The sequence below is a fragment of the Xanthomonas arboricola pv. juglandis genome, from assembly GCF_001013475.1.
Lineage (GTDB): Bacteria > Pseudomonadota > Gammaproteobacteria > Xanthomonadales > Xanthomonadaceae > Xanthomonas > Xanthomonas arboricola.
The window spans coordinates 1-56,278 of the sequence record NZ_JZEF01000002.1 but is presented as its reverse complement, the minus strand read 5'-3'; the positions used below and the strand labels follow the sequence as shown (position 1 = coordinate 56,278).

45 protein-coding genes, 1 other RNA gene and 4 pseudogenes (1 of these 50 cut by a window edge) are annotated in these 56,278 nt (G+C 65.6%); 19 read left to right on the top strand and 31 right to left on the bottom strand.

All coding sequences use genetic code 11. The annotated features are described in order from the left end of the window. From XARJCFBP2528_RS05660 to XARJCFBP2528_RS05625, 8 genes and pseudogenes are all read right to left on the bottom strand, one after another. A protein-coding gene (locus tag XARJCFBP2528_RS05660; protein WP_016904167.1) for a phage tail sheath protein crosses the window boundary here: on the bottom strand, positions 1–392 show its start. 775 nt of this gene lie to the left of the window's left edge; only the first 392 of its 1,167 coding nucleotides appear in the window; it begins with the start codon at positions 390–392; the stop codon falls past the left edge of the window. Positions 393–403: 11 nt separating this feature from the next. Beyond that, positions 404–763, bottom strand: coding sequence for a GPW/gp25 family protein (locus XARJCFBP2528_RS05655; protein WP_016904168.1), 360 nt, complete (start codon positions 761–763; stop codon positions 404–406). Further along, complete coding sequence (locus XARJCFBP2528_RS05650) at positions 760–1,323, bottom strand: phage baseplate assembly protein V (RefSeq protein ID WP_016904169.1); 564 nt, start codon at positions 1,321–1,323, stop codon at positions 760–762. The genes XARJCFBP2528_RS05655 and XARJCFBP2528_RS05650 overlap by 4 nt, the downstream gene beginning before the upstream one ends. A gap of 60 nt (positions 1,324–1,383) precedes the next feature. Further along, on the bottom strand, positions 1,384–1,962 hold the full coding sequence (locus XARJCFBP2528_RS05645; RefSeq protein WP_016904170.1) for a hypothetical protein: 579 nt from the start codon (positions 1,960–1,962) through the stop codon (positions 1,384–1,386). A gap of 9 nt (positions 1,963–1,971) precedes the next feature. After that, positions 1,972–3,399 carry a tail fiber protein gene (locus tag XARJCFBP2528_RS05640; RefSeq protein ID WP_232621134.1) on the bottom strand — a complete coding sequence of 476 codons (1,428 nt, stop codon included), beginning with the start codon at positions 3,397–3,399 and terminating at the stop codon, positions 1,972–1,974. Positions 3,400–3,486: 87 nt separating this feature from the next. Beyond that, positions 3,487–4,032, bottom strand: coding sequence for a phage tail protein I (locus tag XARJCFBP2528_RS05635; RefSeq protein ID WP_026064739.1), 546 nt, complete (start codon positions 4,030–4,032; stop codon positions 3,487–3,489). Continuing rightward, positions 4,025–4,915, bottom strand: coding sequence for a baseplate assembly protein (locus tag XARJCFBP2528_RS05630; protein WP_016904173.1), 891 nt, complete (start codon positions 4,913–4,915; stop codon positions 4,025–4,027). Before XARJCFBP2528_RS05630 ends, XARJCFBP2528_RS05635 begins: the two co-directional genes overlap by 8 nt. Positions 4,916–5,372: 457 nt before the next feature. Beyond that, a pseudogene (locus XARJCFBP2528_RS05625) lies at positions 5,373–6,977 on the bottom strand (methyl-accepting chemotaxis protein); the annotation flags it as partial. 1,057 nt (positions 6,978–8,034) lie between these two features. Between XARJCFBP2528_RS05625 and XARJCFBP2528_RS05620 the strand changes: the two are divergent. Then, entirely contained in the window at positions 8,035–9,054 is a 1,020-nt protein-coding gene (locus XARJCFBP2528_RS05620; RefSeq protein ID WP_047124271.1) for an IS5 family transposase, read from the top strand. 353 nt (positions 9,055–9,407) lie between these two features. Here XARJCFBP2528_RS05620 and XARJCFBP2528_RS05615 read toward each other — a convergent pair whose 3' ends face one another. From XARJCFBP2528_RS05615 to XARJCFBP2528_RS22110, 3 genes and pseudogenes are all read right to left on the bottom strand, one after another. Next, entirely contained in the window at positions 9,408–10,229 is an 822-nt protein-coding gene (locus XARJCFBP2528_RS05615; protein WP_026064234.1) for a restriction endonuclease, read from the bottom strand. 234 nt (positions 10,230–10,463) lie between these two features. Then, a pseudogene (locus XARJCFBP2528_RS24335) lies at positions 10,464–10,856 on the bottom strand (XVIPCD domain-containing protein); the annotation flags it as partial. Positions 10,857–12,112: 1,256 nt separating this feature from the next. After that, positions 12,113–12,604, bottom strand: a complete 492-nt coding sequence (locus XARJCFBP2528_RS22110; RefSeq protein WP_080591321.1) for a hypothetical protein — start codon at positions 12,602–12,604, stop codon at positions 12,113–12,115. Positions 12,605–12,989: 385 nt separating this feature from the next. Between XARJCFBP2528_RS22110 and XARJCFBP2528_RS05600 the strand changes: the two genes are divergently transcribed. Next, a complete protein-coding gene (locus XARJCFBP2528_RS05600) occupies positions 12,990–13,868 on the top strand; it encodes an RluA family pseudouridine synthase (protein ID WP_172641778.1) in 879 nt (292 codons plus the stop codon). 117 nt (positions 13,869–13,985) lie between these two features. Continuing rightward, positions 13,986–14,294: a hypothetical protein gene (locus XARJCFBP2528_RS05595; protein WP_016902151.1), complete on the top strand. Its 309-nt coding sequence runs from the start codon at positions 13,986–13,988 to the stop codon at positions 14,292–14,294. A gap of 47 nt (positions 14,295–14,341) precedes the next feature. On the opposite strand, the gene XARJCFBP2528_RS05590 is transcribed toward XARJCFBP2528_RS05595, so the two are convergent. From XARJCFBP2528_RS05590 to XARJCFBP2528_RS05580, 3 genes are all read right to left on the bottom strand, one after another. After that, positions 14,342–15,676 (bottom strand): XVIPCD domain-containing protein, encoded by a 1,335-nt coding sequence (locus XARJCFBP2528_RS05590; RefSeq protein WP_016902152.1) that lies wholly within the window; start codon positions 15,674–15,676, stop codon positions 14,342–14,344. 28 nt (positions 15,677–15,704) lie between these two features. Next, positions 15,705–16,463 (bottom strand): hypothetical protein, encoded by a 759-nt coding sequence (locus tag XARJCFBP2528_RS05585; RefSeq protein WP_016902153.1) that lies wholly within the window; start codon positions 16,461–16,463, stop codon positions 15,705–15,707. A gap of 319 nt (positions 16,464–16,782) precedes the next feature. Further along, a complete protein-coding gene (locus XARJCFBP2528_RS05580) occupies positions 16,783–17,238 on the bottom strand; it encodes a hypothetical protein (protein ID WP_016902154.1) in 456 nt (151 codons plus the stop codon). Between the two features lie 302 nt (positions 17,239–17,540). Here XARJCFBP2528_RS05580 and XARJCFBP2528_RS05575 point away from each other — a divergent pair, with 302 nt between their 5' ends. Continuing rightward, positions 17,541–17,942, top strand: coding sequence for an antitoxin Xre/MbcA/ParS toxin-binding domain-containing protein (locus tag XARJCFBP2528_RS05575; protein WP_026064237.1), 402 nt, complete (start codon positions 17,541–17,543; stop codon positions 17,940–17,942). 70 nt (positions 17,943–18,012) lie between these two features. Here XARJCFBP2528_RS05575 and XARJCFBP2528_RS05570 read toward each other — a convergent pair whose 3' ends face one another. From XARJCFBP2528_RS05570 to XARJCFBP2528_RS24065, 3 genes are all read right to left on the bottom strand, one after another. Further along, positions 18,013–19,638 carry an alpha/beta hydrolase gene (locus XARJCFBP2528_RS05570; RefSeq protein WP_047124495.1) on the bottom strand — a complete coding sequence of 542 codons (1,626 nt, stop codon included), beginning with the start codon at positions 19,636–19,638 and terminating at the stop codon, positions 18,013–18,015. 630 nt (positions 19,639–20,268) lie between these two features. Continuing rightward, complete coding sequence (locus XARJCFBP2528_RS24330; protein WP_181100886.1) at positions 20,269–21,189, bottom strand: XVIPCD domain-containing protein; 921 nt, start codon at positions 21,187–21,189, stop codon at positions 20,269–20,271. Between the two features lie 29 nt (positions 21,190–21,218). Next, positions 21,219–21,830, bottom strand: a complete 612-nt coding sequence (locus XARJCFBP2528_RS24065; protein WP_223571191.1) for a DUF6393 family protein — start codon at positions 21,828–21,830, stop codon at positions 21,219–21,221. A gap of 451 nt (positions 21,831–22,281) precedes the next feature. Between XARJCFBP2528_RS24065 and XARJCFBP2528_RS05555 the strand changes: the two genes are divergently transcribed. Further along, on the top strand, positions 22,282–22,842 hold the full coding sequence (locus XARJCFBP2528_RS05555) for a hypothetical protein (RefSeq protein ID WP_080591322.1): 561 nt from the start codon (positions 22,282–22,284) through the stop codon (positions 22,840–22,842). A 96-nt stretch (positions 22,843–22,938) separates the two neighbouring features. Here XARJCFBP2528_RS05555 and XARJCFBP2528_RS24415 read toward each other — a convergent pair. The 3 genes and pseudogenes from XARJCFBP2528_RS24415 to XARJCFBP2528_RS05545 form a co-directional block, all read right to left on the bottom strand. After that, positions 22,939–22,986: pseudogene (locus XARJCFBP2528_RS24415) on the bottom strand (FitA-like ribbon-helix-helix domain-containing protein); the annotation flags it as partial. A gap of 133 nt (positions 22,987–23,119) precedes the next feature. Further along, entirely contained in the window at positions 23,120–24,232 is a 1,113-nt protein-coding gene (locus XARJCFBP2528_RS05550) for a type II toxin-antitoxin system RelE/ParE family toxin (RefSeq protein WP_016902162.1), read from the bottom strand. Then, entirely contained in the window at positions 24,219–24,425 is a 207-nt protein-coding gene (locus XARJCFBP2528_RS05545) for a hypothetical protein (protein WP_016902163.1), read from the bottom strand. Before XARJCFBP2528_RS05545 ends, XARJCFBP2528_RS05550 begins: the two co-directional genes overlap by 14 nt. 267 nt (positions 24,426–24,692) lie before the next feature. On the opposite strand from XARJCFBP2528_RS05545, the gene XARJCFBP2528_RS05540 reads away from it, so the two are divergent. Next, the gene (locus XARJCFBP2528_RS05540; protein ID WP_016902164.1) at positions 24,693–25,208 is read left to right on the top strand and encodes a CcdC protein domain-containing protein; all 516 of its coding nucleotides are present in this window, start codon (positions 24,693–24,695) and stop codon (positions 25,206–25,208) included. A 40-nt stretch (positions 25,209–25,248) separates the two neighbouring features. Here XARJCFBP2528_RS05540 and XARJCFBP2528_RS05535 read toward each other — a convergent pair whose 3' ends face one another. Further along, the gene (locus tag XARJCFBP2528_RS05535) at positions 25,249–26,514 is read right to left on the bottom strand and encodes a phospholipase D-like domain-containing protein (protein ID WP_016902165.1); all 1,266 of its coding nucleotides are present in this window, start codon (positions 26,512–26,514) and stop codon (positions 25,249–25,251) included. Positions 26,515–26,704: 190 nt separating this feature from the next. Then, positions 26,705–27,253, bottom strand: a complete 549-nt coding sequence (locus XARJCFBP2528_RS05530; protein ID WP_016902166.1) for an RNA 2'-phosphotransferase — start codon at positions 27,251–27,253, stop codon at positions 26,705–26,707. 393 nt (positions 27,254–27,646) lie between these two features. Between XARJCFBP2528_RS05530 and XARJCFBP2528_RS05525 the strand changes: the two genes are divergently transcribed. Beyond that, on the top strand, positions 27,647–29,008 hold the full coding sequence (locus XARJCFBP2528_RS05525; RefSeq protein ID WP_047124494.1) for an MFS transporter: 1,362 nt from the start codon (positions 27,647–27,649) through the stop codon (positions 29,006–29,008). 221 nt (positions 29,009–29,229) lie between these two features. On the opposite strand, the gene XARJCFBP2528_RS05520 is transcribed toward XARJCFBP2528_RS05525, so the two are convergent. From XARJCFBP2528_RS05520 to XARJCFBP2528_RS05500, 5 genes are all read right to left on the bottom strand, one after another. Further along, the gene (locus XARJCFBP2528_RS05520) at positions 29,230–31,431 is read right to left on the bottom strand and encodes an FUSC family protein (protein ID WP_047124493.1); all 2,202 of its coding nucleotides are present in this window, start codon (positions 31,429–31,431) and stop codon (positions 29,230–29,232) included. Next, complete coding sequence (locus tag XARJCFBP2528_RS05515; RefSeq protein ID WP_016902169.1) at positions 31,428–32,888, bottom strand: efflux transporter outer membrane subunit; 1,461 nt, start codon at positions 32,886–32,888, stop codon at positions 31,428–31,430. Before XARJCFBP2528_RS05515 ends, XARJCFBP2528_RS05520 begins: the two co-directional genes overlap by 4 nt. Next, positions 32,885–33,805 (bottom strand): efflux RND transporter periplasmic adaptor subunit, encoded by a 921-nt coding sequence (locus XARJCFBP2528_RS05510; protein WP_016902170.1) that lies wholly within the window; start codon positions 33,803–33,805, stop codon positions 32,885–32,887. Before XARJCFBP2528_RS05510 ends, XARJCFBP2528_RS05515 begins: the two co-directional genes overlap by 4 nt. Then, positions 33,802–34,020 (bottom strand): DUF1656 domain-containing protein, encoded by a 219-nt coding sequence (locus XARJCFBP2528_RS05505; RefSeq protein ID WP_024939640.1) that lies wholly within the window; start codon positions 34,018–34,020, stop codon positions 33,802–33,804. Before XARJCFBP2528_RS05505 ends, XARJCFBP2528_RS05510 begins: the two co-directional genes overlap by 4 nt. A 102-nt stretch (positions 34,021–34,122) precedes the next feature. Next, positions 34,123–34,578, bottom strand: a complete 456-nt coding sequence (locus XARJCFBP2528_RS05500; protein ID WP_016902172.1) for a MarR family winged helix-turn-helix transcriptional regulator — start codon at positions 34,576–34,578, stop codon at positions 34,123–34,125. A 131-nt stretch (positions 34,579–34,709) separates the two neighbouring features. On the opposite strand from XARJCFBP2528_RS05500, the gene folE reads away from it, so the two are divergent. The 5 genes and pseudogenes from folE to XARJCFBP2528_RS05475 all read left to right on the top strand — a co-directional run bounded on the left by folE (position 34,710) and on the right by XARJCFBP2528_RS05475 (position 44,169). After that, a complete protein-coding gene (folE, locus tag XARJCFBP2528_RS05495) occupies positions 34,710–35,312 on the top strand; it encodes a GTP cyclohydrolase I FolE (protein ID WP_016902173.1) in 603 nt (200 codons plus the stop codon). Between the two features lie 19 nt (positions 35,313–35,331). Then, positions 35,332–36,801 (top strand): DUF3375 domain-containing protein, encoded by a 1,470-nt coding sequence (locus XARJCFBP2528_RS05490; protein ID WP_016902174.1) that lies wholly within the window; start codon positions 35,332–35,334, stop codon positions 36,799–36,801. Then, positions 36,788–37,489, top strand: a complete 702-nt coding sequence (locus tag XARJCFBP2528_RS05485; protein ID WP_047124492.1) for a DUF4194 domain-containing protein — start codon at positions 36,788–36,790, stop codon at positions 37,487–37,489. The genes XARJCFBP2528_RS05490 and XARJCFBP2528_RS05485 overlap by 14 nt, the downstream gene beginning before the upstream one ends. Positions 37,490–37,877: 388 nt before the next feature. Then, positions 37,878–41,270 (top strand): annotated as a pseudogene (locus XARJCFBP2528_RS05480) (ATP-binding protein); the annotation flags it as partial. A gap of 838 nt (positions 41,271–42,108) precedes the next feature. Then, positions 42,109–44,169, top strand: coding sequence for a TonB-dependent siderophore receptor (locus XARJCFBP2528_RS05475; protein ID WP_026064240.1), 2,061 nt, complete (start codon positions 42,109–42,111; stop codon positions 44,167–44,169). On the opposite strand, the gene XARJCFBP2528_RS05470 is transcribed toward XARJCFBP2528_RS05475, so the two are convergent. After that, on the bottom strand, positions 44,166–44,945 hold the full coding sequence (locus XARJCFBP2528_RS05470; protein ID WP_180708299.1) for a sulfite exporter TauE/SafE family protein: 780 nt from the start codon (positions 44,943–44,945) through the stop codon (positions 44,166–44,168). The genes XARJCFBP2528_RS05475 and XARJCFBP2528_RS05470 overlap by 4 nt on opposite strands. Positions 44,946–45,027: 82 nt before the next feature. Here XARJCFBP2528_RS05470 and XARJCFBP2528_RS05465 point away from each other — a divergent pair, with 82 nt between their 5' ends. Beyond that, entirely contained in the window at positions 45,028–45,417 is a 390-nt protein-coding gene (locus XARJCFBP2528_RS05465; RefSeq protein WP_053051739.1) for a YchJ family protein, read from the top strand. Between the two features lie 172 nt (positions 45,418–45,589). Here XARJCFBP2528_RS05465 and XARJCFBP2528_RS05460 read toward each other — a convergent pair whose 3' ends face one another. Beyond that, positions 45,590–46,348, bottom strand: a complete 759-nt coding sequence (locus tag XARJCFBP2528_RS05460) for an SDR family NAD(P)-dependent oxidoreductase (protein ID WP_016902180.1) — start codon at positions 46,346–46,348, stop codon at positions 45,590–45,592. Between the two features lie 97 nt (positions 46,349–46,445). On the opposite strand from XARJCFBP2528_RS05460, the gene XARJCFBP2528_RS05455 reads away from it, so the two are divergent. From XARJCFBP2528_RS05455 to bphP, 6 genes are all read left to right on the top strand, one after another. After that, positions 46,446–47,318 (top strand): LysR family transcriptional regulator, encoded by an 873-nt coding sequence (locus tag XARJCFBP2528_RS05455; RefSeq protein WP_016902181.1) that lies wholly within the window; start codon positions 46,446–46,448, stop codon positions 47,316–47,318. A 264-nt stretch (positions 47,319–47,582) separates the two neighbouring features. Beyond that, on the top strand, positions 47,583–47,789 hold the full coding sequence (locus XARJCFBP2528_RS05450; protein ID WP_024939646.1) for a hypothetical protein: 207 nt from the start codon (positions 47,583–47,585) through the stop codon (positions 47,787–47,789). 315 nt (positions 47,790–48,104) lie between these two features. Continuing rightward, positions 48,105–50,264, top strand: a complete 2,160-nt coding sequence (locus XARJCFBP2528_RS05445; RefSeq protein WP_039816145.1) for a lytic murein transglycosylase — start codon at positions 48,105–48,107, stop codon at positions 50,262–50,264. 397 nt (positions 50,265–50,661) lie between these two features. Further along, complete coding sequence (locus tag XARJCFBP2528_RS05440) at positions 50,662–51,927, top strand: TCR/Tet family MFS transporter (RefSeq protein ID WP_016904735.1); 1,266 nt, start codon at positions 50,662–50,664, stop codon at positions 51,925–51,927. Between the two features lie 99 nt (positions 51,928–52,026). After that, complete coding sequence (locus XARJCFBP2528_RS05435) at positions 52,027–52,620, top strand: biliverdin-producing heme oxygenase (protein ID WP_016904736.1); 594 nt, start codon at positions 52,027–52,029, stop codon at positions 52,618–52,620. Then, the gene (gene bphP, locus XARJCFBP2528_RS05430) at positions 52,617–54,518 is read left to right on the top strand and encodes a bacteriophytochrome BphP (protein WP_016904737.1); all 1,902 of its coding nucleotides are present in this window, start codon (positions 52,617–52,619) and stop codon (positions 54,516–54,518) included. Before XARJCFBP2528_RS05435 ends, bphP begins: the two co-directional genes overlap by 4 nt. A 39-nt stretch (positions 54,519–54,557) precedes the next feature. Here the strand turns inward: bphP and XARJCFBP2528_RS22095 are convergent. Beyond that, a non-coding RNA gene (locus XARJCFBP2528_RS22095) (sX9 sRNA) lies at positions 54,558–54,632 on the bottom strand. A 61-nt stretch (positions 54,633–54,693) separates the two neighbouring features. After that, complete coding sequence (locus tag XARJCFBP2528_RS05425; RefSeq protein WP_016904738.1) at positions 54,694–55,869, bottom strand: benzoate/H(+) symporter BenE family transporter; 1,176 nt, start codon at positions 55,867–55,869, stop codon at positions 54,694–54,696. Positions 55,870–56,278 lie beyond the last annotated feature (409 nt).

Genomic DNA, 56,278 nt, shown 5'->3' with positions numbered 1-56,278 from the left:
GCGCCCAGGATGCGCGGGCGCACGCCCAGCTGTGCTTGCGCCGCGAGCAGCGCATACAGGCCGGTATAGCCACTGGACTTGGCCTCGCCGATAACGTTGGACGAGGTCTTGTCCGCGTCTTCGCCTTCGGCCACACGCACGACCACAGTCACGGGATTCGTCTGGTCGGCGATGCCCTGCAGCGAGGCACGCAAGGTGCCCTTGTTGCCGGCACTGGCGATGGCACCGAGCACGTCGGTGAGCATCACAGCCTTGTTGAGCGGAAAGACCTTCTCGTCCGCATCGGACGCCGTAGCGACCAGGCCGACAATGGCGGTAGAGACGGTGCGGATGACGCGCGCACCTGCGCTGACTTCGATGACGCGGACGCCGTGGTGGTAGACAGTAGACATAGGTTCCTCGATCAGGACGAGCGGAAGCGGAGCGGGAGGGTCATGCGCAAGCGCGCATTGGCGGGAGCAACGTCGGTGCGTTCGCCTTCGATCGTCAGCACGAAGCTGCTAGGCGTATCGCCGATGACCAGGGCGACGCGGGTCAGGCGCAGGCGCGGCTCCCAGCGCATCAGTGCGGTGGCGGTGGCGCCGTAGAGCAGAGTGCGGGTGGCGCCGTTGAACGGCTGGTCGATCAGCTCCGGCAGCAGCGAGCCGAAGTCGCGGCGCTGCTCGCGCGTGCCGATGGGCGTGGTGAGGATGCAGGCGATCGATTGGGCCAGGTGCTGCTCGCCTTCGATCACACGACCGGTGGTGGCATCAACGCCGATCACTGCGGACCACCGCTGAGTGCGCTGCCGGCGGTCACGCCAGTGGTTTTGTGGTTCTTGAGGCTGATCCCGCCGCCGATGACATCGGTGGTCGCCTTCGCGGTGCCGGTGATGGTCGCATCACCGTTGAGCATCGTCTTGCCGTTGACGGTCAGCGGGCCATTGAGCGTGATGCCGCCATCGGCGGTAATGGACGCGGTACCGCCGCTGGGCAGCGTGGCCTGCAGCGCATGCGCCTCGGTGTCGTAGTGGATCTGCGCGCCATCGGCAAAGCGCAGCACATGGAGCGTGTCGGACGCGGCAGGCGCGGCAAATTGGTCGGAGTACAGGCCCCGTAGCACCACGCCATCGGCCAGGTCGCCAGCCGGCGACAGCACCACGACTTGTTCGCCGATCGCCGGCGCCGACCAGATGATGGTGGTGCCGGCCAGGGTGACCACCCAGGGCAGATAGTCGGTCAGCATCTCGCCGACCTGCACGCGGCATCGCGCGTTGGCAAGATTCACCTCGGCGACAGTGCCGAGGCGAATGGCGTTACTCAGTGCGGAGGATGCGTTGCCCATGCAGCCATGGTCAGTGGCTGCACGGTGTTGCGCACTGCAATTGGTACGTAAAGCGCTGGGCTACACAGCCGCTTCTTCAGACGGCCTGGGTTGTACGAACCATGCCTGTGTCGCTTCGTCCCACACCACTGTGCCGTCGATCGAAACCGGTGCGGCCACGGTGGTCAGCTGTCCCGGCAACGCGACGCCGGCGGCCAGGCGCGGTGCGATCGCGCCGGTGGCTTTTTCCCACACCAGCGCGGCGCTGTAATCCGGATCTGCGCGCCAACTCGCGCGTGCAGCGTCCCACACGTTGCGGCGGTAGTCGCTGGGTAGGAACGCGATCGGCTGCGAGGTGGTGTAACCCTGCGGCAGTGCATCGCCCAAGGCAAGCGTGTTGGCAACCGGCGCGGCGGTGTCTGTGCTGTAGAGCATCACGCCGCGATAGTCCGGCACCAGCTCCCAGCTCGCAGACGTTGGCGACAGGCGGTGCCGCTGATACAGCCCTGCAGGCGGCGCCGGTGCGGTGGCAACCGTGTTGGGAGGCAGTGGGTAGCGTCCCTCCAACTCGGAGAGATAGACGGTCACCGGCCCGGTGTATTCACCGGTGGTGGCGTCGTAAGCATATGCAGTGCTGGTGCGTGGTAGCGGGTTGGTCATGGTCAATCCTCAGTAGGCGATGCAGTAGGTCATGCGCAGGCCTGCAGGCAAGTTGTCTGCGCCGCCCGCAGCGTTGACGGTGATGGCATGGTTGTGGGCGCCAGCGCCACGGTGATCCACCACGTGCACGTGATTGCCGCCCTCGGCGATGCCGATCCCGTGGGTGTGGTTGCCTGAGCCGTTCATGCCAATGTTGTGGGTGTGATTACCGGTGGCATCAGTTCCGATGCTGTGGGCGTGGTTGCCACCGGCACCGGTCCAGCCATCCGAGGGCGATGCATCATTGTCCCGCTCGCGGTAGATGCCATAGCCGTTGATGGCATTGGAGGGAATCACGCCTGGATGTTGGTGGTCCCCTGAGGCGCTAGTGCTACCGCCGTGCGCGTGGTAGCCCTGCGCATCAGTCCAAGCACCGTGCGCGTGATCGCCGGCCGGGTTGACGCTTGCACCATGTGCGTGGATGCCGGCTGCGCCGAGTGCGGTGTAGTGCGCATGGTCGCCGACAGCGGCCGCACTGGCGCCGTGCGTATGACTGATCACCTGGCCGTTGCTGTGGACGCCGACAAACTGTGAGGAATTGGTGTGGGTGACCGTGGTGCCTTCACGCATCAACGGTAGGTTGAACGTGGTGCTGCCATCCCCGGCACCGTAGACGGTACCGATCGCCGCAAACAACGCCGAATACTTCGTGCGTGAGACTGCCGTGCCATCGCATAGCAGTAGACCTGCAGGCGGAAAGAGCGAGGCCATAATCACGATCTGGCCTGGCAGCAAGAACGAGCTCGGCACGTTCTGCAGATTGCGGAAGTCGCGATACCACGCGCCCTCCTGTCCATCCAAGAGATCAGCATCCAAGCCATTGCCAGGTCCAACATGAAACGTCGCCGCAGAGCGAAGGCCGAGCATGTTGCGCGCCGCTGCCGCAGTCGGCCGGGCCAGTAGCCCTTTGATGAAGTCAGTGGGTGCAGCATCGCCCAGGCGCGCATTCAATACGGCAATCAGGTTGGCCGGCGACAGCGCCCGCTCTTTGTCCAGACCTTCAATTGCTTGCGCGTCCGTGGACAAGCGCACAACACCCGGCACGTCCACCGTCGCCGCTGGATCGGTGAAGTTGGTATCGCCGAAGGTGATCTGCGCGGTGTCCACGTCGGCCATCACCACGTCGATCGCCAGCAGCACCGAGGCGGCGCCAGACTTCTCCACCAGCAGCGCGGACTGACCGTAGGCGGCAAACAGCGTGCCATCGGCCAGGTACAGGCCGAACCCGTAGCAGCTATAGACGGCGTTGGATTCGTCGCGCACCGAGACGTGCATCGTGTCCTTGGCCGTGACCGTCCCGCCGATGGTGGTCAGGCGCTTGATCTCAGACGGTAGCGCCTTGAGCTCGGCATCGGCCACGAACGCTGCGCTGGTCAATCCGACTGCGGCGATGGTCACCGCCTGTGTGCCGGTCTGCTTGGCATTGATCAGGGCATGGCGGCCGGCGGTGGTGATCTTGAGTTTGAGTCCGGGCATGTGTGCTCTCTAGCTCGCCTCGCCCTGCAGGCGCAGGAACAAGGTGGTTCTGCCGCGTGCGACGACATTGAGTCGTGCCTCGGCCTGGAATCCTTGCGTGAAGTTGAAATGCGAGCGCACGGGCTTGGTGCGCTCAACCTCGGCGATGACTTCCTCGACGAACCTGGCGCTGGCACTCTGCCCATCGGCACCAGTCAGCGTCAGCGCCAGCTCGAATGTGTGCGGCTGGCCGCGCGGCTCCTGTTGCCACCACTCGCGAATGGCCACCGCACCGCCGAACGACTCGACCACCATCCGCACGCTGTTGGCCGTGCCTTTGCGACGCTGGATTGCCATAGCGCTGCGCAGGCGCGAGCGCTTGACCGCATCGCTCCAGTCGGCCTTCCAGTCGTCGACCGATAGCGTCCACGCCAGCCACGGCAGATGACCGGCCGGGCACGTGTCCGGGTTCCACAGGTCTGGATACGGCAGCGGGATCGCTTCCAGACGCTCGGTGACGGCGGCCAGGGCGCGCTCCATCGGCGTGGCGTTGGGCGGCAGCGGTGAATTACTCATCGATGCCGGCGTGCACGATGTCGATCGCGGTGCAGTAGGCGGCCTGCGTGCGGCTGATCCGAATGTCGGCTGCAGGCGAGTCCAGCTCGATGCGTTGCACGCCATCGGCGAACAGCTTGGCCTTGATGGCGGATTCCGGAACGTCGCGGCCGATGCGGTGCGCTTCGGCGAGATAGGCCTGAAGGCTGCGCAGTGCTTCGCGCATGACCACCGCTGAGTCAGGCCCGGCATAGGTGTAGATGCGCCCACGAATGGCGTACGGGACGATCTGAGCGCTCTGCACCGCGACTTCGTCTGTCATGGGCCGCACGTCGTCATCGGTGAGCATGGCGGCCACTTGATCGAGCAGTGCCTGCGGCGCGGTGCCATCGCCGGTGCGCGATTGCACGGTGACCAGCACTTGCCCAGGTGCGGGGCTGGTCGCGCTGGCGTCCATGACATCGGCGGCAGCACTGAGCGCGTGATAGATGTACGCGCCTTCTGGGCCGGCAACGCTGAAGCCTTCGGGCGCCAGCTGGATGCGGCGGCGGAAGTCCACGTCGGTCTCAAAGGCCGGCGCGACGCCGGCGTCGGGTTGACCGGGGTCCAGCACCAAGCGAGCGACGCCGAACAGCGCGCCGAGGTGATCGAGGTTGGTACCGGTGGCGAAGGCCAGCATGGTTTGCTGTGCCTTGTCATTAGCACGCTGGCGGATCAGCAGCTCACGGGCGGCAAACAGCTGCAGGAGCTTGTAGACCGGGTCGGCTTCCGTGAGCGCGGAGAACTCCGGCATGAGCCGACGAAACTGTGCGAATGCATCAGCGAAGATCGTCTCGAAGTCCAGAGCTTCGATCAGGTCTGGAGCTTGAAGTTTCGATAGATCGACTGCGGTGAAAGATGCCATTGCTCGGAAAGAAAGAGAGGACCTGATTAGGGTCCCCGGTTCTCGTGATCGAGCCAATTAAATTGCTTTGTAAAGCTGGTTGGTACGCGCGTGAAAAATGTAAATCCATTTTCCAGGCGCGACCTTGAAGCGCCTAGCCATCACGTCTCGCGATCAGTTAACCACGTTGTTAATCTTTGGAATTACAGACATCTGAGAAGGCGGCGCCTAACTATCTGCCGGCTTTGTAAGAATCGCCGTTTGTCGCCTGGTTACCAACTGGCATGAACATCTTCGTCTGGGTCTGCGCGTTTTGAGTCATTGCCGGAGAAAAACCTTGTTGCACCTATACATATCTAACTAGAGCGGCGTCAGCATGTACAGGACGTTCTCGCCCCTGGGTAGCTTGTTCGGACAGACTGCGAAAATTAAAGAGCCCGGTCGCGAAGGCAACCGGGCCTTAATGTTTATATCCGCCTTATAAGTTCTGCCACTCTGTAGTGCTTGGAAGTCTAGCGTTTACCTTGGAGGATCCTTGCCAGGCTAATTTTGCTTTGGCTGACGGTGTGATACGAGGTGAGGCGGAACTAAGGGGTTTTGTAGATGAACTGATCGCTGAGGCAGCGCTCTCAACCTTGAAAACCGATACTGCATCACTCAGCTGGTTAGCCTGCTCCTCCATTGACCGGGCAGCAGCGGTTGCTTCTTCAACCAATGCAGCATTTTGCTGTGTGGCTTCATCCATCTGCGTAACGGTCTGATTAACCTGCTCGATACCTGCAGACTGCTCTTGGGACGCAGCAGAAATCTCACCCATGATGTTGGTGACCCGTTGCACACTTGCCACGATTTCAACCATAGTCTCGCCGGCTTTGTTCACCAGCTGTGAGCCCCCAGTTACGCGCCCCACAGAATCGTCGATGAGGTCCTTGATCTCCTTTGCCGCAATGGTAGCCCTCTGGGCAAGAGTGCGTACTTCAGTTGCAACAACAGCAAAGCCACGGCCCTGCTCCCCAGCTCTAGCAGCTTCGACGGCCGCGTTTAGCGCAAGAATGTTGGTCTGGAATGCGATGCCATCGATAACCGAGTTAATATCTCCAATCTTACGCGAGGCCACCTCGATGCCAGCCATCGTTTCAACTACCTTAGCCACTGTCTGTCTTCCTTCGGAAGCCACTTCGGCCGCACCGATTGACAACTGATTCGCTTGACGCGCGTGCTCTGCGTTTTGACGCACGGTTGATGTCAATTCCTCCATAGAGGCGGCAGTTTCCTCCAGATTGGCTGCCTGCTGTTCGGTGCGCTGGGAAAGATCCTGATTGCCTGCCGCAATTTCTCCAGCCGCAGAGTTGATCGCGGTGACTGACTGCTGAATCCGGCCAACAATGGTCGCAAGCTGACGCGCGGTCATGTTGGCGTCATCACGCAATGTGGCGAAGACACCCAGAAATTCTCCATCCATCCGTGCAGTAAGGTCGCCTTGCGCAATCGCCCCGAGAAGCTCTGACAGCTTACCGAGATTTGTATCGCTGATATGCATCATGGAATTCAGATCTTCGACCATCACTCGGAAATCATGCTGGAAGTGATCCGTATTACCCCGCGCGGCGAAGTCGCCATTTGCCGCAGATTGAGCCAATCGTTTAATTTCCGTATTGATAGCCATCAAGCTAGCTTTAGCTGCGTCCATAGATTCATGCAAGAACGCTCGCGTAGCAGGCAGGCGGCGAGCATCCCGGCGCAGATCTCCTCGCGCATACTCTTCAAGTACTGCCATGGAATCGACAATGGCATCAAGGTGCTCAAACATCATCGTATTAATGCCCCGTGCCAGCTCTCCATAGATCCCTGGAAAGGATTCAGGCATCCGGTAGCTGATGTCTTCGCCGGCGTGCTTGTGAATCATCGTCGCTGTTTGGTCTGAGTACCGCTGCAGCATCGTTACCATGTCGTCGGACGCTCTCAGCATCTGGCCAATCTCATCGCCAGTTGCATCATTGCTCTTTACGCTCAAATCTCCTCGCGCGACGGCAGTAATGGATGCAAGTGCTTGCGATAGCGGCTTCGTCAAGCTCTGCGTGATCATCCATGCCGCCAAGCCTCCAATCAGTAGACTTAAAGCGCCAAATATCCAAATCATCGCGTTGCTACGTTTGTTAGCCTGAGTTGCTTGGGCGGCCGATGTTGCAATATTACGTTTTTGCTCTGCCACGCTCTCGGAGATTGCTTTGTTCCACGCCTGCATCGCAGGTCTTGCTTTGTTTAGAGTGATGGCCACCGCGCCATCGTAATCCCCAGCCTCCAGCCGCTCGCCTATTTGTCGATTGATTGGCATCGCAATGGCACGCAGTTGCTCAATGCGGGTGCGCCGACCACGGGCAGCCGCATCCGGCGCAGGGAACTTCTCATTGTAATTCTTCCAAGTCAGCTCATAGCGCCCAACTAGCGTTTTGATCTGCGCCTGATAGGCTCCTGAACTTGCAGGATCGCGCAGAAGTGTCATTTCTCGACGCGCAACAATCATGTCGTTATTGATGTCCAGTAGCGTGGTGAGTGCCACCATCTTCGCCAAGCCGACATCCACAACGCGGTTAAGTTCTCGGCTCTGCGTTTTATTACCTTCAAGTGCCACGGTGCTAGTCAAAACGATGAGCGCAAGGAGCAGGCCAAAGCCGGTTGCTAGTCGCGCTCCGATACGGAGGCGGCGTGTAAAATTCATTACGAGATCCCAATGCAGGTAGGGGGGGGCATGACCCATAGGCCAAGAACAGTTGGTTCAGAACTCTGCCGACGCGTTATGCCTGGGCATTGATACTAGATCGGCCTACAGGCTCTAATCTTTAGAGCGTGGCGTGAAATTTTGGAGAAGCGTGGCCACAGCCAAGCACCGGAATGGTGAAGACGACAAAGTACGGTCCGGTCAGCGCTTCATGTGGTCACTCGTAGTCACCATTTAACCGCACCTGCCATTCGCGTCAGAATTTCGGCACTTTGAATGTTCGCGTTACCATCAATGATGGCCAACGCACTTCGTTCAGACTGTAATTCGTATGACTTGGCGACCTCATTGACTTAAGGGCAGCTCTAAAAACCCCCGATCCTTGGCATCATAGTTCCACCGCCATCCAGGGTAAGAGCCGATGATCAGTCTGTTTGCCGGGGCCGAGCGCGAAGCCAAGCGCCAGCAGTTGAGCGATCCGCTGGAGCTGCTGTCGCGGCACATCGATTTCGTCGCGATCGCGGCGGTGATCGATGGCCACCTTCGCCTGGGCACGGGTGCCAAGGGCGGTCGCCCGGCGTGGCCGACGGAGCTGATGATCCGGCTGCTGCTGTTGCAGCAGTTGTACAACCTGTCCGACGAGGCGCTGGAGTACCAGGTGCTGGACCGTCGCAGCTTCCAGCGCTTCCTGGGGTTGGAACACAGCGGCAAGGTGCCTGACGCCAAGACGATCTGGGTGTGGCGTGAGCGGCTCAAGAAGAACGATCTGATCGGCGACATCAGCGCGGCGGTGAGCGGCCAGTTGCAGCGGGCCGGGTTCATTGCCCGGGGTGGACAGATCATTGATGCGAGCATCGTCAGCGCGCCGATCCAGCGCAATACGCGCGAGGAGAACGCCCGGATCAAGCGAGGCGAGGCTGTGCAGGACTGGAGCGATGCCAAGCGGCGGCAGAAGGACGTGCAGGCGCGCTGGACGCTCAAGCACGGCAAGGCCCATTACGGCTACAAGCTGCACGCCAACACGGATCGGCGCTGGGGGTTCATCCGGCGGCACGAGGTGAGTGCGGCCAACGTGCACGACAGCCGGCACTTCGAGACGCTGCTCGATCCAGTCAACACCGGGCGCACGGTACGGGCCGACAGCGCCTATGCCAGCCAGGCTCGGGAAACCGAACTCAGGCGACAAGGCTACCGCGCGGACATCCAGCACAAGGGGCAGACGGACAAGCCGCTGAGCCTGGCCCAGCAGCGTCGGAACCATCGCATCGCCAAGGATCGGGCGTTCGGCGAGCATCCGTTTGCCCGACTCGCCCAACAGGGAGGCAAATGCCTGCGCACGATTGGCCTGGCGCGAGCCCAGGTGGTGATCGGCCTGAAGGTTGCCGCACACAACCTGATGAGGCTGGCGCGGCTGCAGAGCCAGGGGATCGTGCCGGCGTGAGCGGAAACGGCGGCTGACAGGCCGCAATCCGGGTTTGAAATGCCATGGGTCGGCTCTTCGCGCCCCTTCGACCGGCAGGTGCGAGGGGGGCCTGTCGCCTTACCGAACATCTCAAACGGCAGAATCGAGGTTGTTCGAGGTGCCCGCAAGCTGCGTTGGCGTAATGCATGCATTCCGGAGAGTGAGTTAGACAGACACTTCTGCAATACTTCGCTTGCGCGCATGGTCGGCACTCTTCTCTGGCTTAGTCACCTTGAAGCGTGCCCCATGCGCGCACCTTCTTCCACATCCTGACCCATCAAGTGCTTGATCTTGCAGGAAGAAATGTGGGGAAACCTCAGGGTCAGGTTCACTTACGCGGTTCCTCTGCAGCTGGGGAATTGGCTGCAGCCGAGGAAGTCTTCGTTGGTGCGCCGGTTCCTTCGCTGTACTAGGGCGCTGCCGCAGTACGGGCAGCTTGGTGTGACAACGGACATCGAGATAGTGGACGCAAAGACGGGTTCGACGCGTGCAGACGTCTGTTGTGCTGCTGCCTGTTGTTGCACCGCTCCTATCATGTCCAGTAACTGTTCGCCCCCAATCAGCTCAATCGGCTTGCCTTGTGCGAAGCGCTCTGCGTCCTTCGTGTAGGTGCCGATACAAACGATCTTCACCGCATGGGCCTGGTGATGGGCCAGCAGTCCGAACATCTCCCGCACGACGCTGACGCCAACCTGCTGGCGCTTCCACTGTTTGCATTGCACCAGCGTGCGGCGGCCGTCCTTGCGCAGGATCAGGTCGATGCCGCCGTCTGCGCCGCCCAGGCCGGTTTCTTCGACGCTGTAGCCCTGGCGGCGAAACGCTTCGCCCACCAATTGCTCGAACTGCCGCCAGCCGCCGGCGGACAGGCTCTCCAGGCTTGTGCGCGTCTCCAAAAAGCGCCGCCGGCTGCGTGTGCCCAGGTAGGAGAACAGCGCGGCAAGCCAGCAGACGCCGAGCAGCATCCACGCCAATGGCGCGAGCATCCCGCTCGATTGCTGGGCAATGCCCTGCGAAAGCATCCCGCCGTGTTGAGAAAACCACCAGCTTATGCCGTAGCGCACCGCAAGATACGCAGCGACTCCTGCAACCAAGCCAGCCGGCCACGGCAATGCAGCCAATGCTTCAAACCCGGTTTGCTTCTTTCTGCGTCCCATGCAAGAACCCCCGTCCCAGCTTCGACCATAGCCGCTGCAACAGGTTTTGTCAGCAGAGCATCTGCGCCGTTGCGAGCAATCTCCCACCAGACATCAGCCTCACGCGCTCGAAAGTGAGAAACCAAATTCTTGCTCCACCGCTTGAGGCCGCTTATGCGTCCATCAGCGCGCCCGCGTGCGTCGGAGTATTAATGCCCTCGCGAAACCTCAGGGCCCAAGCTATTTCGTGCCCTCTCATACCATCCGGGGCGGCGGAGTGATCGATTGTTCGCGCTGCTGCTCTTGTTGCTGGGACTGTTGCTGCCGCTGTGTCTCACCTAAGGACTGCAATTGCGCCAGAGACTGTTCAACCGGCTGTGCGATGGCGTCGTTCGTCTTCATGTGCGCCATCTTGTGTGCGGGATCGTTCAACGCCCCCTCTACAACGAACAGGTTCTCGCCTTGTCGCACAGACTTAGAGTTCTCGCTCAGCACGACATGATCGATTCTTGTCAGCCCATTCTCTTTAGCTAAGTACGCGCTACTTGCTGCCAGCCTTGCGCTGTTGTCGTCGTACTCCCTGCCGAGACCTTGCTCAAGGCGGCGAACGGCATCTTCGGCTTGGCGATGGAGCGGGTCCTGTGATGGAAGCAAGGAACCATGCCTAGGCACCACCGGCGGTTGATCATGCAGCGTTGGCTGCGCTGGTTCTTCCGACCCGCGCAATGGATTTGCACGTGGATCGACATGCAGCAATTTACGCGTTTGACCATTTTCGCTGATGCTCAGATCTGTGGTGCCGTCATCGTTGCGCACTCGCGCAAGATTCTGACGCTCAACACCGCTCCAAGCACCATTCAAGAATGCGTGACCCTGACCTGTCTTGTCCCAGGTCACCAAGTCGTTACCGGCAGCATAAAATCCAGCACCATTGAATCGCGTTGGGTCTGCCCGGTCTGTTGAAGCATTTTGATAGGTAGCGCCGCGATCCAGCGCGCTCACGAATTCTTCTGCACGGTTGTAGTGCAGAAACAGGTTTTTCACCGCATGATATTCGTGCGCCAAGTTTTGGCCTGCCTGCGGCGCGTTGAGTGTTGTCGGATCCACAAGCGGGTTGGCGACCACATTGGTCCATACTGTTGCAAGCGGGCTACGCGAATCCGCATTGCGCAATGCATTTACCACATCGGCGCCCTCCAGCGCCTTGTCTCGCCCAGCTTCCAGATAGTCGCCACGTCCAGTCGCCCTTGGATTCAGATCATCAATGGCAGCACTCACATCCGCGAGCGAATGGTACTGATTTGCCTCAATGTTGCGGATCATCGGCGCGGTGCGCGTTTCGTTCTGGTTGTAGGCTTTCCCAACCATCGTCGCCAACCTAACTTGGTCGTTCAGAGACGCATTCTGGTAGAGCTCACTCCGCTGCAAGGGCGCGATAGCGCGATCCATCAACTTGTCGATTTGCGCCACATCGCGTTGATGTACCCAGCTGATGCCCTCGTTAGAAGAAAGGAATGTGTCCAGCTCGGATTTCACTTCAGCATCGAGCGGCCGACCGGCATCGACGCGGATAGCGCGGCCGTTACGGCCAAGATCGGCGATTGTCTGATCAACCTGCTGTTGGCTGAGAACAAGATCTTGCTGCTGTCCATGCGCCCATTGTTGATAGGCATTCACGAGGGTCCCTTGGAACGTTCTCCCCGTTAGGCATGTTCGGCTGATGGTGCTGTCCCAGGTCAGTTTGGATAGTGCCGATCGTGTAGCCACTGTTGTCGGCCGGCTCTAGCAACGGTGTCCTGAGATTGTCGCCAGCGACCTCCAATTGATAAGCGCATAGCCGCTTTCGGATGACACGCCGACAGCAAAGTACAGCGCGGCCCGCAACTCCTGATCTGTCAGCCCGCTCATGAGTCGCTCTCCGTGTCTGCACAGGTTTCGGATGGAATCTGCTTGCCCTTGATATCAGGGTGCAAGGCGACATCTCGCTTATATGTATCGCCGAACTTCTGATAGCGAACCAAGGCCCCCTTTTCAAGAACGAAGTAATCTTCTTCCCCCGAAAAGTTGGGACATGCCTCATAGCCTGCCTCGCCATCATCGCTGCAGTAGCGAACGTAGAGCTTTCCGCTACGCACATCCCCTTCCAATTTTCCGCCACCTCCACGAGCATTGGTTCCTTCGCTCCACTCTCCTGTGACATGGCTCTTCTGCTGATTGAGGTCAACGCTCAGAAAGTGGCCAGAACCGCAGGCGGTGGCGTACGCCCACTTGTTTGCAAAGTTACCGACTGTCGCACCAGCCGGCGGCGAAGCATTCGAGCATGCTGCACTCAGCGCGACTACGGTGAGTGACATGCAACGCATGATCTTCTTGTTGAACTTTCTTTGAGCTGTCATTGAACGCTTCCTTGATCTGCGCAATCGGCGAGTCGGGCGTAGGGCGCAGGGACTTTACTGCAAACAGCAGTTTTCAATTCGCTTACGGTAAGAAAAATCACAGGTAGGCTGTTGGTAAAAGTCACTACTTAAGAACCGAAACGCTTCCGCACGCGCAAGACCGGCTGGTGTCTGGAGCAACAGCGTATCCCCATTTCATTGGTATAGAGCTGCGGCATTGCCTAACGTGGCGTCATGCGTATCGCCTGATGGTCACTCGTTGCGGTTGAGGCTTTTCTGTTCACCTTTGCGGAAATCAGGAGAGAACGGCAAACGCAGGCAGGGTACGATTCCAGCCCTCTCCGTGTGAGTGCGCCTTGTTGTGGTCATGCTTCCAGCACGCCCGATGCTTGATGGCCTCCCCGCCAGCCAGTTCCAGCTGCCATCCGGGCCCTGGTCCACGGTGTTGGAAGCGTTATGCGCGTGCTTTCCGGGTGTGGATGCCGCCACCTGGCAGGACCGCTTCGCGCGCGGGCGTGTGCTGGATGCCGAAGGCAGCGCGCTTGATGCCTCTGCGCCGTATCGCCTGGGTGCCGAAATTTTGTACTTCCGCGAGGTAGTGGACGAGCGGGTCATCCCATTTGCCGAGATGGTAGTGCATGCGGACGCGCACCTGGTGGTGGCCTGCAAGCCGCATTTCCTGCCCGTGGTGCCAGCTGGTGCGTACGTGCACCAGACGCTATTGACCCGTTTGGTGCGGCGCTTCGATAACCCCGCGTTGGTGCCGCTGCACCGCATCGATCGCGACACCGCCGGATTGGTGTTGTTCTCTGCCAACCCGGCCACACGCGGGATCTACCAGGCGCTGTTCCGCGAGCGGCGTATTCGCAAGCACTATCTGGCAGTCGCACCACCGCTGCCGGGGCTGAGGTTTCCGTATGTGCATCGCAGCCGGCTGGAGCCGGGCGAGCCGTTCTTCCGCATGCGCGAGGGCGTGGGCGAGCCGAACAGCGAGACGGTGATCGATGTGGTCGCACGCGGCGTAGACACGTGGACGTACCGGCTGGAGCCGGTCACCGGGCGCAAGCACCAATTGCGCGTGCATATGGCCGCGCTGGGCGCGCCGATCCTGCATGACCGTTTCTATCCAGAGCTGGAAGATCAGCGGCCCGATGATCCAGAGCGACCGCTGCAGTTGTTCGCGCACACCTTGGCATTCGATGACCCGATCACTGGTGAGCCTCGGCGCTTCACCGCGACGATCGAACCGACAAAATCGGCTTGAGACGCAAACCTGCGCTGCGCTAAAAAATCAGGCGAAATATCTGGTTTTCAGATATCCGAAAAAGCGCGCTACGGTGGCTTTGCGGACATCCGTCCGCTCACGTCGAGGACGGACGCCATGACCACTTCGAAAGCCCTTTCGACCACCGCGCGACGACGCGCCACGCCAGGGGAAAAACTGCAAACGTACGAAAAACACTTCACCTTCGGTGTTACTGTCGAGCAGATCGACCGGTTCCATACGCTGCTGCGCACGATCACTGCACAGAGCGACATGGTGGCGGTGTGCAGCGGCAAGCCGCTGGACGCCACCAGTCTGTCGATCCTGGGTGAGAACATCTTCAATGCCGCCCGTGCGGTGCGTGGCATTGTCGATGAGATCGATGCGCAGCGGCTACATGCTGGTGGGGCAGACCCGACTGACTGACGTGGCGCCGCAGGAAGGGATGCGGATACGGGCTCCAACAACCAATATCAAACGCCTAGTGTGCGCCCACCTTGCGTTGGTGCCTCTTGCTGTTGCGCCAGCGTCTGCGCGTTCTGCTGCTGCAACTGTTGGCGCTGATCGATCTGCGCCAGTTCGCGGAACGAGGTTTCCACTGGCGTCGTAACTGCCTGGTCGGTTGGCATGTGCGCGCGCAGATGCGCTGGGTTCTTTGGATCGCCTTGCACTACGAACACATATTGGCCTACCTGCGCATCGCTGCCGTCTTTGTTTAGAAACACGTGGTCCACACGGTCGAGCCCATTGGCTGCCGCCAGTGTGGTCAGGCTGGCGGTCATGCATGCGCTGCGCTGGTCGGGTTGGCGCCCGAGTTGGCGGTCCAGTGCATCGACGCCCGCGCTGCATTGCTGATGCAACGCGAACCGTGGGTGACCGGGTTGATCGGGCGTGGTGACGGACGCTGCGGCGGCCAGTTGCGTTGCCTGTTCCTGCGCGTTGGACGGCGTGTTGTCGGACAACAAGTAAGGGCTGCGGACGATCGGCAGGTTCCGGTACGGGTCATCGGGATGGAACTCGCGCCTCAGCTCCTGCCGGTCCAACCTGAGTTGACGCGTGTCGTTGAGCTCCTGCAGCTGGTCGGCATCTCGAATCGGTTGAGAGGTGGGCACCTCCCCTATTGTGGTTACCTGGTTCCATTGTTTTGAGCGCGCGTCGTATAGCGCATAGGAACTGACTGCCCCAATCCGGTCTGGATCCGTATTGGGCAGCGCCTGGGTCGCCAATGTCCTTGCCCCAGCCATGCGCCGCATGTACGCCGCCGCATCCAGCTCCTGGTCGTTGTAGGTGTGCATGGTGTCCCAGCTGGTCGAGCGCATGCGCGACAAGCCAAGTGCTGTGTTGTCCAGCATCATCGTCCAGGCCTGTTCTGCCTCGCCTTCGCCGCCATGGCGCCGTGCGGCTTGCAGAAACTCGCGTGGTGTCCAGGCATTGGGATCGATCCGGTGCGCTTGGAAGGTGCGGTCATGCACGTCCTGCACGTCCCGGACCGGGAGATTGAGCGCCAGGTCCGGGTGCCCGGCATCCAGTTGGCCCCGGCGTTCGTCCAGATCGCGCCGCATGAGGTTGACGCCAAACTGGTTCCATTCGCGCTCGCTCATCCTGATGCCGCCATCGCGTGCGCGGTTGTCGGCGAAGATGTTTGCGGTGGCTCCGGGAGCGTTGTCGTTGCGCACCACACCTAAGGCAAGCAGGCCGTAGCCGTCATTACCGTCCTTGTGGGCGAGGTAGTTCCAATACAACTCGCGATTCTCCTGCCGCGCATAGGCAGAAAGGATCCGAAGATCGTCTTGCGTCAGTCCTGGCATGTATCACCTCCTTGTCGCTAGCAAGCGGTCAGGTGCCGGTGGGAGCCGGCATGAAGTCTTTCAGTGCACTCCGCGCGCGGTCCTGGATCTTCCTCCAGTCCTTCAATGCAACGCGCACATAATTGATCTCCACTGCGACCTTCATTTCCGGAATGACGAAGACGTGCTCGCAGCTGGGAAGTTCCCGCTCCTTGCTGCGGACAAGCTTGCCCTCGCGGGACTCCACGCCCGACTGTTCGACCTCGCGGGACGTGCACTTGATGATGGTGTCGATGTTCCCTCGAGCATCGCGGCTGACATACCAATCCTTGTAGTAGCTTGCATCCATGATGGAATTGGACGGTTTCAGTCCTTGCGCCAGATAGTGCTCGCGGTACGCAGCGATGTTGGCGTAGTAGGGCGTGAGCCCGTCTTTTTCTTCTCCCTTGATGCGCGTGTTGATATCCGCTTCCGGGGTGTCCTGCGCTGTGCTGTCCGGCGTGTACTGCCGGCGCAGGAATGCATCGGGGTCGATCCGGTCAAGGTAGCGGTAGCCGATGTTGACGGTACGGGTGGCCACGTCCAGCTTCAGGTGGGCACGCTCGCCGGGAGCAAACGCGTTCAACTCCGGGTATTCCAGATACAGCCCGAAGCTGCCATCGAAGTTCGGCCCCATCTGGTCGTCGAAATAGTTGGCGGGAATATGCAATTTGTACGGACCCAGGCACGCCTCCATGACCGGTGGCGGGCTGGTGCCTGGGTCTTGCGGACCGCCACGTTGACGGACGCATCCCTGTTCGTTGGTCATGGTGTCATCGCCTTTTTGCGTTGCGCTGCAGCCCGGGACGGAGAAGCCCAATGCCATGCATGCAAGGCCGGCCAAGGCCAGTGGGTGTCTCATGCATCCTCCTGTGCTGCGTGCCGAAATCGAGTATAGGGAGCAATGCCTAAATGCGCGCGTGATACCCGCAGCCGGTGTCCATGCTGACCGGCCATTCGTCGCGAGCCACCGTCACTGCTATTCACTGGCGCGAGCTTCTGCGTGTTGATGCCGTAGCCGCAAGCGACACAAGGGTGAGGGTTCGCCGCTGCAGCTATGGCACTGGCGCTTGTGTGAAGCACCAGCCTCAACGCACCTTGTACAACACCGCCGCGCCCGGCTTGGGCTCGAACATCGGCACGGTCTGCTGCTTGAGCGCGGTGCCCTTGGCGTCCCACACCAGCGTCTCGGCGGGGTATTCCTCGTTGCGGGTCATGGTGTCGATCTGCTTGACGATCACCGTCTTGCCGGCGGGCACTTCCGGGTTCCAGGCGAACACGCCCAGGCGGCCGTAGAACACCGCCGGTGCGGCGGCATCCAGGCGGCGGTCCGGGCACATGACCAGGCCGCGTTCCAGCATCACCCGTAGTGCGCCCACGGGCACGGCCTTGACGGTGGGCGCGGTGCGGTCGGTGCTGTGGCCGGGGCAGACATTGGCCGAGCGGGTGAGCATGTCTTCGACCACCTGGCGGTCGGACTGGGCCAAGGCCGGCAGCGCGGCGGCGGACAGGGCAAGCAGGGCGAGAGCGGATTTCCAGGGCATCTGACAACTCCTCATGAGATGACACTCCAATACGGCAGCCCTGCAGGCGGGCTGCTGCCAGTAACGCGCCCGGATGCTAGCAATCCCCGCGTTAAGCGCTGCCAATGGTTGGCGCCGCTTCCAGGCGGGGCCGCAAGCGGGAATCGGCCACCGAAGCCGCCGCCGGCCTGCCAACCCCGCACGGGCCGGCCGGCGCGTAATGCAACCGCCGTTGACGCCCATCGCCGCTGTCAGGAGACTCCTGATTGAGCGGCGACGACGACGCGGATAGCGTGCGCGCTATCACACCGTTGGACTGCTTTATGGAACGCGCCGACCTCATTGCATCACTGCTCACCGGCATGCGGCGTGCCGAAGACTTCCGCGCGCAGGGGGCGGCCTACAACACCGCGCACAGCCAGCAGATGGCGGTCGACCACGGCAAGGCCGCCGATGCCGAGCTGGTGCTGTCGCTGTTCGCCTTCACGCCGGAGCACCTCAAGCTGCTGGGCAGCACCGGCATCGAGAACCTGGGCGAGATCGTCTGCCATGCCTGGGCCTTGAACGGCGGCAACAACGAGGCGCTGATCGGCTGGTTCCGCAAGCCCATGAACGCGCTGGACGGGCAGACGCCGGCCGCGCTGGTCCGCAGCGGCAGCCTGAAGGTGCTGCTGCTGGTGCTCAGGCAGCAGCTGGAGTGGGAATTGCCCAAGCGCTCGGCCTGAGCAGCGGGGCCGGTGATGCTGCGCCCTGGCGTGCCGGTGGCCGGCACGCCGATCGGCAGCGCCGGCGCGCTTACTGCTTGGGCCGCGCCACGGCGTACATCTCCCAGGCAATCTTCTTCATCAGGGCGTTGCCGTCCTCGCCCTCCTTGTACAGGTCGAAGTGGGTGCGGCCTTCCAGGTAGCGGAAGTCGCTCCTGGCGCCCAGGCCGTCCAGCACCGCCTGGAACTTGCGCGCCGCCCCATCCAGGTAGAACGTGTCGGCGGTGCCGACGATCAGGTGGATCTTGCCGTCCAGATCCGGCTTGAGCGCGGGCCACTGCGCGGCCACGCGCGCGGCGATGTCGTAGTGCGTGCGCCAGTAGGCCACCACGGCCGGGTCCACCTTGCCGGTGTCGCGGTCGAACATCGGCACCGGGCGGCCGTCGGGCCCGCGCGGCGAGAACACCCAGTCGAACGAGGTCATCTGGCCGCCATACGGGCCTAACACGCGTTCGAGCTTGGCGAAGGTTTCCAGGTCGGCCACCACCTTGCCCTGGTCGCGGATCAACGGGAACGGGCTGCCGTCCGGACGCCGGTAGACGTTGGCATTGGGCGCGTACAGATCCGGCCCGGTGAAGTCGTGGAAGTCGCTCGAATCGGGCGAGGTGGACCAGGTGCCGCCGAACAGCTTGGGGTAGCGCGTCTGCAGCCACAGCGTGGCCCAGCCGCCGGACGAATGCCCGTTGAGGAACCGGCCCTTGGCGTTGCCGTCCATCTTGTATTGCCGTTCGAGCGCGGGGATCAGCTCTTCGGTCAGCGCGGTGCCCCAGGGGCCGTTGTTGACCGAGTCGGCGAACTCGTGGGTGCCGGTGGGCGTGGACTGGTCCAGGAACACCCAGATCATCGGCGGCATCTGCTTGGCGGCCATCGCGCTCCAGGTGGCGGCGATGCTGCCGGCAAAGCGGTTGTAGTTGCCGCCGAAGCCGTGGGTGACATACACGGTGGGGTAGCGGGTGGCGGCCTTGGCGTCGTAGCCGGGTGGGGTGAGCACGCGGGCGCGCAGCGACACCGGCCGGCCCCAGAACGCGCTCAGCGACGGGCTGACCAGCGAGGCGTCCGCGCTATGCAGCCTGGCCTCCGGGATGGCGTCGCGGATCGCCTGCGGCGCCCGCGGCGACACCTGCCACGGGTCGTCCGACGCGGGCACCTGCTTGCTGAGCGTCAGCGTGGGCAACGGCTTGCCCTTGCCCTGCGTCACCGCGGTGACCTCGCTCAACAGGTCGCCGCCGTCGCGGCCGGCATAGCTGTAACTGTGGTCCGGATCCAGCACGGCCTGGAACAGGTACTCGCCGGCCGGCAGCGCAGAAAAGCCGCTGGGGAAGGCGATGTTATCCAGGTCGATCTCGACGCTGGCACCTGGGGCGAGCGCGGTCACCTCCTGCGCCGCCACCGCCACCGCGGTCGGGCGGAACGGGTTCACGCTCACCTCCTCCACCTTGCCGGCTTTGCCGTCCTTGCCATCCTTGGTCGCGGCCTGGGCGTCCTTGGCCAGGGTGGCGAAGACCAGCAGGCGCCCGGACACGGGCTGGTCGCTCGCCCCGTCCAGCATGACGCGCAGCAGGCGATGGGCCGCTGCCGGTGCGGCGGCGTGCGCGCAGCAGGCGCACAACAGGCCAACGGCCAGACCCAGGCGGGGGGCAAGACGATGCAGAGACATGCAGATCCTTGGGAACGCAGGTGGATGGAGCGGGCGCACACGGCCCTGTGCAGACTGTAGCCAGTTCCCGGCCGGCCGTGCGCCGCCATCGCGAGGTCTGGTCACCGTATCCGATCTGCCCGCTCCAGCGCTCACATCATCAACCGGACGCGACACAGACTCCGCACGGTGCCGCGAGCGGTAACGTGAAGCTGGGCCAGCGCCAAGTAACCAAAACGAACGCCAGCGTCAGTTTCATCCCGGTAAATGTCTGACGGACAGCGAATCTAATGTCGGCTTCAGACTTCGCTTATACCTGTTGACTGCCGGAATAATCTAAAGCCCGCTTTAGATTCGATCACCGCCATGCGCATCCCAATCGACCGAGCATCCGACATCGACGCCTATATCCGCCCAGTCCGCAATGCGGAAGGCTTGCGGCAGGCGGCCAGGTCGCTGTGCAACTAGGCCGGATGTCCGAGCTGTTGCGGCAATTGGGCATCCAGGTCCGGCCGGACCTGCCGGACCCGGTAGATGAGCGATCCAAGTGATCAGCGCCGATGCGCCACGCAGCCTGGAACTGTGGCTGGGAGAGCGCCGCGGCGGCGAGCTGCGGGAGCAAGGCGATACGACTGCATTCCCAATTTCTGTTCACCGCATTCCAAGCGCACCATGACTTGGTTGGTCCACTGCGCGTGATGCCTCCTGCGTAGACGCTTGCATGGTCTGTTGATTGGCAACTTCGAGCTTCTGCAGGTTCTCGGCCAAGGGCTGCTTGACGGCTTCGGCTTTATCTACGTGCGTGCGTAATACATCCATGTCATTTCCTGGATTCTTGTACGTCGCGAAAATATTGCCGTTTGTGTGATTCGGAATAACGTCCTGGATCTCGGGCAGCGGCGGGCGATTGAGTTTGGCCTGGACCGCCAGGGCACCGGCAATGCGTTCCTTGTCTTGCTGATTGGTGTAGACGCCTGCATCCGGGCCGAGCTTATCGAGCCCCGCCAAGGCTTGCTTGAACAATGGGTCATCGCGTAGCCGCGCTTCCTGATGCGGATCGAGGGGTGCTCCGCCTGCGCTGAAGGTACGTCCTGAGTTACCTAATCCTGGCACCGAGGGCTGGATCGATTCGTCGAGCTGTCGTCCCGATGCAGGCGCCCAGTGGCCGAAAACGCCATCGTTCTTTGGTTCCGGAAGGCGTACATCCCGCAGAACGCTATCGGCCAGTGTGTTGGAGTTTTGCAACTGGGGATCGTAGGGATACTTGTCATCCTTGCTCTTGGCATTGGCGACCATGCGTGCCCAGGTTCCCGACAAGTCCGCACCGTGTGTGATCTCTTCGCGATATTGCTTTTGTCCAACCGCATTCGGATTGTCGCGATGATCGGGGTTGGCCCGGTTGTAGGGCAGATTAGTCTCAACGTGCATCCGGCCATACGGCAATCCAGGTTGCTCATCGCCGGTCCAGCCGCTGATGGTGTGCTGGTTGCCCTCTTTATCGGTGTAGAGTAAGGAATTTGTGATGGTACTCCTTGCCCAGCGCAGACCCGATGTTGCGATATCCAACTTCAATCTTCTCGTCCATGATGGTCTCCGTTGGCTTACTGATTCTTGATGTGGACGGCGTCGACGTGTGTCACCTTGCCGTCGGCATCCAAAGAAAAAGTCATCACAACGGAACGTGCATCTGGATCAAGCATTGCCTGCCCCTTATTGTCCCTGACGACCACCTTGCCTGGGGTGTCTTCAACAATTTTTGACGTTGGAGATTTGCTAAACGTCTCCAGCACCACCAACTTTGTTGTTCCCAGAGGAACGTACTTGGCAACGATGCTACTAACGTCGACCTGTTCGAATCGAACGGGCTTTTTTGATGCATAAATCTCTTCAAGCATTGGGCTGGCTCCTGATTTCATGGTGTCTTCCTGTGTCGAAGCGGTACGTGCAGTATCTGCATTGGCGCAGGATGAAAGCGGGAGCACCGCAAGCCCGGTAAGTGCAAGCGTTGCGGCCCACCCGTTTAGCACGATGCGTGGCATGGCGATCTCCTGATACAACCAATCACTTGAATAGAATGTCCGCGCGGTCCTGAGCCTTCCCAGGCAGGCTGGTACATCAACACTCCTTCCGTGCAGACGATACCAGCGTACTACAAGCTTCCCATGGTTGATGAATAGCTGAGTTGGATCGTCAGGGCTGCCCAGGCGATCCATTTTGTGCCACATCCAAATGTATGCATTGGGATATTCCTGCAATCCACGCCTCTTCAAGTAGGCGACCACACTTCAGTGGCGTTACTGGAAGTTGCAAGCCCCCAAGCGCTTCAAATAGCCGCTTTGCCTCGACTGATGCTTGACGTGAGCCGTGGACAGCGCCGTATTCGCTTCCGAATTCCAAACTGCATCACGCAACGACGTTGTTGAGACGATTTGCCGGGTTTGCGAGGTCTTGGTCTTCAACGATGAACCCACCAGCGGCGTGGCCAGCTGGGTGGCGTAGGTGTGGCGCTGCCGCACACACGCATGTCGTCATCGTACGCAATCGATCATCTGCCGCTTGACGTTATGCACAGGTGCCGTTGCGAATGTCCATTCAAGGCGCAAGCGGCAGCCGCGCGTACAGCCGCTGCCAAAACCTTGCATCACACACCAGGGAACGATCGAAATGAAACGTAAAACCAGCTATCGCGGTGCGCTTGCGGCCTGCGGCCTCTCACTCGTCGTGGCCGCGTTGTGCATGGACGCTGCCGTTGCCGCACCGGTCACCGGGGCGGATACGGTCACGCTGAGCTATGTCTTTGCCACGCTGCAGACGGGCCAGCAAGATCAGAAGCCCGAAGACATTGCGGCCTGTCGCAAGCAGGTTTCCGCACCGGGTTCCAAGTACCTGGGCTCGGCGGTTACCACCAAGTACTCCATCGACGTGCAGTCCAAGATGATGTCTGCGTCCTCGTCGCTGCCATCGCCTGGGGGCACGCAGCCGATGACGGTGACGATACCGCTGGCACCGTTGGGCTTGTCCGGGGAGTATGCCTTCGGTGCGTTTCGGCCGAGCGCGCTGCCTAACACCTATGTGCTGTTCTCGGTCGGGCTGGACTTTAAGGGGCCGCAGTCGTCCGTGCTGGTTCTCAACAGCGACAAGACCTACAACTGCCTGGTGACCAGCAATCCGGCGCCGTTCAAGGGAGCACTGGGTACCAAACTGGGCAAAGACCAGGGCCGCTGATGCCTGCAACCGCCGGGTAATCGACGAACGCGCCGAAGGCAGCTTCGGCTCGTTCGGCTCGGTGCTGCGGCCGTGCAGTGCAGCCCTCGCGCGGATCGCGCGATGCACGCCGTCGGGGATATTGCGGACGGTGAAAGAAGGCATGTCGCCCTCGCGCAGGAATCAGGTTGCTTGCACTTCAGGAAAGTGCAGGCACTCAAACAACGTCACCCGGTATCGAAGCAGTCATCCCCGCACAAGCAGTAAGTGAGACCCGGGGTCAACCTGGCCCCTCCACTCACCGATACGGCCCGGGCCCGCGCCATACCGGCTCGCCTTGCTTGTAGACCTCCATCATGTTGATGACCTCGCGGGCATCGCCGATGTCTTTGAGTTCCGGCGAGTCCGGCGGCAGCAGGCGGCATTTGCTGGAGCCGCGCTTGAGCGCGACTTCCAGCGGGCAGACCATGCGGTACTGGGTGCCGGGCAGGATGATGGCCACTTCTTTCATGCCCTGGTCGCGCCAATTGCGCAGCTGGGTTTCGCTGCGCACTTCGTAATAGACCTGGTAGCCGCCCACATCCATGCTGGGTTGGGCGTTGTTGCGGTCGCGGCGGCGGCCTTCGCTGATGGTGGGCGTGTTGGACATGCCGTCTTCGGCGGCATCGGCTTCTTCTTCGAGCATGCCGGGTGGGCGGCCGGTCCAGGTTTCGGGGCGGCGCTGCGGCGGCGAGGAGGGTTCTGCCGGCGGTTGCGGCGGGGTGGGGCGCTGCACCGGTTGCGTCTGGCGCTGCTCGACCAGGCCGCCGCGGCGGGTGTTGCCTGCCGGCGGGATCGGGTTCTTGGCAGTCTTGACCAGGGTGGACTGCACCGGCGAGGCGGCCGGCGGCGGTTGCACGGGCGCGGGCGTTTGCGACGGCGGAGTCGGTGTCGGCGAGGGCGTGGGTTGCTCGGGCGTGGAGGTGTCGCCGACAAAATCCACCTTGGTGCGGCCGCCGCTGGCCGAGCCCTGCGGCGGTGTCATGGTGGGTGTGGAGGCCGACAGCAGGATCAGCAGCATCAGCACATGCAGCAGGGCGCTGATCAGCGCGGCGATCCAGGGCTCGATGCGTTCGATCAGTGGCTCGGTGCGCGGCAGCCAGTCCTGCGTCTCCAGGCGGACGTGCAACAGCTGCAGCGCGTCGTCGCGCACGCGGTAGACCAGCACGTAGGGCGTTTGCTTGACCACCCATTCGCGGGTGCCGGCAACGCGGCCGGCGCGGCCGCGGCCGGGTTGCTCGGCCAGGGTGCGGGTGGCTTCCAGCACCTGCCGCGCCATCGCGGCGGCGGCGGTCGGGTTGAGCGCGTGGTAGTGATCCTGGGCGTGTGCGAGTTGCCTGGCGGCCGGGACGGTCCAGTCACGCCGCAACATCAACGCCCCATCTGGCGAACAGTGCGCTCACCTGTGCCGGCGCGGCAAAGGCGCCCTGATCCGCTGCGGCCATGCCGTCCAGCACGGCGGCCTCGAAGCTGGCGGCGTCCACGACGCGAACCACGTCGTCCCATCCTGCCGTCTCGGGCAGCGTGTCGATCAGCGTGCGGGCTTCTTGCTTGATGGCGGACATGGCACTGCGGTGGGAGAACTCTGCCGGCAAGTCTACCCGTGCGGCTCCGCTTCGCGTGTGGCAATGGCTGGCGCGCGGCTGGGGCGTTCACCGGCGGTGGCAGGCAGGCCGGTCCTGCGCGAACGCTGGCGCCTGTCGCGGTTGCCGCGCGGCGGTGGCCGCCCGGGCAACCCGCCTGTGCGCGCAGAAAGTGACACTTGGCACCTTGTTCGTTACGGGGGCCGGTTTCATTCTGCGTTGGTCACCTCACCCCGCAAAGGAATCGCCATGCCCGCTGCTGCCATCGCACCGCTGACGCCGTATCTGTCGATGGCGGCCATCGCCTTGCTCTACTACCGGCGCATCCGGCGCAGCTTCGGCCGCCAGCCGTGGAAGCCGGTGAGCACGGCTGTGCGTAGCGTGGTGCTGGTCATTGCGGCGGCAGCGCTGGCGTTTGCGGTGTATGGCTTGCCGCAGGTTCGGCCAGGGATCGCCGTGGGAACGCTGATCGGTATCGGGCTGGGCGCGCTGTCGCTGCGCTACACGCATGCCGAATGGGTGGAAGGGCGCGGCTGGTATACGCCCAATCCATGGATCGGCGGCGGCCTGACGCTGGTGCTGCTCGGGCGCCTGGCCTGGCGCTGGGCCGATGGCGCCTTCAGCGCGGGCGCGGCGGCGGCCGGCTCGCAGGCCAGCCCGTTGACGCTGGGCATTGCCGCAGCGCTGGTGCTGTACTCGCTGGTGCACGTTGGCGGGCTGTGGTGGCGGCTGCGCCAGCTGCGGCTGCAGGCCGTGCAGCGCTGAGCGCGGGTGCGCTCACTGCCAGGTGGGGGAAGGCCGTTGCCTACACCTGCGAGCGGAACGGGACCACCAGCTTCTCGCCCAGCTTCTGCCGCAGCGGCCGCTTGCGCCAGCGCTCCAGCGTGTACAGCTCGGCCCGTTGCAGGTCGCGCTCGAACACCTCGGTCATCTGCGCGGCCAGGTCACGGTCGTAGACATTCAGGCTGGCCTCGTCGTTGAGGCGGAACGAGCGGATGTCGAAGTTGGTCGAGCCCACCGAGACCAGCAGGCCGTCGATGATCAGCAGCTTGGTGTGCAGCATGGTGGGCAGGAATTCGTGGATGGCGATGCCGGCCTGCAGCAGCGGCTCCCAGCTGGCCTTGGAGGCCAGCCGCACCGAGACCGCATCGATATGCTTGCCCGGCAGCAGCACGCGGATGCGCACGCCGCGCGCACGCGCTTCCAGCAGCGAGCGGGTGATCAGCGCATCCGGCACGAAGTAGGCGGCGGCCAGGTCGATGGAGCTGCGCGCCGCGGCAATGGCGATCAGATACATCAGGTGCATGCTCTCGCTGCCGCCGGCGGGCGAGGCCACGAACAGCTGCGCGTCGCTGTCGCCGGCCGGTGCCAGCTCGGGGTAGTACTCGGCGCCGTTGAGCACGCGGCCGGTTGTCTTGATCCAGTTGTCGTTGAAGGCGGCCTGCACCTGCGCCACCACCGGGCCTTCGATGCGGTAATGCGAGTCGCGCCAGTGCTCCGGGTCCTGCGCATCGCCCATCCACTGGTCGGCCACGCCGACGCCGCCGGTGAAGCCGATGCGGCCATCGATCACCAGCAGCTTGCGATGGGTGCGGTTATTGACGCGGTGCAGGTTGTACCAGGTCAGCGGGCGGTAGCGATGCACCTCCACCCCGGCGTCGGTCATGTCCTGCACCAGCGAGGCATCCATCTTCAGGCTGCCGCCCCAGTCGATGGTGACGCGCACCTTGACCCCGGCACGCGCACGCTCGGACAGCGCCTGGCTGAACTCGCGGCCAATCTCGCCCGACCAGTAGATATAGGTTTCGAAGGTGATGGTGCGTTGCGCGCTGCGGATGGCGGCCAGCATCGCCGGGAAGATCTCGCTGCCGTTATGCAGCACCTGGATCTTGTTGCCGGGCAGGATCGCCGGACCCAGCAACACCGACATCTCGCGTTTGAACTGCGGGTCGGCGACGTCGTAGCAATGGCTGGGGATGTGCTCGAGCTTTTTCTCGGGCGTGGCGAAGTTGAGCAGCAGCAGCCCCACCACCAGCGTGGTGACGACCGTGGCCACGATGATCCATGTCATGCATCCAACTCCGGTTCCCCTGCCATCGACAGCCCCAAGCGGCCGGCATTCTGGCAAGGCGGGCGGCATGGGGGCCGTGAAGGGGGATGCGTCCGGCGTCTACGCGTATCCATGCCGGCCCAGGTGCTGGCCGGCACCGCGCACCGCTGCCGGTGGCCGGCAGGCGGTGGCAGGCCTGCTTTGCGTCAGCTCAGCGCGGGCGGGTCAAGAACGCTGCCGGAACCTGCGCGGTGAGCCAGACGCCGTTGTCGGCCTGGAAGAACCGCAGGCCGTCGCGATGCATGCGCCCGGCGTCGACCTGCAACACCACCGGCTCGCCGTAGCGCTGCCCCACCGATGCGGCGGTCTGCGTGTTGTCGGACAGATGCACATGGTGGCGCTGGCCGGGGCGCAAGCCCTCGGCCATGATCGCTTCGAGAAAGCGCGTGGCGGTGCCGTGATACAGCACCTCGGGCGGCACCCTGGCTTCGAGCTGCAAGGCCACGGCTGGCGTGGAATGCCCCTGCACTGCGCGGATCCGCTGCCCATCGGCAGACAGCGCAAAGCGTTTCTTGTCGCTACCGGCGACCACCGCCTGGATCAGCTCCAGATCGAGCGCGGTGCCGTGGGCCCGGGCGCCGGCAATCAACGCGTCCAGTTCGGCCCAGCCCTCCGAGTCGAGCGTGAGTCCTATCGCCTGCGGTTCGTGGCGCAGCACGAAACTGAGGAACTTGCTGATGTCGGTGTGGTGCTTGCTCATGCGGCGGCGCCCGAAGCGTCCTTGCGGCCAGTGATGCCGGCAATGTTGACCCATCCAGGTGGCCAACGCGCGTGCGCGAGCAATGGTGCCCAGTGGTGCCGGGACTGGTGCTGTATGACCCGGGGCATCGACAGATTCCCCCCGGGCTGCGTGCATTCATCGAGACGCTCAGGCAGGTGCTGCCGTAGCGAGTGCCGGGCGTCACTGGCAGAAACCAGCAGTTGCGCTGTTGCCCGCGGCCGCAAGCGACACACCGACGACCGTCGGAAGCGGGCTGAAGCGAGCGCCGCTGCCGGCCGTTGCCAGGCATGTATATGCGCCGAAATGCTTACATGCGTCACACAAGCACGCATCTATACTTCCGGGGTGTCCCACCCACGAGGTTCTGACTGCATGAGCGCACCCCCAACGTCTCCGATCGCCGCCGGTTCTGGCGCAGCCCCCGGTAGCCTTCGCCGTTCGGTGTCCAACACGCTCAAGGGATCGGCCGGCAATCTGGTCGAGTGGTACGACGTCTACGTCTACTCGGTGTTTGCCACCTACTTCGAATCGCAGTTCTTCTCCAAGGAAGACAAGAACGCCACCATGTTCGTGTGGGCGATCTTTGCGATGACCTTTTTGATGCGCCCGATCGGTGCGTGGTACTTCGGCCGCTTCGCCGACCGCTACGGCCGCCGGCTGGCGTTGACCATCTCGGTGTCGATGATGGCGCTGTGCTCGTTCGTCATCGCGGTGACGCCGACGGTGGCCACGATCGGCATCGCCGCGCCGATCATCCTGTTGCTGGCGCGCCTGGTGCAGGGCTTTGCCACCGGCGGCGAGTACGGCACCAGCGCCACCTACATGTCCGAGGCGGCGATTCCGGGCCGGCGCGGGTTCCTGTCCTCGTTCCATTACGTCACGCTGGTCGGCGGGCACGTGCTGGCGCAGACCACCTTGCTGGTGATGCTGCATTTCTTCGATGCGCCGCAGGTGTCCGAGTGGGGCTGGCGCGTGGCGTTCGGCCTGGGCGGCATCGGTGCGTTGGTGGTGTTCTGGCTGCGCCAGACCATGGACGAGTCGCTGAGCTCCGAATCCATCGCCGACTCGCGCACCGGCAAGGCCAAGGCATCGGGCTCGATGCGCGAGCTGTTCGTCAACCAGTGGCGCCCGCTGCTGTTGTGCTTCCTGATCACCGCTGGCGGCACGATCGCGTTCTACACCTATTCGGTGACCGGGCCGAAGATGATCCAGACCGCGTTCGCCGGTGGCGACGTGATGGCCGGCACCATCATCAACCTGGTCGCGCTGACGGTGCTGATGCTGATGCAGCCGGTCGGCGGCTGGCTGTCGGACATCGTCGGGCGCAAGAGCCTGCTGGTGTTCTTCGGCATCGGCGGGGTGCTCTACACCTGGTTCCTGGTGATGGAGCTGCCCAAGCAGACCGACTGGCTGACCGCGTTTGCCATCCTCACCGTGGGCTTTGTGATTCTGACCGGCTACACCTCGATCAATGCGGTGGTGAAGGCGGAACTGTTCCCCACCCATGTGCGCGCGCTGGGCGTGGGCCTGGGCTACGCGCTGGCCAACTCCGCCTTTGGCGGCACCGCGCCGCTGCTGTACCAGACTTCGTTGAAGACCGGCCACGTCAGCGAGTTCGTGATCTACGCGACAGCGGTGATCGCGGTGTCGCTGGTGGTCTACATGTTCTTCCTGACCAACAAGGGCAGCAACTGGCTGGACGACGAAGCGGCGATGCATCAGCGCAAGCGCTGATGCGCTTGGCCCTTCTCCTATCGGGAGAAGGTGCCCCGAAGGGGCGGATGCGGGGCGCCTCCGGTGACTGGCACGCCGACTGTGGTGAGCGCGTCGCCACGCGCCGCCAAGGTGAAGCATCGATGCTGCGGTCGTGGATTGGTACACGACCCCTCACCCCAACCCGCGCCAGCAGCGCGGGCGCTGCAAGGCACGCGCGCCAGTGGCGCGCAGGCAGTGCCTTATCGCCCCGTGGGGAGAGGGGCCAAGGGCGACTCAGTATCGGCGTTTGCCTGGGTATGCAGCGCCGTCTGCGCCAACACGCTGTAACGCAAGCCGATCAAACCCAGCAGCGCTTCATCGCGATGTGCACCCGCCGGCACCTTGCCGACGCGCGCCAGCGAGGCATCCAGCCGCTCACGCAGCGCATCCGGCGCAGGCAGCGGGCGCTTGTGCGCGATCTGTTGCCGGTAGTGCGCGGCAACATCGGCCAGGATCGCGTTCACCGCCTCAACGCTCGGCTGCGGCAAACCCTGCCGTGCGCTGCGCAGTTGCAGGATGTTCAAGCCCACGCGCACTTCGTTGAGCATATCCACCGAGGCCAGCTCGCTGCCTTCCGGGGTCAATGCCAGCCGGGGCGCGAGCAGGCCAAGCAGGTCCAGCATGCGGGCAGCAAAGTGCTGCCGGTCCTGCGCGCCGCGGCCCTCGGCGGCATCGGCCAGCGTGCGCCAGCCCTGGCGCACCAGCCGGCGCGCGCTCCATTCGGCGCCCACCGAGCGAAACAACCGCGTCAGCACCACGGCAAATCCAATCCCCAGCACTATCGCCACCGCCGCGTTGACGAAGCTCTGGATATTGGCGTTGTAGGTGTTCTGCAGGCTCAGCAGCGCGGTGAGGTTCACCACCAGCGGCAGCGCGATCAACATGGTCTTGGGGCGATGCAACAACGCGCCGATCGGCAGGAACACCGCCGCCAGCACCAACACCAGCATCGGGAAATCGTGGATGGCCGGGAAGATGCCGAACAGATAGATGCCGGCGACCACGCTGGCCACCACCGCCCAGGTCAGGAACGACAGCATGCTTGGCGCCGGGTCGTCCTGCGCGGCGAAGAATGCGGCAGTCACCGCCGCCATCATCGCGCCGTTGCCGCCGCCTTCCCAGCCGATGCCGATCCACAGCACGCAGTACGCCATCAACGCAAAGCCCGCGCTGAGGGCGGAAAACGCGGCCATGCCGAAATCGATATGGCGGGGGGGGCTGGCAGCTGCCGGCGCGTCGGTTGTGTCGCGCGGTGACCGGGTCAGCCGCTGCAGCAACGAGGATTGCGTGCGCGAATGCGCAGCAGGTTCGCCGTGTGCCGCGTCAGCCCGTTCGGATGATTCCGCCGTTGCAGGTGGTCTCGCCGCAGACGGCATCGCGCGCAGCACCGGCGTCGCCGTGCCGTGCACCACTGCCTGCTGCAGCGCGCGGCAGTCCTGCCACAGGTCGAGCAGCTCTTCCAGCCGCAGCAGCAGGCTGGCCAGCAGCAGATGCTCGATGTCCTGATCCACCACCGGGCGCAGTGCGGCGATGCGTGCGCGCAAGGTGCCGACGTCTGCATCGCTGGGTGCGTCCTCGCCCTGGTCCACCCAGGCTGCGACGTCCTCCAGCAGCGCGGCGGTGGCGAGCGGCAACGCAGACCCATCGCGCTGCAACGCATCCAGCCGATCGGCCATCGACGACAGCACCGGCAGCAGCATCAGCATGCGTGCGCGCAGCTGCTCCAGCGTGGGGACGGCACCGGCATGGCGTGGGTCGTCGTGGCGGACGAAGGCGATCAAGGCCTCGAACTGCACCAGATCGGCGGCCAGCCGATTGCGCGGTGCCTGCGACGGGCCGCGCTGCAGCACCTGCCGGCACCATTGCGCGGCGTCCTGCATCCAGTTGCCGATGCGCGCGGTGAGCATCGGCTTGACCGAGGCGGGGAAGACCAGCGCGGCGAACAGCACCGCCATTACCGTGCCCAGGATGATCTCCTCGCTACGCGCCACCACGGTGTCGAAGATGCCCTCCGGCGCGGTCACCGCCGGGAAGCCGATGAAGGCGGTGGTGTAGCCGGCCAGCAAGAACGCATAACCGCGCGGGCCGCGATTGAGCAGCGCCAGGAACAGGCAGGCCGACAGCCACAACGCCATCGCCGCGCTGAGCAGCAGCGGCGTTTCCACCAGGTTCGGCAGCATCACCAGGGTGGCCGCGCCGGCCAGCAAGGTGCCGAGCACGCGATACACGCCCTTGGCGCGGGTGGGGCCGAGCAGCGGCTGGGAGACGATGTAGACCGTGGCCATCGCCCAGTACGGCCGCGACAGGTTGCCGGCCAGCCCCACGTACAACGCCGCGATCGAGGCGGCGAAGGTCTTGGCCGAAAACAGCCAGGCCTGGCGATCGCGCAGCAGCGCACTCATCGCGCGGCAGTCGGGTCGGTGCGGCCGGCGGCCGCTTCCCAGCCGCCGCCCAGCGCCAGGAACAGCTGCAGTTGATCCTGCGAGACCTGCGCCTGCGCATTGGCCAGCGTCATGTCGGCGGTGGCCAGCGTGCGCTCGGCATCCAGGCTGGACAGATACGGCGTGCGCCCGCCCTGGTACAAACGCCGGTTCTGCGCCGACGCCAGGTCGGCCTGTTGCTGCGCCTGTTCCAGCAGATGCAGGCGGTCCAGATCCTGCGCGTAACGCGACAAGGCGGTCTGCACCTCGCGCAGCGCCTGCAGCACGGTGTTGTCGAACTGCGACAGCGCCGCGTCCGCGCCGGCCTCGGTGGCGCGCACGCGCGCACGCGCACCGCCGGATGGCAGCGTCCACGAAATCAGCGGGCCAAACGACCAGGCATGCGTGGCCGGCTCACCGAAGTCGGCCAGCAGGCCGGTGGCACCGATCGAGCCGCCCAGACGGATATCCGGATACAGCTCGGCGGTGGCCACGCCGATGCGCGCGGTGGCTGCCGCCAGCCGGCGTTCGGCCTGGCGCACATCCGGGCGACGCGCCAGCAGCGCGCGGCCGTCGCCGATCGGAATCGGGCGCTGCAGGGCCGGCGCGTGCGCACAGCTATCCACGCCGGCCGGCACCTCGCCGGGGGTCTTGCCGAGCAGCGCGGCCAGTTGGTAACCGGCGGCCTGGCGGCGCGCGCGCAGCGGCGGCAGCGCCGCTTCCAGCATTGCCACCTGCGCGGTGGCGCGGGCCAGATCGGGCGGGGTGCCGCGGCCGGCAGCGATCAGGCGCTGGGTGATGTCGCGGCTGCGCTGCTGCAACTGCAGCGAATGCTCGGCCACGTGCAGCTCGTGGTTGGCGTGGCAGATCTCCACGTAACTGCCGGCCACCTGCGCGGCCACGTTGACGCGCGCCAGGTCGATCGCGGCCTGGGCGACCTGCGTATCGGCCTGCGCGGCCTCGGCGCCGCGTTGCAGCTTGCCGAACAGATCGAACTGATATGACACCCCGAACTTGCCGTCGGCCAGGTTGAACACCGGCAGCTTTTCCTGCTGCAGGAACGCCTCGGCCGAGACCTGCGCGCGGCTGACGCCGGCCTCCACCTCGTAATCGAAACCGCCCGCGTCCAGCGCCTGTTCGTAGACCGCGGCGGCGCGGCGCAGGTTGGCACCGGCCACCTTCAGCTCGACGTTGTCGCGCAAGGCCTGCTCGATCAGGCCATCCAGTACCGGGTCCTGGTACAGCGCCCACCAGCGTGCCGGCAGCGGCGCGCCGGCCTGCACCTGGTCGTTGCCGGTGTCGCCAAACGCGGCATTGGCCGCCGGGCGCTGGTAGGCCGACTCCGCCGGCACCGCGTAGTTCGGGCCGACCGTGGTGCAGGCGCTCAATGCGGCCAGCAGCGTGGCCAGTCCCAGGGGACGCAATACGGTGCGGTTCATGGCGCGGCCTTGGCCGGCACGCGGGCAGGCGCGGTGGCGGCGTCGCGCACGGCGTCCGGCAGGATGGTCACGGTGGCGGTGCGCCCGGCGATCAGCTGCACATGCGCCGGCACCCGATCCAGCACGATGCGCACCGGGATGCGCTGCGCCAGCCGCACCCAGTCGAACGCCGGCGTGACGTTGGGCAAGGCGCCGGCGCTGCCGCTGCGGTAACGGTCCTCGATACCGGCGGCGATGCTCTGCACATGCCCGTGCAAGGTGGCCGGCTCGCCCATCAGGTGCACGTCCACGCGCTGGCCGGCATGCACGCCCTGCAGGCGGGTCTCTTCGAAATAGCCATCGACGCGGAACGAGCCGGTATCCAGCACCGCCACCACCGGGCGCCCGGCGCTGACGTAATCGCCCACGCGCACGGTGCGGTCGCTGACATGGCCGTCGGCCGGGCTGCGCACCTGCGTGCGGTCCAGGTTGAGCTGGGCCAGGTCCACCGCCGATTGCGCGGTGGCCACCGCCGCCTGCGCTTTCTGCACATTGGAGCGGCGCACCTCGGCATCTTCGGCAGCCACCAGGTCCTGCAGGCTGCGGTCGCGCGCGATCTCGCGGTGCAACTGGCTCAAGGTGGCCTGGCGCTCGGCCAGCGCGGCGCGCGCCTGTTCCAGCGCGATCGCATAGCGTGCGCGGTCCACCACGAACAGCAACTGCCCACGCCGCACCGCCTGGTTGTCGGCCACCGCCACGTCCTCCACCAGCCCGGACACATCCGGCGCCACCTGCACCACATCGGCGCCCACGTGCGCATCGCGCGTCCACGGCGCTTCCATGTAATAACGCCACAGGTGCTGCAGCACCACGGCTGCCACCACCACCATTGCCAGGGTCAACAGCGCCGGCCCCGCGTTCTTGATCAGCTTTTTCACGATTGCATCCAACGGGTAAGGGAAAACAGGCCGCCCAGCAGCGCGATGTACAGCGCCAGGTTGAACAGCGCCGGGTGCCAGATATGCCGGTACGCGCCGGCCCGGGTCAGCAGCGCGCCGATGGCGCTGTTGAGCAGGTAGGCCAGCGTCATCAACGCCAGCAAGGTGGGAACGAACACACCGTAGAGACTGAACTCGCCGTACATCGGGCACATCCTGGGAAATGGGGAACAACCACGTCCGGCGCCGTACGCAATGCGCACTGGGCCATCCGGAACGTCACAACCGGCGTCGCAGCGCGACGCCCGACAGCGGGCTCAGTCGGACTGACTCAGCCGCGCGTGCGCCTGCGCGATCTGCTCCCACAAGATCAGCACCACCTGCACCTGCGCCTCGCTGAGCGCACCGAACACTTCCGCGCGCAGCGCATCCAGGCGGATCTCGATACGCCCGACCAGCGTCTGGCCTGCGTCGGTGAGCCACAGCTGGTTGGCGCGGCGGTCGCTGCTGTCGGCCTCGCGGCGCACCAGCGCCTGCGCGCACAGCTTGTCCAGCAGCCGCACCAGGGAGGGGCCTTCCATGCCCAGTTGCTGGGCCAGCGCCACCTGGCGGATGCCGCCGCCGGAGCGGCCGATCATCAACAACGGCCCGGTGCAGGCGCTGGACAGCCCGAATTCGGCAAATGCCTGGTCGGCCAGCCGCTGCCACTGGCGAGCGGCGACCAGCAGGCCGGAGCTGAGCTGGGCGCGGGGAGAGAGAACGCTGTTCGTCATAATAGATAGGATGCTATCAATTCAACAATGAATCAATAGTCACTGAACCCGGGCAAGCCGGCGCAACCGCCACTGGGGCCGCCGGCCCGTCCTCGGGTACCATGCTCGCCCCCTTTGGGTGCACCCTGCGCATGAGCCAGTCCGACCAGCCCGATTCCCCCGTCACCCAGGCCCAGGCCGAAGATGCCGTGCGCACCCTGCTGCGCTGGGCCGGCGAAGACCCGGCCCGCGAAGGCCTGCTGGACACACCGCGCCGGGTCGCCGAAGCCTATGGCGATTGGTTCAGCGGGTACCGCGAGGAACCGCGCGAATACCTGGAACGCACCTTCGAGGAAGTGGCCGGCTACGACGAGCTGATCGTGCTGCGCGACATCTCCTACGAAAGCCACTGCGAGCACCACATGGCGCCGATCATCGGCAAGGTGCACGTGGGCTACCTGCCGCGCGGCAAGGTGGTCGGCATCAGCAAGCTGGCGCGCGTGGTGGAAAGCTATGCGCGGCGCTTTCAGGTGCAGGAAAAGATGACCGCGCAGATCGCCCAGTGCATCCAGGATGTGCTGCAGCCGCGCGGCGTTGGCGTGGTGGTGGAAGGCTCGCACGAATGCATGACCACCCGCGGCATCCACAAGCGCGGCGTCAGCATGGTGACCTCCAAGATGCTGGGCAGCTTCCGCGAGGACGCGCGCACCCGCGCCGAGTTCCTGCAGTTCATCGAAGTGGGCGGCAAGCGTTGAGGCAGCCGTTGCCGTCGCCATGAAGCACCAGGCACGTATCGCCGGCTATCGCCAATTGCGCGAGCAGCCGGTATGGAAACTGCTGGCCGCCGACCACGCCCCGGAGCTGATCGGCCTGCTGCAGACGGTGTTGCTGGACGGCGAACGCCGCCTGCCCTCGGCCGTGCTGCACGAGCGCCTGCAGCGCCAGCTCGACGCACTGCGCGCCGACGAACTCTCGCGCGAGTTGCCGCGTACCGCGCAGGCCTATCTGGCGCATTGGCTGGCGCAGGGCTGGCTGGAACGCCGCCTGCCCGAGGGCGCGGCCGAAGAAGAGTACGAGCTATCGCGCGCGGCCACCCAGGCCATCCGCTTCATCGTCGGCCTGCGCGAGAGCAGCAGCAGCGCCACCGAAAGCCGCCTGTCGCTGGTGATCCAGCAGCTGGTGCAGCTGGCGGGCCAGACCGAAGCCGACCCGGAGCTGCGCCTGGCCGCCCTGCGCGAAGAACGCGCGCGCATCGATGCCGAGATCGAACGCGTGGCCTCCGGCCGCGTGGCCGCGCTGGATGGCAAGCGCGCGCTGGAGCGCGCCCGCGACCTGATCCATCTCTCCGACGAGCTGGCCGAAGATTTCCATCGCGTGCGCGACGATTTCGAACAGCTCAACCGCCAGTTCCGCGAACGCATCATCGACGACGAGGGCGCGCGCGGCGATGTGCTGGAGCAGCTGTTCAACGGCGTGGACGTGATCGCCGACAGCGAGGCCGGGCGCACCTTCGAAGCGTTCTGGAGCCTGCTCAACGACACCCAGCAAAGCAGCCAGCTCGATCAGGCGCTGGATGCGCTGCTGGCACGCGGTTTCGCGCGCAAGCTGGACCGGCGCGAGCGCGCCTTCCTGCGCGGGTTGACCGGCACGCTGCTGGAGCGTGGCGGCGAGGTGCACACGGTGATGCAGCACTTCGCCCGCAGCCTGCGCGGTTTCGTGCAGAGCCGCGGCTATCTGGAGCAGCGCCGGCTCAATCAATTGCTCAAGCAGGCGCAGGGCGAAGCCTTGCAGCTGCGCGACAGCCTGCACGCCACCACCGCCACCGGCTATACCCAGGCGTTGAGCGCTGCCCGCCTGCGTTCGCTGTCGCAATGGCGCCTGCACGACCCGCGCCTGACCCAGGTCGATGGCCGCGTGCAGGCCGCCGATGCGGCAGACATCTCGCTCGACAGCGTGGGCGATCTGGTCGCGCAATCGGAAATCGACGTGCGCAGCCTGCGCCGCGACCTGCACGAGCTGCTCGGCCAGCGCCCGCGCCTGACCATCGGCGATGCGCTGCAGCAGCGCCCGGCCGCGCAGGGCCTGGGCAGCGTGATCGGTTACCTGTCGCTGGGCACGCGCCACGGCGTGGTGATCGACGGACAGATGGAAACGGTGCAATGGGAAGGCGGCGACGGCGCCCTGCGGCGCGCACGCATTCCGCTGGTGTGGTTCACCCGGGAGAAACGCAATGAACTGGACTGAGGACACGCGCCTGGACGCGGACGAGGACAGCGGCGCGTCGGCCGATGCCGGCCGCACGCCGCCGACGGAGACAACGCCTGCACAGCCGCGCGGCGAGCTGTTTCTGGGCGACACCGGCACGCTGCCGTTCGATGCGCGGCGCGCGCTGTGCCAGCTGCTGGCCGGCCCCAGCATCGATGCGCAACGCCACGGTGCGTTGTGGCCTGCGCTGCTGCGCAACGAGGCGGCGATCCGCCAGGTGTTGTGCGAGCTGTTCCTGGAGCTGGTGCTGGACCGCGAGGGCGGGGTGGCCTTCACCCGTCAGGCCGACACCGCCGAGCTGGAATCGCCGACCCTGCTGCGCAGCGCGCCGCTGACCTTTATCGAGTCGGTGCTGCTGCTGTTCCTGCGCCAGCAACTTGCCGAAGCCGATACGCGCGGCGAGCGGGCGGTGGTGGACGAAGCGCAGTTGGTGGAGGCCTTGTCGGTCTACGAGAAGAACGTGTCCACCGACCGCGCCGGATTCGCGCGACGGGTGCTGACGGCGATCGGCAAGATGCGCGAGAACCAGTTGCTGTCGCGGCTGCGCGGCAGCGAGGAGCGCTACGAGGTCTCGCCAGTGCTGAAGTTGCTGTTCTCGGCCGAAGACGTGCAGGCCCTGGTGGTGGCGTATCGCGGCTTGCGCGAGGGAGATGTTGCGCTCGACTAAGCAGCTTCTCCCCTCGGGAGAAGCTGCCCGAAGCGCGGATGAGGGGACGGCCGATCGCAATGCCCGATGTATGACGCCCGGGATGCGCGGAGTTTGTGTAGTCGTGCGTTGTGCGACGGATGTCGGCTCTCACGCCCGATCAAACGCGATCACTTTTTCCACGGGCTGCAGCAAGGCATCCAGCTTCCTTATCGGCCGCCGCCGCCGCCCCACGTCAATGCAGACCACCGCACCCGTAGGAGCGGCCCCGGCCGCGAAGGGGCCGTACCGAATCACTCCCAGACCACAGCACCGCCACCAGCCCAGCAGCACGCAACACCCCGCTACAAACAGTCCTGATGTAAGTCGTCTTCAGCGTTACCCGTCATCCCGTTTTGGTGAGTGAGCCATGAATTCCCAGTCCAACCTGTCGCCGGCTCAGCCGGGCGCGTCCCTGTTCACTGATTCGCTTGCCGAGCAGCGCGCGCAGCAGTTCCGCATGCGGCGGTTGCAGGTGCACAACTGGGGCACGTTCAATGGCTTGACCGAGGTGCCGATCGCCGAGAAGGGCTTCCTGTTCGTCGGGCGCTCCGGGTCGGGCAAGTCGACCCTGCTGGATGCGATGTCGGCATTGCTGACCCCGCCCAGCATCGTCGACTTCAACGCCGCCGCACGCGAGGCCGAGCGCAGCGGGCGCGATCGCAGCCTGGTGTCGTACGTGCGCGGTGCCTGGGCCGATCAGCAGGACAGCGCCTCGGGCGAGATCGCCACCCAATACCTGCGCAAGGGCGCCACCTGGTCGGCGCTGGTACTGGAATACCGCAACGCGCACGGCGAGACGGTCAGCCTGATTCGCCTGTTCTGGATCGCCGGCAGCGGCAATGCCGCGGCCGATGTGCGCCGCCATTACATGGTCGCGCCGCGCAGCTTCGATGTGGCCAGCGAGCTGGATGGCTTCGATCTGGATCTGCGCAGGCTCAAGGCGCGTCTTGGCGAGGAGGTCGCGCATTTCGACGGCTTTGCCGGCTACGCAGAGCGCTTTCGGCATACGCTGGGCATCGGCAACGAGATGGCGTTGCGGTTGCTGCACAAGACCCAGTCGGCCAAGAACCTGGGCGATCTCAATGTGTTCCTGCGCGGCTTCATGCTGGACGAGCCGCGCACGTTCGAGGCGGCCGACCGGCTGGTGGAAGACTTCGCCGAACTCGACGGCGCACACCATGCAGTGGTCACCGCACGCCGGCAGGTGGAAACGCTCAGCCCGGCACGCGAGCACCATGCGGCGCTGATGGCCCTGCGCCACAGCGTCGGCGAGTTGCGCGAGCTGCAGCTGGGTGTGGACAGCTACCGCGAACAGCAGCGTCTGGCCTTGCTGGAGACGCGCCTGCACGAACTCGACAGCCAGGACCGCGGGCTGGCCGGCGAAGAAGGCCAGCGGCGTGAGTCGCTGGACAATCACGAACAGAAGCTCGCCGGGCTGGAGCGCGAACAACGCGCCGCCGGTGGCGAGCAGATCGAGGAACTCGAACGCGAGCGCGCCCGGGTCGAGCGCGAACGCGACGAGCGCTTGCGGCGCCGCGTGCAGATCGAACAGGCCTGCCGCCAGCTCGGCACGGCCCTGGCCGCAGGCGCCAGCGGCTTTGCCGAGCAGATTGCGCATGCCCAGACCGTGCTCGAGAACGGCAAGCACGACGCCAGCGCGCTGGATGAGGCGATCGCCGAGCGCATGGGTGCGCGCCGCGACGATGAGCGGCGCTTTGCCGAGATCCGCGCCGAACTGGATGCGTTGAAGCGCGCGCCGTCCAGCATGCCGGCACCGATGCAGGCCTTGCGCGCGCGCCTGTGCGAGGACACCGGCATTGCCGAAGCGGCGCTGCCGTTCGTCGGCGAACTGGTGCAGGTACGCGAGGATCAATCTGCCTGGCGCGGCGCGATCGAGCGCGTGCTGAGCGGTTTTGCGCAGTCGCTGCTGGTGGACGACCGCCATTACGCGCAGGTCAGCGAGTGGGTCAACCGCACCCAGCTCGGCACGCGGCTGGTGTATTTCCGGGTACGCCGCAACGATGCGCTGCATGCGCGCACGCCGGATGCGCGTGCATTGCCGGGCAAGCTGCAGCTACGCGAGCATGCCTTCACCGAGTGGCTGCGCAACGAGTTGATGCGCCGCTTCGACTACGAATGCGTCGACAACGCCGCCGCGCTGCGCAATGCCGACCGCGCCATCACCCGCGAAGGGCAGGTCAAGCATCCCGGCGACCGTTACGAAAAGGACGACCGCCATGCGGTCAATGACCGCAAGCGCTGGTTGCTGGGCCACGACAACCGCGACAAGCTCAAGGTGTTCGAGCGCGAAGCGCAGACGCTTGCCCAGCGCATCGCCAGCTGCGATGCCGACGTGGCCGCGCTGCGCAAGCAACGCGAGCAGGACCAGGAACGGCAGCTGGCCGCGCACACGCTGGTGGAGCGCGACTGGGACGAGATCGATGTCGGCCCCAAGCTGCAGCGCCTGAGCGACATCGACGAACAGCTGCAGCAGCTGCGCGAAGGCAACAGCGGCCTGCGCGCGCTCGGCCAGGCGATCGAGACCGCACGTACCTTGCGCGACCAGGCCAAGCGCACCTACGAGGACGTGCGGCTGGAGCGCGCGCAGCTGGCACGCGAGCGGGTCCGGCTGGAACAGCAGCACGCTGCCTGTGCCAGCCGTGCCGGCACCGCCGCGCTCACGCCCACCCAGCTGCAGGGCCTGCGCGAACGCCTGGCGGCGCTGTCACCGCTGTCGCTGGACAATCTGGAGGCGCATTTCCGCGTGGTCGAGCGTGGCCTGGCCGAGCAACTGGCCGAGAGCCAGGGCCGCGACAGCCGGCTCAGCGCGCAGTTGCTCGATTGCTTCCGCAAGTACTGCCAGCAATGGCCGGAAGACAGCGGCGATTTCACCGTGAGCTTGGCCAGTGCCGACGATTTTCTCGCGCGCCTGGATCGCCTGGAGAGCGATGGCCTGCCGCGCCACGAGCACCGCTTCTTCGATCTGCTGCAGACCCAGAGCAAGAACAATCTGCTGGCCCTGCAGCGCCACACCGCCGAGGCCCACAAGGGCATCAAGCAGCGCATGGACGAGGTCAACGCCAGTCTGGAGCAGGTGCCGTTCAATCGCGGCACGCTGCTGACCATCGAGGTCAGCGACCGTCGCCTGGGCGAGGTGCAGGAATTCCAGCAACAGCTGCGCGCGGTGTTGTCGCATCAACAGACCGAAGACCGCGCACTGGCCGAAGCGCAGTTTTCCACCCTGCGCGCGTTGGTGGCACGCCTGGGCGCGCAGGAACCGGACGCACGCCGCTGGCGTGAGCAGGTGCTGGACGTGCGCCAGCATGTGGAATTCATCGGTGTGGAGCTGGATGCGCAGACCCGCGCGCAGGTGGAGATCTACCGCAGCGGCGCCGGCAAATCCGGCGGTCAACGCCAGAAGCTGGCAACCACCTGCCTGGCCGCCGCGTTGCGCTACCAGCTCGGTGGCGAAGACGGCGAACTGCCGCGCTACTGCGCGGTGGTGCTGGACGAAGCCTTCGACAAGGCCGACAACGAATTCACCGCGCTGGCGATGAACATCTTCGAGAACTTCGGTTTCCAGATGGTGGTGGCCACGCCGCTGAAATCGGTGATGACGCTGGAGCCGTTCATCGGCGGTGCCTGCTTTGTGGAAATCAGCGGCCGGCACAACTCCGGCGTGCTGCTGATCGAATACGACGAGCAGGCGCAGCGACTCCAGTTGCCCGAGCGCTCGCGTGGGGACGAGGCCGCAGCAGCGGTGACGGAACAGGCGGTGAGTGCTGCGCAGCGCGAGGATGCACCGCGTTCGACGCAGGGTGAAACGCGGATGGACAGCACCGGTCCTGTCTCTGGCGCTGAGGGCGCGGCACTTCAGGACGTCCCTGCACAGGACGACGTGGCGGCCAAGGCGAGCAGGCGCGCCAGCAAGGTCGCGCCGGCATCGACGCCGGCCGTTCAAGCCGCGCCGAAGCCATCAAAAACAGCCGCTGCCAGCGCACGTGCGGGATCAGGCACGTCGGCAGCGGCGAAGCCCGCAGCGGGCAAGGCCGCGTCCGTCAAGACTGCACCAGCCAAACCTGCATCAGCCAGGCGTGCATCGCCTGCAGCGGGCACAGCGCGCAAGCCGGCAACGCCGACCAAACCGGCCAAAACGCCAGCGAACACCGGGACGGCATCCAGGCGCGCGACCGCGTCCGTCAAACCGACTGCCAGGCCGAACAAAGCCGCGACAACAGCGGCAGCGCCGAAAAAGCCCGCTGCCAAGTCGACGGTAGCGACCAGGCGCGCCACCACATCGCTGGGTGGTGCAACCAAGGCAACCAAGACAACTGCGGCGCGCAGCGCGGCCAGGCCCGTACCAACCAAGCCCGTGCCAACCAAAACCGCGGCCAAGGCGCGTCCCGCATCCACGCGCGGGTCTGCAGGCAAGCCGCGCGGAAAACGCTGAGCGCGCCACCTGGATGCCTGCGTCACCGCGCTGCGGTCGCAGGCGTCCAGGTCAGCAGCGCAGCAAGGCGGGCGCGCGTAGATAAGAATCGTTATCATTATCGGCCCAGATGTGCCCGCTAGCGCGCATCGTCCCGCTGAAGATCCCGATGACCCCACTGCCTGCGCCTCGCCACCTGTTGTTCGCGTCCCTGTTTGCCGCCATGCCGGCTGCCTCCCAGGAGGCCAGCCTGCTCGACGCCATCGTGGTCAGCGAAAAGCGCGCCCTGTATCGGCCGGAAAAGGCCGCCGGTGCCACCCGCACGCAGACGCCGGTGGAGCGCATTCCGCAGGCGATCCAGGTGGTGCCGCGCTCGGTCATCGACGAACAGCAGCTCACCCGGCTGGTGGATGTGGTGGCCAATGTCTCCAACGTGCAGCCCGGCGGCACCCAGGGCAATCGCTCGGAAACCTTCGTCATCCGTGGCTTCGAGGCGTCCTCGTATGCGGTCGACGGCATCCTGCTCAACCCGGCGCAGAACTTCACCGAGACCGTGCGCGATCTGGCCAATGTCGCCCAGGTGGAAGTGCTCAAGGGCCCGGCCGCGGTGCTTTACGGACGCGGCGAACCCGGCGGGGTGATCAATCTGGTCACGCTGCGCCCGGATGCGGTGTTCGGCGGCAACGCATCGGTGCAGGTGGCCGAACACGGCCTGCGCCGCGTGCAATCGACCGTCACCGGCCCGCTGAGCCCGACGCTGTCGGCACGGCTCAGCGCCGCCGCGCAGGAAACCGGTAGCTTTCGCGCCGCGCAGGCCGATGGCGATCGCGTGTTCGTGTCGCCCTCGCTGGCCTGGCGGCCGAACGCGCAGCTGCGTGCCGATCTGGATCTGGACTACACCCGCCAGACCAGCCCGGGCGATCGCGGGCTGGTCGCCATCGACGGGGTGGTGCGTGGCCCGGCGGAGCGCAGCTTCGGCGAGCCGTGGTCGCGCAATCACGGCACTTCGCGCACCGCACGCGGGCGCATCGAATATGACGCCAACGACTGGCTGACGCTGCGTCAGATCCTCAACCACCAGGACGGCGACAGCGGCCGCGACGTGGCCGACTTCACCGGCTTCAGCGCCGACCGCGCCTTCTTACAGCGCCGCGCCGTGCGCCAGGACCAGCAGGTGCGCGCAACGACCTCGCAGACCGAAGCGCTGGCGCATTTCGCCACCGGCCCGCTGCGCCATCAGCTGCTGGCCGGCGCCGAGTACGTCGATGCGCATCGCCACACCGACGAAGCGCGCGCACCGCTGGCCCGCATCAGCGTGCGCAACCCGGTGCAGGGCGCCTTGCCGGGCAGCTATGTGCCGGCCCGCGCAATCGATGTCGATGCGCGCTATGCCGCGCTGTATGTGCAGGACCAGATCAGCATCGGCGAGCGTTGGGACGTGCTGGCCGGCGTGCGCTGGGACGACGTGCAGCAGACCACCATCGACAACGGCGCGCACACCCGCGAAGACGGCCGGCGTGCATCGCCGCGCATCGGCGTGGTGTGGAAGGCGGCGCCGCAGCTGTCGCTGTACGCCAATACCTCCACGTCGTTCCGGCCGCGCAGCGCCACGCTGTTTTCCGGCGGCAGTGCACCACCGGAGACCGGCCGCCAGTACGAGCTCGGCCTGAAGGGCGCGCTGTTCGACAACCGCGTGCTCGCCACCGCCGCCGCGTTCCAGATCACCAAGGACAACGTCGCCACCAGCGATCCGGACAACAGCGGCTTCGTGCTGGTCACCGGCCAGCAACGCGTGCGCGGGCTGGAGCTGGACATCACCGGTGAGCTCACCCGGAACTGGCGGCTGATTCTGGGCGCCGGCTATCTGGATGCGCAGGTCACCCGCGATACCGTCATCCCGGCCGGCAACCGCCTGCGCGGCGTACCGCGGGTCAGCGCCAGTCTGTGGAGCACCTATCACGTCGCCAGCGGGCCGCTGTACGGCCTGACCCTGGGCGCCGGCGCGGTGCATGTGGGCGAGCGCGAAGGAGATCTCGCCAACAGCTATCGTATTGCCGGCTACACGCGCTTCGATGCCTCGGCGGCGTACCGCTTCGGTGGCCGTTACCAGCTGGCGCTGATGCTGCGCAATGTCGCCAACCGTTTCTACATCGAGCAACCGGTGACGCAGACCACCAATTATCCCGGCGCACCGCGCACCTTGTCGGCGACGCTGAGTATGGATTTCTAAACGCCGCGCAGCAGATCCCAGCTCATCTTGCCGATCAGCACGATAACCAGCACCAGGAACAACGTGCGGATCAGCGGCGTGCCGCCGCGTAGCGCCATCCGCGTGCCGGCGACCGCACCGGCCACGTTGGCCACCGCCATCGGGATGCCGATCGCCAGCATCACCTGGCCGCTGGGCAGGAAGAACGACAGCGCCGCCAGGTTGGTGGCCAGGTTCACCACCTTGGCCGCAGCCGAGGCGCGCAGAAAGTCCAACCCGAAGAAGCGGATGAACAGGAAGATCAGGAAACTGCCGGTACCGGGCCCGAAGAACCCGTCGTAGAACCCGATCGCCGCGCCCATCGCCAAGGCAGTGATCAGTTCGCGCCGGCCGATCTGGCGTGGCCGATGCAGCGCACCGAAGTCCTTCTTGATCAGCGTGTAGACCAGCATCGCGATCAGCAGCACCAGGATCAGCGGCCGCACCGCCTGCTTGGGCATCAGGCTGACCGCGGTCGCGCCCAGAAACGAAAACGTAAACGCCGCCACCGTCGCGTACAGCACCGGCCGCCACGGAAAGCGCACGGTGCGCGCATAGCGCCACGCCGAGGCACCGGTGCCGAACATCGCGCTGAACTTGTTGGTGCCCAGAATCAGCGACGGCGCCTGCTGCGGCAGGGTTGCAAACAATCCCGGCAACTGGATCAGGCCACCGCCGCCGACCGCCGCATCCACCAGCCCTGCGACAAAAGCGATGCACAGCAGCCACGGCAACTCGGTGGGAATCAGTTCCAGCAAGGCGGTGCTCCGCACGACGGGGCGACAGCATAAACGCGCAGAAACCCCGCCTCCCACTTCCCACTTCCCGCACAATCGCCAGATGCCGACTTCCATACCCACCGATCCCTGTCCCTGCGGCCGCGCCGCCACCTACGCACAGTGCTGCGGGCACTACCACGCCGGCGCCGCTGCGCCCGATGCCGAAACCCTCATGCGTGCGCGCTACAGCGCCTACGTCCGCCGCGATGTGGCGTACCTGCTCGCCAGCTGGCATCCTTCCACGCGCCCACCCGAGCTGTCGCTGGACAAGGGCGGCCGCACCACCTGGCTCGGCCTGACCGTGCAACGCGCCATCGAGACCGGTACCGACACCGCCGAGGTGGCGTTCCTGGCCCGCTACCGCATCGGCGGCGCCAGCGCGGTGCGCATGACCGAACACAGCCGCTTCGTGCGCGAAGACGGCCGCTGGTATTACCTCGACGCGCGCTGAGCACGGCCCGGCACTGTCGCTGCCGGGACACCACCGGGACGTGGCAGGGTCTAACGCTCGTCGGCACCTGCGTGCCGGCACCGCGCCGCTGCGGCCGCGGCCCTGGACGCTGCGGCCGATATCGGCCTGCCGGGCCCCCACCGGCCCTCGGTAACGTCGGTAGTCGGCCGTACTAGTGGGCGAAGGTGTGCAGGCCGCCGTCCACGGCAATCACCTCACCGGTCAGATAGCGTGCAAGTGGCGAGGCCAGATAGGCGACCAGATGAGCGATGTCGTCGGGTTCGCCGAAGTAGCCGATCGGCACATGGCGCGCGATGAAGGCCTGGCGCGCTTCCGGCGTGGGATGGAGCTTGTCCAGCACCTGTTCGGAGTTGATGCGTCCCGGTGCGATGGTATTGACCGTGATGCCCTCGGCCGCCAGCTGCGAGGCCATTCCCTTGGCCCAGAACTGCAGCGCTGCCTTCGCCGCGCCGGCGCCGTTGACCTCGCGGGGCTCCATGCTGCCGCTGAAGTTGATGATCCTGCCCCAGCGCCGGTGGCGCATGCCGGGCAGCAGGGCCTGGGTCATGCGCCGGGCACTGCCGAAGTTGAGCGCGAAGGCTTCGTCCCAGTCCGCATCGCTGGCCTCCAGCGCAAAAGGGCGTGCGCCACCGGCGGTATTGACCAGGATCTCGATCCGGCCCAGCGCCTGGCTGGCATCCCGGGCGATGCGCGTGATCTCGGTCGCGCTGATGATGTCGCCGGGGATCACCAGCGGGCGCGGGTGACCCTGTGCCGCGATGTCGTTGGCCAGCTGTTCCAGCCTGTCGGCGCGGCGCGCGGTGATCGCCAGCTGCACCCCCTCGGCCGCCAGCACGCGGGCGATGCCGGCGCCGATTCCGGTGCTGGCGCCGGTCACCAGTGCCGTGTGTTCACGCAATTGCAGATCCATCGACAACGTCCGTCTGAGTGAGGGCCCCCAGCCTGATCCGTTATCGAGCCGCGATAAACGCCGTTATCCTGCATTGATTGGCAACCAGGAGTGTTGAATGGATCTGCTGGACAGCATGCAGGTGTTCGTCCGCGTGGTGGACGGCGGCAGCCTCGCCGCGGCGGCGCAAGCGCATGGCATTTCCCCGACCATGGCGGGCAACCACCTGCGCGCCCTGGAGCAACGTCTCGGTCTGCAGTTGCTGGTGCGGACCACGCGACGGCAGCGATTGACCGCGTTTGGCGAGGCCTACTACGGGCGTTGCCGGGAGATTCTCGAGCTGGTCGCCGATACACAGGTGCAGGCCGACGGTCAGCGCCTGGAACCGGCCGGGCCGCTGCGGGTCGCCGCACCGGTGTCGTTCGGAACCTATGGGCTCACGCCGGTGCTTGGCGAGTATCTGCAGCGCCATCCCCAGGTGAGCCTGGATCTGCAGCTCAGCGATCGGGTGCAGGATCTGGTCGACGAGGGTATCGATGTAGCCGTCCGCATCGGGGTTCTGGGCGAGTCCTCGCTGGTGGCGCGCGCGCTGCAGCCTTATCGCCTGTGGTGCTGCGCGACGCCGGCCTATCTGCACCGCAACGGTACCCCGCAACGGCTTGCCGACCTGGCCGGGCACCAATGCCTGGGGATGGATGCCAAGGCGCTCGGCCAGTGGCAGGACTACACCGGCGAGCGAATCGGCCCGCTGTCGCGCGCGCAGTTGCATCTCACCAGCGGCCCGGCCTTGCACCTGGCGGCCTTGCAGGGCCTGGGCATCGTGCTGCAGCCGGCGTTCCTGTTGCGTGCCGACGTGGAAGCGGGCCGGCTGGTGCGGCTGTTTCAGGACCGGGAGCTGCACCGTCCACTAAGCGTGCTCTATCCCCAAACCCGCTGGCGCTCGGTCACGGTACGCAGCTTCGTCGATTTCCTGCTGGAGCGGTTTGCCTGAAGCCGCCGGGCGTCAGACGGACCCCGTGGCAACGCGCGTTGCCGGAGCCTGGCTGGAGCGGCGAGCGTGCGGGGCGATCAATGCGCCGCGTTGCTGCTGCAATCACGCCGGTTGTCTCCATCGCCCGCGTGATCTGACGCGATAGCCGGCACCCCGTTCATTCCGACGAACGGCAGGCACGGCCGTGCTTTCTCGACGCCACGTTCGCAGCCGATCCCGGAAGCTTGCCGCCTCGGCGGAGCTCGCCGCGGGGCGGACACGATGATGGCAACCTTCAATCTCTGGCAGTGGGTGCTTGTGGCCATCGTGGTGTTTGCGATCGTGCTGCCGGCGTGCCTGGCCACGGCACTGATCTGGTTCGGCCCCCGCCACGACGCCCCGCGCAGCGCGCGCGCCCGACGTATGCCCGACACCAGCCCCTCCAGCCCGGCGTTGTCGCTGCTGACCGGCATCACCGGCGACGGCAGCTAGGCGCGGCGATCGACGCGGCTGGGTTGCTGCGGCCTCTTCGCCAGGCGGGCCGGATCGATGCCACTCCATCGGCACGCAACATCATTCTCTGACCCGCGCCACACGACCTCGGCGCCGTGCCCATCGCACTGAAAAGCGTGCGCACCGCACAGTCACCCCTGCGTGTCGCTGCCGACCAGCGCAGCGCACGATACCGTCGCGACATCACGACCTGCACGCCTGCAACCAGCCAGGTTGGCTATCCTCGGCGGCTCGACCTGCCGCAGGAGCGCTCCACCGCATGACCTCCGTCCACACGCCGGCCATCGCGCCGTGATGCCGCCCCGGCGCGTCCTGCCTGCGCTGTTGGCGCTGGCGCCGCTGATTGCCTGCGCCGATCCGGTCTTCGACCGCTGCCTGGCCGGCCTGCAGACCCAGGCAGCCGCCAAGGGCGTGGCGGCCGCCAACTTCCAGCGCTTCACCGCCGGCCTGGCGCCCGATCCCAGCGTGTTGCCGCTGCTCGATGCCCAGCCCGAATTCACCACCCCGATCTGGGACTACCTCGCCAGCCTGGTCGACAGCCAGCGTGTCGCCGACGGCCAGGCCATGCTGGCCACCCACCGCGATTTGCTTGCGCGCCTGTCCGAACAGACCGGGGTCGATCCGGCCACCATCGTGGCGGTCTGGGGCGTGGAGAGCGACTACGGCCGTGTCACCGGCAAGCGCCCGCTGCTGGTCTCGCTGGCCACGCTGTCGTGCGCGGGCCGTCGCCAGCCGTTCTTCCGTGGCGAATTGCTTGCCTTGCTCGGCCTGCTGCAGCAAGGCGATCTGTCGCCGGATGGCTTGACCGGCTCCTGGGCCGGCGCCTTCGGGCAGACCCAGTTCATGCCCTCGACCTATGCCCGCATCGCGGTGGACGGCGACGGCGACGGCCGCCGCGACCTGGTCGCCAGCATTCCCGACGCGCTGGCCTCCACCGCCAACTATCTGGTCAAGGCCGGCTGGGAGCGTGCCCGTCCCTGGGGTATGGAAGTCCGCCTGCCCGCCGGCTTCGACGCCAGCAAGGCCGGCCGCACCCGGCGCCAACCGCTGCAGGCCTGGCAAAACGCCGGCCTGCTCGGCACCGACGGCAAGGCGCTGGCGCCGGCCGGCCTGCCCGCAGAAACCCCGGCCGCCCTGCTGCTGCCGGCCGGTGCGACCGGCCCGGCATTCCTGGTGTTCCGCAACTACGACGCGATCTACGCCTACAACGCCGCCGAAAGCTACGCGCTGTCGATCGCCCTGCTCGCCGACCGCCTGCGCGGTGGCGCCGGCCTGGTCGCCGCCTGGCCCACCGACGACCCCGGCCTGGGCCGGCCCGAACGGCGCGAACTGCAGCAGTTGCTGCTGGCCCGCGGCCACCTGATCGGCGAGGCCGACGGCATGATCGGCACCGCCAGCCGGCGTGCCATCCAGGTCGAGCAGACCCGCCTGGGCCTGCAGCCGGCCGACGGCCGCCCCGGCCAACGCATCCTCACCGCCCTGCGCGCCGCCCCGCCGGTCGCCGGCGCGGCGGCCATCCGCGCCACGGCGTTCAAGCTGCCGGCCGCCTATCCCGCATTCGTCCAATCCCCCATCGTCCAGAAGGCACCCCCCATGTCCGACCTCACCGGCCTGCGCACAGGCGACTTCCACGGCTTTCCCTCGCTGTTGATCGACACCCCGTTCTCCACTGCGGCCATCAGCCTGTTCGGCGGCCAGCTGCTGTCGTTCGTGCCCAAGGGCGGGCAGGACGTGATGTGGCTGTCGCCCACCGCCAAGCAGCCGCCCACCCCGATCCGTGGCGGCGCGCCGGTGTGCTGGCCGTACTTCGGCCGCCAGGACCAGACCGGCGAGGTCCCTGCGCACGGCTTCGTGCGCACCGTGCCCTGGCAGCTCACCGAGAGCCGGCGCGAGGACGACGGCACCCTGGTGCTCACGCTGACCCCGCCCAGCTTCGACGACCTGGCGCTGCGCCTGCGCATGACCCTGCGCATCGGCCGCACCCTCGAACAAAGCCTGATCACCGAAAACACCAGCCCGGCCCCGGTGCGCTTCACCCAGGCGCTGCACAACTACTTCCGCGTCGGCGACGCGCTCACCGTCAGCGTGCAGGGCCTGGACGGGCTGGACTACCTCGACAAGTACGAGAACTACGCCACCGCTCACCGCCAGCAAGGCGAGTGGAGCCTGCGCGACCCACGCGACCCCGGCCGCAGCGATCGCATCTACACCAACGCCGGCGGCCGCTACACCCTGACCGACCCGGTGCTCGGCCGGCGCATCGTCATCGCCACCCAGGGCAGCCGCTCGCTGGTGGCCTGGAACCCGGGCGACGAGGCGGCCGCCAAGATGGCCGACGTGGGCGAGGGCTGGCGCGACTACGTCTGCCTGGAAGCGGCCAACGCCGGCCCGGACGTCATCGAACTCGCCCCCGGCGCCAGCCACACGCTGACCCAGACCATCAGCGTCGAGTAAGCGCGACAATCGCCTCCCGATCGGGCAAAGCCCGCGCTGTTTTTCTAGAACAGACACAGAGGCAGCGACGGCTCCCTTCTCCCACCGGGAGACGGTGCCCCGAAGGGGCGGACGACGGTGTGGGCGACGGTGTGGGCGAAGCCTCGTGTCACCTCGCAATTCCTGTGGCTTCGTCCATACCCTCATCCCAACCCGCGCTCGGCGCCCCCCGGCCCACGCATGAGGCGCGGGCGCTCCATGGCTTGCGCGCCAGTGGCGCGCAAGCTATGCCTTCTCGCCCCGCAGGAGAGGGGCTTTCAGTGAGGGGACTTGGGGCGTATCAGGCGACAGCTCATCCCCACAACTGCGCCACCCGGTCCACCGCTACACTCGCCGCTTCGCCCCACTGCGCAGCGCGATGTCCCTCCCCGCAGATTCCGCTCCCGCCACGGGCCGGCGCCGCGCCGCGCTGATCTTCATCTTCATCACCGTGCTGATCGACGTGCTGTCGTTCGGCGTGATCATTCCGGTGCTGCCGGATCTGGTGCGCCAGTTCACCGGGGGCGACTACGCCGTGGCCGCCGGCTGGATCGGCTGGTTCGGCTTCTTGTTTGCCGCCATCCAGTTCGTCTGCTCGCCGCTGCAGGGCACCCTGTCCGACCGCTATGGCCGCCGCCCGGTGATCCTGCTTTCCTGCCTGGGGCTGGGCCTGGATTTCATCCTGATGGCGGTCGCCCATTCCCTGCCGATGCTGCTGCTGGCGCGGGTGATCTCCGGGGTGTGCTCGGCCAGCTTTTCCACCGCCAACGCCTACATCGCCGACGTCACCCCGGCCGACAAACGCGCCGGCGCGTTCGGCATGCTTGGCGCCGCGTTCGGTATCGGTTTTGTCGCCGGCCCGTTGATCGGCGGCTGGCTGGGCAGCATCGGCCTGCGCTGGCCGTTCTGGTTTGCCGCCGGGCTGGCGCTGTTGAACGTGCTGTATGGCTGGTTCGTGCTGCCCGAATCGTTGTCTGCCGAACGCCGCACGCCACGCCTGGACTGGTCGCACGCCAACCCACTCGGCGCACTCAAGCTGCTGCGCCGTTATCCGCAGGTGTTCGGCCTGGCCTCGGTGGTGTTTCTGGCCAACCTGGCGCACTACGTCTATCCCAGCATCTTCGTGCTGTTCGCCGGTTATCAATACCACTGGGGCCCGCGCGAGGTGAGCTGGGTGCTGGCCGGCGTCGGTGTGTGCAGCATCATCGTCAATGCGCTGCTGGTCGGCCGGCTGGTGCGCTGGCTGGGCGAACGCCGTGCGCTGCTGCTGGGTCTGGGCTGCGGGGTGGTGGGTTTCGTCATCTACGGGCTGGCCGACAGCGGCACCACGTTCCTGATCGGCGTGCCGATCAGCGCGTTCTGGGCGATCGCCGCACCGGCCGCGCAGGCCTTGATCACCCGCGAGGTGGGTGCCGATGCGCAGGGCCGCGTGCAGGGCGCGCTGACCAGCCTGGTCAGTCTGGCCGGTATCGCCGGTCCGCTGCTGTTTGCCAATGTGTTCGCCTGGTTTATCGGCACGGGCGCACCGCTGCATCTGCCCGGCGCACCCTGGTTGCTGGCGGGTTTTCTGCTTGCCGCAGGCTGGGTCATGGCCTGGCGCCGGGCGGGGCGGGGGGCCGGCATGGCCCCCGCGGCACAGGGGTGATGCCAACCTATTCAGCTTGTGCTCGCGCCCGCTTTATCTGATTTGCGCAGTCACTGCTAGGCTGGTGTCCTCCGTGCTGCGGCACCGCCTCGACTCCTTATGTGTCCTGACACCCTGGCTGTTCCGCCCTCGGCCGCGCTTGTGCTGCGCCATGCCACGCAGGACACCCACCGCCTGGTCGAAACGGTTCCGCTGATGCAGGCGCTGGGGCAGGGGCAGGTCGATCGCGCTGCCTACGCGCTGATCCTGCGCCGGCACCATGCGCTGCTGGCCGGCTTCGAAGCGCAACTGAGCGACTGGCTCAGCACCCTGATCGGCACCGGCTGGCAGTACCGTCGCCGCGTCCCGGCCCTGCGCGAGGACCTGCACACGCTCGGGCAGCCGCCGCAGGCGCCCATCGCGGCGCCTGCCGCCGGCAACGATGCCGCGCGCTGGGGCATGCTCTACGTCATCGAAGGCTCGCAACTCGGCGGGCGGATGATCGCGCGCACCTTGCGCAAGCAGCAGCCCGCGCTGGCTGACGCCTTGCGCTATTTCGAACTGGCCAACGACGACCCGGCCGGCTGGCGCCGTTTCCAGGCAGTGCTCGACCAACGGCTGGACACCTCTTCCGCGCGCGAGGCCGCCATCGACGGTGCGCAGCGCATGTTCGCCCACTTCCACACCTGTCTTGCAGCGGAGCCGCGCCCGTGAATCAGCCCACCGAACCCCTGGATATGGATGTCTGTGCGCGTGAGCCGATCCATATTCCCGGCATGATCCAGCCGTACGGCGTGCTGCTGGTGATCGAGCCGGCCGACGGCCGCATCGTGCAGGCCAGCACCACCGCCGCCGACCTGCTCGGCGTGCCGCTGGCCGAGCTGTTGGGCATGGTCTACACCCACGTGCTGGAACTGCCCGGCGAGCAGCCGTTTGCGGTGGAGGACCAGGCGCAGCACCTGCTGCATGCCGACGTGCGCTTTCCCCTGCGTGCAGCACCCACCGAGCACCCCTGGGTGGCTGCCTGGCATCTGTATCCGGAGCAGTGGCTGGTGGAAATCGAGCCGCGCGACGCACGCCTGATGGACGTCACCCTGCGCGAAGCGCTGCCGCTGCTGCGCAGCATCGAGCGCGATCCCGGCATCGCCGAAGCCGCCGTGCGCGCCGCCAAGGGGCTGCGCAGCATGATCGGCTTCGATCGGGTGATGGTGTACCGCTTCGACGAAGAGTGGAATGGCGACATCATCGCCGAAGCGCGCCAGCCCGAGCTGGACGCCTATCTCGGCCTGCATTACCCGGCCACCGACATCCCGGCCCAGGCGCGCGCGCTGTACCTGCGCAACCGCGTCCGCCAGATCGCCGATGTCGGCTATCGGGCCTCGGCGATCGAACCCACCCTGCATCCGCGCCTGGGCACCCCGGTGGACCTGAGCGATGTCAGCCTGCGCAGCGTCTCGCCGGTGCATCTGGAATACCTGGCCAACATGGGCGTGACCGCCACGCTGGTGTCCTCGATCGTCGTCAACGACGCGCTGTGGGGGCTGATCGCCTGCCACCACTACAGCCCGCACTTCACCAGCCACGCCATGCGCGATGCCACCGATGCGGTGACCCGCGCGCTGGCCGGGCGCATCGGCGGATTGCAGGCGGTGGCGCGTGCGCATATGGAATCGGTGCTGCTCACCGTGCGCGAGAAGCTGATCACCGACTTCAACGACGCCGACCAGATGACCGTGGAAATGCTCGCCGACATGGCGCCCGACCTGATGGACGTGGTCGACGCCGACGGCGTGGCGATCTTCCATGGCGGCGAGATCAGCCGGCATGGCAGCACCCCGGACGCGGCCGCGCTGCGCCGCATCCGCGACCACATCGAATCCGAACACCACGATGCCCTGCGCGAAGATGCGGTCGGCGCCCTGCATGTGGATGCGATCGGCGAGGTGTTCCCCGAGCTGGCCGACCTCGCCCCGCTGGCGGCCGGTTTCATTTTCGTGCCGCTGATGCCGCAGTCGCGCAGCGCCTTGCTGTGGACCCGCCGCGAGCAGGTGCAGCAGGTCAAATGGGCCGGCAATCCGCAGCTGGCCAAGCTGCAGGACATTCCCAACTCGCGCTTGTCGCCACGCAAGAGCTTCGACCTCTGGCAGGAAACCGTGCGCGGTCGCGCGCGACGCTGGTCGCCGCTGCACCTGGAATCGGCGCGCAGCCTGCGCGTGCTGATCGAACTGATGGAGCGCAAGCGCTTCCAGCAGGATTTCACCTTGCTCGAAGCCTCGCTCTCGCGGCTGCGCGATGGTGTGGCCATCATCGAACGCGGCACCGCGGACGCGCACCGGCTGATGTTCGTCAATCCGGCCTTCGCAGAACTCAGCCAGACCGAAGTGGCCGACCTGATCGGTTGCGACATCCTGTCCCTGCTGGCCAGCGATGCCGCCCCGTCCAAGGTGGAGCTGCTCGAAGACGCACTGCGGCAAGGGCGCGCCGCCTATGTCACGCTGCCGCTGCGCTCGCAGGGCGGCGCGCCGGTCTATCGCCAGTTCCACCTCGAACCGCTGCCCAGCCCCAATGGCGTTACTGCCCACTGGCTGCTGCAGCTACGCGACCCCGAATAAGCGCGGCCCGCAACCGAATCGTCTGGCGCGGCTAGGAGTGGCTGGCAAAACGTAGCGCGCAGGCGCCAGCGGGGTGCGGACGGCGCGGAAGAAGCGCCGTGTCGAGTGGTTCACGCCGATTCCGCGCACCGGCCGCGCCCGCCTGGCGGTGCGCGCCGTCGTTTTGATCGCTGCCCTAGGCGCGCGGTCGCAACACCAGCAAGGTGATCGTTCCGGCCACCAGGCCCCAGAACGAGGCGCCGATCCCGCCCAGCGTCAGCCCCGATGCAGTCACCAGGAAGGTGATCAAGGCCGCTTCGCGCTCGCTGTCCTGCTGCAAGGCGGCCGCCAGGCTGTTGCCGATCGTGCCCAGCAAGGCGATCCCGGCGATGGCCATCACCAGCTCGCGCGGAAAGGCGGCAAACACCGCCGCCACGGTCGCGCCGAACACGCCGATCAGCACATAGAACACGCCCGCGCTCACCGCAGCGGTGTAACGCCGCGCCGGATCCTCGTGCGCTTCGCGGCCCATGCAGATCGCCGCGGTGATGGCCGCCAGGTTCAAGGCATAGCCACCAAACGGTGCCAGCAGCGTATTGACCACCCCGATCCAGCCGATCGTTGGCGAGATCGGCACCGCGTAGCCGGAGGCGCGGATCACCGCCACGCCCGGCACGTTCTGCGAGGCCATGGTGACCACGAACAACGGAATCGCCAGCCCGAACAACGCCGCCCACGACAACGACGGCACCACCAGCACCGGCTGGGCCAGTTCAAGCTGCACGCTCTTCCACTGCATCAACCCGCTGCCGGCCGCAATCGCCACGCCGACCAGCAAGGTCGCGATCACCGCATAGCGCGCAAACCAGCGCCGCCCGGCCAGATAGGCCGCCAGCATCGCCAGCGCCAGCCACACCTGACTCTGCATCGCCACGAACAGGTCCAGCCCGAAGCGCAACAGCACCCCGGCCAGCATGCCCGAGGCCAGCGAGATCGGTATGCGTCGGATCGCCTTCTCAAACAAGCCCGAGAAGCCGGCCAGCATGCCAAGCACCGCTGCCAGCACAAACGCACCGATCGCCTCGCGCAACGGCACCCCGGCCGCGCTGCCGATCAACATGGCCGCACCCGGCGTGGACCAGGCCGTCACCACCGGCACCCGGTAGCGCAGCGACAGCCCGATGCAGGTCACGCCCATGCCGATGCCGAGCGCCCACATCCACGAGGCGATCTGCGCCTGATCCGCCCCCAGGTGACGCGCCGCCTCGAACACGATCACCGCAGAACTGGCAAAGCCCACCAGCACGGTGACAAAGCCAGCGGCAATCGCAGGCAGGGACAGATCGCGAAGCAGGCTGCGTAAGGGAGACATTGGGAGCTCTCTATCTAGTGCATGCATTCTTACCGAGCACGCCGGTGATCGATAGCGCAGCACCTTGCGTTGTTGGCTCTCTATCAACGCTCTTATTGTCCTGCCTGGAAAGCACGGCGTCGCAGCGATGCGGGCACACGGTCCCATGACCTTGATAGAGAGCAGGCCGGATACACCGCAAAGTGCGTGGAATCAGGCCTGGCGCATGGGCGCAATGACGTCCGTGTCATGCCAGTGTCAAAAAGTGCTTGCACTTCTGCACAGTCTCGATAAACTGCGCGGCCTCGCTCAGGACGGCGGCGCTTCTCGAAGCATCGCAACAACGAACGGGGCGAATCGGAAACATCACAAGGTGTTGACGAAACGAAAAAGCCGGCTATGATGGGCGGCTCGCTACACGGAAAGACGC

What these genes read in the sequence shown, in the direction of transcription:
- XARJCFBP2528_RS05650 (WP_016904169.1), bottom strand. Translation starts at nt 1,323, where the DNA reads ATGGGCAACGCATCCTCCGCACTGAGTAACGCCATTCGCCTCGGCACT.
- XARJCFBP2528_RS05645 (WP_016904170.1), bottom strand. Translation starts at nt 1,962, where the DNA reads ATGACCAACCCGCTACCACGCACCAGCACTGCATATGCTTACGACGCC.
- XARJCFBP2528_RS05635 (WP_026064739.1), bottom strand. Translation starts at nt 4,032, where the DNA reads ATGAGTAATTCACCGCTGCCGCCCAACGCCACGCCGATGGAGCGCGCC.
- XARJCFBP2528_RS05630 (WP_016904173.1), bottom strand. Translation starts at nt 4,915, where the DNA reads ATGGCATCTTTCACCGCAGTCGATCTATCGAAACTTCAAGCTCCAGAC.
- XARJCFBP2528_RS05620 (WP_047124271.1), top strand. Translation starts at nt 8,035, where the DNA reads ATGATCAGTCTGTTTGCCGGGGCCGAGCGCGAAGCCAAGCGCCAGCAG.
- XARJCFBP2528_RS05615 (WP_026064234.1), bottom strand. Translation starts at nt 10,229, where the DNA reads ATGGGACGCAGAAAGAAGCAAACCGGGTTTGAAGCATTGGCTGCATTG.
- XARJCFBP2528_RS22110 (WP_080591321.1), bottom strand. Translation starts at nt 12,604, where the DNA reads ATGACAGCTCAAAGAAAGTTCAACAAGAAGATCATGCGTTGCATGTCA.
- XARJCFBP2528_RS05600 (WP_172641778.1), top strand. Translation starts at nt 12,990, where the DNA reads ATGCTTGATGGCCTCCCCGCCAGCCAGTTCCAGCTGCCATCCGGGCCC.
- XARJCFBP2528_RS05595 (WP_016902151.1), top strand. Translation starts at nt 13,986, where the DNA reads ATGACCACTTCGAAAGCCCTTTCGACCACCGCGCGACGACGCGCCACG.
- XARJCFBP2528_RS05590 (WP_016902152.1), bottom strand. Translation starts at nt 15,676, where the DNA reads ATGCCAGGACTGACGCAAGACGATCTTCGGATCCTTTCTGCCTATGCG.
- XARJCFBP2528_RS05585 (WP_016902153.1), bottom strand. Translation starts at nt 16,463, where the DNA reads ATGACCAACGAACAGGGATGCGTCCGTCAACGTGGCGGTCCGCAAGAC.
- XARJCFBP2528_RS05580 (WP_016902154.1), bottom strand. Translation starts at nt 17,238, where the DNA reads ATGCCCTGGAAATCCGCTCTCGCCCTGCTTGCCCTGTCCGCCGCCGCG.
- XARJCFBP2528_RS05575 (WP_026064237.1), top strand. Translation starts at nt 17,541, where the DNA reads ATGGAACGCGCCGACCTCATTGCATCACTGCTCACCGGCATGCGGCGT.
- XARJCFBP2528_RS05570 (WP_047124495.1), bottom strand. Translation starts at nt 19,638, where the DNA reads ATGTCTCTGCATCGTCTTGCCCCCCGCCTGGGTCTGGCCGTTGGCCTG.
- XARJCFBP2528_RS24065 (WP_223571191.1), bottom strand. Translation starts at nt 21,830, where the DNA reads ATGGATCGCCTGGGCAGCCCTGACGATCCAACTCAGCTATTCATCAAC.
- XARJCFBP2528_RS05555 (WP_080591322.1), top strand. Translation starts at nt 22,282, where the DNA reads ATGAAACGTAAAACCAGCTATCGCGGTGCGCTTGCGGCCTGCGGCCTC.
- XARJCFBP2528_RS05550 (WP_016902162.1), bottom strand. Translation starts at nt 24,232, where the DNA reads ATGTTGCGGCGTGACTGGACCGTCCCGGCCGCCAGGCAACTCGCACAC.
- XARJCFBP2528_RS05545 (WP_016902163.1), bottom strand. Translation starts at nt 24,425, where the DNA reads ATGTCCGCCATCAAGCAAGAAGCCCGCACGCTGATCGACACGCTGCCC.
- XARJCFBP2528_RS05540 (WP_016902164.1), top strand. Translation starts at nt 24,693, where the DNA reads ATGCCCGCTGCTGCCATCGCACCGCTGACGCCGTATCTGTCGATGGCG.
- XARJCFBP2528_RS05535 (WP_016902165.1), bottom strand. Translation starts at nt 26,514, where the DNA reads ATGACATGGATCATCGTGGCCACGGTCGTCACCACGCTGGTGGTGGGG.
- XARJCFBP2528_RS05530 (WP_016902166.1), bottom strand. Translation starts at nt 27,253, where the DNA reads ATGAGCAAGCACCACACCGACATCAGCAAGTTCCTCAGTTTCGTGCTG.
- XARJCFBP2528_RS05525 (WP_047124494.1), top strand. Translation starts at nt 27,647, where the DNA reads ATGAGCGCACCCCCAACGTCTCCGATCGCCGCCGGTTCTGGCGCAGCC.
- XARJCFBP2528_RS05520 (WP_047124493.1), bottom strand. Translation starts at nt 31,431, where the DNA reads ATGAGTGCGCTGCTGCGCGATCGCCAGGCCTGGCTGTTTTCGGCCAAG.
- XARJCFBP2528_RS05515 (WP_016902169.1), bottom strand. Translation starts at nt 32,888, where the DNA reads ATGAACCGCACCGTATTGCGTCCCCTGGGACTGGCCACGCTGCTGGCC.
- XARJCFBP2528_RS05505 (WP_024939640.1), bottom strand. Translation starts at nt 34,020, where the DNA reads ATGTGCCCGATGTACGGCGAGTTCAGTCTCTACGGTGTGTTCGTTCCC.
- XARJCFBP2528_RS05500 (WP_016902172.1), bottom strand. Translation starts at nt 34,578, where the DNA reads ATGACGAACAGCGTTCTCTCTCCCCGCGCCCAGCTCAGCTCCGGCCTG.
- folE (WP_016902173.1), top strand. Translation starts at nt 34,710, where the DNA reads ATGAGCCAGTCCGACCAGCCCGATTCCCCCGTCACCCAGGCCCAGGCC.
- XARJCFBP2528_RS05490 (WP_016902174.1), top strand. Translation starts at nt 35,332, where the DNA reads ATGAAGCACCAGGCACGTATCGCCGGCTATCGCCAATTGCGCGAGCAG.
- XARJCFBP2528_RS05485 (WP_047124492.1), top strand. Translation starts at nt 36,788, where the DNA reads ATGAACTGGACTGAGGACACGCGCCTGGACGCGGACGAGGACAGCGGC.
- XARJCFBP2528_RS05475 (WP_026064240.1), top strand. Translation starts at nt 42,109, where the DNA reads ATGACCCCACTGCCTGCGCCTCGCCACCTGTTGTTCGCGTCCCTGTTT.
- XARJCFBP2528_RS05465 (WP_053051739.1), top strand. Translation starts at nt 45,028, where the DNA reads ATGCCGACTTCCATACCCACCGATCCCTGTCCCTGCGGCCGCGCCGCC.
- XARJCFBP2528_RS05460 (WP_016902180.1), bottom strand. Translation starts at nt 46,348, where the DNA reads ATGGATCTGCAATTGCGTGAACACACGGCACTGGTGACCGGCGCCAGC.
- XARJCFBP2528_RS05455 (WP_016902181.1), top strand. Translation starts at nt 46,446, where the DNA reads ATGGATCTGCTGGACAGCATGCAGGTGTTCGTCCGCGTGGTGGACGGC.
- XARJCFBP2528_RS05450 (WP_024939646.1), top strand. Translation starts at nt 47,583, where the DNA reads ATGGCAACCTTCAATCTCTGGCAGTGGGTGCTTGTGGCCATCGTGGTG.
- XARJCFBP2528_RS05445 (WP_039816145.1), top strand. Translation starts at nt 48,105, where the DNA reads ATGCCGCCCCGGCGCGTCCTGCCTGCGCTGTTGGCGCTGGCGCCGCTG.
- XARJCFBP2528_RS05440 (WP_016904735.1), top strand. Translation starts at nt 50,662, where the DNA reads ATGTCCCTCCCCGCAGATTCCGCTCCCGCCACGGGCCGGCGCCGCGCC.
- XARJCFBP2528_RS05435 (WP_016904736.1), top strand. Translation starts at nt 52,027, where the DNA reads ATGTGTCCTGACACCCTGGCTGTTCCGCCCTCGGCCGCGCTTGTGCTG.
- XARJCFBP2528_RS05425 (WP_016904738.1), bottom strand. Translation starts at nt 55,869, where the DNA reads ATGTCTCCCTTACGCAGCCTGCTTCGCGATCTGTCCCTGCCTGCGATT.